Origin of the sequence: Leucobacter fengyongliangi (genome assembly GCF_050971685.1) — a bacterium.
Taxonomy (GTDB): Bacteria; Actinomycetota; Actinomycetes; order Actinomycetales; family Microbacteriaceae; genus Leucobacter.
Genome location: NZ_JBPCEU010000005.1, coordinates 115,343 through 172,104, shown reverse-complemented (window position 1 = coordinate 172,104; position 56,762 = coordinate 115,343). Strand labels below are relative to the sequence as shown.

General features: G+C 66.7%; 51 protein-coding genes (1 of these 51 cut by a window edge). 36 read left to right on the top strand and 15 right to left on the bottom strand.

Annotation, left to right across the window (positions count from 1 at the left end):
• Positions 1-75 precede the first annotated feature (75 nt).
• Entirely contained in the window at positions 76-1,332 is a 1,257-nt protein-coding gene (locus ACR0R4_RS05655; RefSeq protein WP_433645266.1) for an integrase catalytic domain-containing protein, read from the bottom strand.
• A gap of 555 nt (positions 1,333-1,887) precedes the next feature.
• On the opposite strand from ACR0R4_RS05655, the gene ACR0R4_RS05650 reads away from it, so the two are divergent.
• A complete protein-coding gene (locus ACR0R4_RS05650) occupies positions 1,888-3,144 on the top strand; it encodes a Fic family protein (protein WP_433646402.1) in 1,257 nt (418 codons plus the stop codon).
• 61 nt (positions 3,145-3,205) lie between these two features.
• Here the strand turns inward: ACR0R4_RS05650 and ACR0R4_RS05645 are convergent, their stop codons facing one another.
• On the bottom strand, positions 3,206-4,243 hold the full coding sequence (locus ACR0R4_RS05645) for a methionine synthase (RefSeq protein WP_433646401.1): 1,038 nt from the start codon (positions 4,241-4,243) through the stop codon (positions 3,206-3,208).
• Positions 4,244-4,263: 20 nt separating this feature from the next.
• Entirely contained in the window at positions 4,264-5,256 is a 993-nt protein-coding gene (locus ACR0R4_RS05640; protein ID WP_433646400.1) for a putative oxygenase MesX, read from the bottom strand.
• A gap of 123 nt (positions 5,257-5,379) precedes the next feature.
• Here ACR0R4_RS05640 and ACR0R4_RS05635 point away from each other — a divergent pair, with 123 nt between their 5' ends.
• From ACR0R4_RS05635 to ACR0R4_RS05625, 3 genes are all read left to right on the top strand, one after another.
• Entirely contained in the window at positions 5,380-6,330 is a 951-nt protein-coding gene (locus ACR0R4_RS05635; RefSeq protein ID WP_433646399.1) for a LysR family transcriptional regulator, read from the top strand.
• Between the two features lie 227 nt (positions 6,331-6,557).
• Positions 6,558-6,743, top strand: coding sequence for a CsbD family protein (locus ACR0R4_RS05630; RefSeq protein ID WP_433646398.1), 186 nt, complete (start codon positions 6,558-6,560; stop codon positions 6,741-6,743).
• 79 nt (positions 6,744-6,822) lie between these two features.
• Complete coding sequence (locus ACR0R4_RS05625; RefSeq protein ID WP_433646397.1) at positions 6,823-8,541, top strand: long-chain-fatty-acid--CoA ligase; 1,719 nt, start codon at positions 6,823-6,825, stop codon at positions 8,539-8,541.
• 78 nt (positions 8,542-8,619) lie between these two features.
• Here ACR0R4_RS05625 and ACR0R4_RS05620 read toward each other — a convergent pair whose 3' ends face one another.
• Positions 8,620-9,249, bottom strand: a complete 630-nt coding sequence (locus ACR0R4_RS05620; RefSeq protein WP_433646396.1) for a TetR/AcrR family transcriptional regulator — start codon at positions 9,247-9,249, stop codon at positions 8,620-8,622.
• Between the two features lie 159 nt (positions 9,250-9,408).
• Between ACR0R4_RS05620 and ACR0R4_RS05615 the strand changes: the two genes are divergently transcribed.
• Positions 9,409-10,728 carry a M20/M25/M40 family metallo-hydrolase gene (locus ACR0R4_RS05615; protein ID WP_433646395.1) on the top strand — a complete coding sequence of 440 codons (1,320 nt, stop codon included), beginning with the start codon at positions 9,409-9,411 and terminating at the stop codon, positions 10,726-10,728.
• Between the two features lie 17 nt (positions 10,729-10,745).
• Here the strand turns inward: ACR0R4_RS05615 and ACR0R4_RS05610 are convergent, their stop codons facing one another.
• Together ACR0R4_RS05610 and ACR0R4_RS05605 are read right to left on the bottom strand one after the other, a co-directional pair.
• On the bottom strand, positions 10,746-12,092 hold the full coding sequence (locus ACR0R4_RS05610) for a D-alanyl-D-alanine carboxypeptidase family protein (protein WP_433646394.1): 1,347 nt from the start codon (positions 12,090-12,092) through the stop codon (positions 10,746-10,748).
• Between the two features lie 10 nt (positions 12,093-12,102).
• Entirely contained in the window at positions 12,103-12,969 is an 867-nt protein-coding gene (locus ACR0R4_RS05605; protein WP_433646393.1) for an IclR family transcriptional regulator, read from the bottom strand.
• Between the two features lie 143 nt (positions 12,970-13,112).
• Between ACR0R4_RS05605 and ACR0R4_RS05600 the strand changes: the two genes are divergently transcribed.
• Genes ACR0R4_RS05600 through ACR0R4_RS05590 form a run of 3 tightly spaced genes read left to right on the top strand, consistent with a single transcriptional unit; the run spans position 13,113 to position 15,657 of the window.
• The gene (locus ACR0R4_RS05600) at positions 13,113-13,835 is read left to right on the top strand and encodes a CoA transferase subunit A (protein WP_433646392.1); all 723 of its coding nucleotides are present in this window, start codon (positions 13,113-13,115) and stop codon (positions 13,833-13,835) included.
• 2 nt (positions 13,836-13,837) lie between these two features.
• Positions 13,838-14,482, top strand: coding sequence for a CoA transferase subunit B (locus tag ACR0R4_RS05595; RefSeq protein ID WP_433646391.1), 645 nt, complete (start codon positions 13,838-13,840; stop codon positions 14,480-14,482).
• Entirely contained in the window at positions 14,482-15,657 is a 1,176-nt protein-coding gene (locus ACR0R4_RS05590) for an acetyl-CoA C-acyltransferase (protein ID WP_433646390.1), read from the top strand. Before ACR0R4_RS05595 ends, ACR0R4_RS05590 begins: the two co-directional genes overlap by 1 nt.
• Positions 15,658-15,872: 215 nt before the next feature.
• On the opposite strand, the gene ACR0R4_RS05585 is transcribed toward ACR0R4_RS05590, so the two are convergent.
• Together ACR0R4_RS05585 and ACR0R4_RS05580 are read right to left on the bottom strand one after the other, a co-directional pair.
• Positions 15,873-17,057, bottom strand: coding sequence for a 4-hydroxybenzoate 3-monooxygenase (locus ACR0R4_RS05585; protein WP_433646389.1), 1,185 nt, complete (start codon positions 17,055-17,057; stop codon positions 15,873-15,875).
• A gap of 118 nt (positions 17,058-17,175) precedes the next feature.
• Positions 17,176-17,928, bottom strand: a complete 753-nt coding sequence (locus ACR0R4_RS05580; RefSeq protein WP_433646388.1) for an IclR family transcriptional regulator — start codon at positions 17,926-17,928, stop codon at positions 17,176-17,178.
• 774 nt (positions 17,929-18,702) lie between these two features.
• Here ACR0R4_RS05580 and ACR0R4_RS05575 point away from each other — a divergent pair.
• The 16 genes from ACR0R4_RS05575 to ACR0R4_RS05500 all read left to right on the top strand — a co-directional run bounded on the left by ACR0R4_RS05575 (position 18,703) and on the right by ACR0R4_RS05500 (position 35,497).
• Positions 18,703-19,287 (top strand): putative endonuclease domain-containing protein, encoded by a 585-nt coding sequence (locus ACR0R4_RS05575; RefSeq protein ID WP_433646387.1) that lies wholly within the window; start codon positions 18,703-18,705, stop codon positions 19,285-19,287.
• Between the two features lie 366 nt (positions 19,288-19,653).
• Positions 19,654-20,334, top strand: coding sequence for an HD domain-containing protein (locus ACR0R4_RS05570; protein WP_433646386.1), 681 nt, complete (start codon positions 19,654-19,656; stop codon positions 20,332-20,334).
• 5 nt (positions 20,335-20,339) lie between these two features.
• Positions 20,340-21,119, top strand: coding sequence for an IclR family transcriptional regulator (locus ACR0R4_RS05565; RefSeq protein WP_433646385.1), 780 nt, complete (start codon positions 20,340-20,342; stop codon positions 21,117-21,119).
• Between the two features lie 274 nt (positions 21,120-21,393).
• A complete protein-coding gene (locus ACR0R4_RS05560; protein ID WP_433646383.1) occupies positions 21,394-22,653 on the top strand; it encodes a cytochrome P450 in 1,260 nt (419 codons plus the stop codon).
• Positions 22,650-23,738 carry a PEP/pyruvate-binding domain-containing protein gene (locus ACR0R4_RS05555; RefSeq protein WP_433646382.1) on the top strand — a complete coding sequence of 363 codons (1,089 nt, stop codon included), beginning with the start codon at positions 22,650-22,652 and terminating at the stop codon, positions 23,736-23,738. The genes ACR0R4_RS05560 and ACR0R4_RS05555 overlap by 4 nt, the downstream gene beginning before the upstream one ends.
• Positions 23,739-23,785: 47 nt before the next feature.
• The gene (locus tag ACR0R4_RS05550; RefSeq protein WP_433646381.1) at positions 23,786-25,633 is read left to right on the top strand and encodes a PEP-utilizing enzyme; all 1,848 of its coding nucleotides are present in this window, start codon (positions 23,786-23,788) and stop codon (positions 25,631-25,633) included.
• Between the two features lie 2 nt (positions 25,634-25,635).
• On the top strand, positions 25,636-26,400 hold the full coding sequence (locus ACR0R4_RS05545) for an SDR family NAD(P)-dependent oxidoreductase (RefSeq protein WP_433646379.1): 765 nt from the start codon (positions 25,636-25,638) through the stop codon (positions 26,398-26,400).
• A gap of 12 nt (positions 26,401-26,412) precedes the next feature.
• Positions 26,413-26,733 (top strand): 2Fe-2S iron-sulfur cluster-binding protein, encoded by a 321-nt coding sequence (locus ACR0R4_RS05540; RefSeq protein ID WP_433646378.1) that lies wholly within the window; start codon positions 26,413-26,415, stop codon positions 26,731-26,733.
• Between the two features lie 2 nt (positions 26,734-26,735).
• Positions 26,736-27,998 carry an NAD(P)/FAD-dependent oxidoreductase gene (locus ACR0R4_RS05535; RefSeq protein ID WP_433646377.1) on the top strand — a complete coding sequence of 421 codons (1,263 nt, stop codon included), beginning with the start codon at positions 26,736-26,738 and terminating at the stop codon, positions 27,996-27,998.
• Positions 27,999-28,005: 7 nt separating this feature from the next.
• Complete coding sequence (locus ACR0R4_RS05530; RefSeq protein WP_433646376.1) at positions 28,006-28,677, top strand: HD domain-containing protein; 672 nt, start codon at positions 28,006-28,008, stop codon at positions 28,675-28,677.
• Positions 28,674-30,161, top strand: a complete 1,488-nt coding sequence (locus ACR0R4_RS05525) for an aldehyde dehydrogenase family protein (RefSeq protein WP_433646375.1) — start codon at positions 28,674-28,676, stop codon at positions 30,159-30,161. The genes ACR0R4_RS05530 and ACR0R4_RS05525 overlap by 4 nt, the downstream gene beginning before the upstream one ends.
• 277 nt (positions 30,162-30,438) lie before the next feature.
• Positions 30,439-31,182, top strand: coding sequence for a GntR family transcriptional regulator (locus ACR0R4_RS05520; protein WP_433646374.1), 744 nt, complete (start codon positions 30,439-30,441; stop codon positions 31,180-31,182).
• Between the two features lie 242 nt (positions 31,183-31,424).
• Entirely contained in the window at positions 31,425-32,411 is a 987-nt protein-coding gene (locus tag ACR0R4_RS05515) for a phosphotriesterase family protein (protein ID WP_433646373.1), read from the top strand.
• A gap of 2 nt (positions 32,412-32,413) precedes the next feature.
• Complete coding sequence (locus ACR0R4_RS05510; protein WP_433646372.1) at positions 32,414-33,367, top strand: phosphotriesterase family protein; 954 nt, start codon at positions 32,414-32,416, stop codon at positions 33,365-33,367.
• Between the two features lie 80 nt (positions 33,368-33,447).
• Positions 33,448-34,572, top strand: coding sequence for an FAD-dependent monooxygenase (locus ACR0R4_RS05505; protein ID WP_433646370.1), 1,125 nt, complete (start codon positions 33,448-33,450; stop codon positions 34,570-34,572).
• 4 nt (positions 34,573-34,576) lie between these two features.
• Positions 34,577-35,497, top strand: coding sequence for an alpha/beta hydrolase (locus ACR0R4_RS05500; protein WP_433646369.1), 921 nt, complete (start codon positions 34,577-34,579; stop codon positions 35,495-35,497).
• Positions 35,498-35,623: 126 nt separating this feature from the next.
• Here ACR0R4_RS05500 and ACR0R4_RS05495 read toward each other — a convergent pair whose 3' ends face one another.
• Positions 35,624-36,793 (bottom strand): NAD(P)/FAD-dependent oxidoreductase, encoded by a 1,170-nt coding sequence (locus ACR0R4_RS05495; protein ID WP_433646368.1) that lies wholly within the window; start codon positions 36,791-36,793, stop codon positions 35,624-35,626.
• A complete protein-coding gene (locus ACR0R4_RS05490) occupies positions 36,763-36,951 on the bottom strand; it encodes a ferredoxin (RefSeq protein WP_433646366.1) in 189 nt (62 codons plus the stop codon). The genes ACR0R4_RS05495 and ACR0R4_RS05490 overlap by 31 nt, the downstream gene beginning before the upstream one ends.
• 138 nt (positions 36,952-37,089) lie before the next feature.
• On the opposite strand from ACR0R4_RS05490, the gene ACR0R4_RS05485 reads away from it, so the two are divergent.
• Both ACR0R4_RS05485 and ACR0R4_RS05480 read left to right on the top strand, forming a co-directional pair.
• Positions 37,090-38,070 carry a LysR family transcriptional regulator gene (locus ACR0R4_RS05485; RefSeq protein WP_433646365.1) on the top strand — a complete coding sequence of 327 codons (981 nt, stop codon included), beginning with the start codon at positions 37,090-37,092 and terminating at the stop codon, positions 38,068-38,070.
• A 101-nt stretch (positions 38,071-38,171) separates the two neighbouring features.
• A complete protein-coding gene (locus ACR0R4_RS05480) occupies positions 38,172-39,353 on the top strand; it encodes a cytochrome P450 (RefSeq protein WP_433646364.1) in 1,182 nt (393 codons plus the stop codon).
• Between the two features lie 167 nt (positions 39,354-39,520).
• Here the strand turns inward: ACR0R4_RS05480 and ACR0R4_RS05475 are convergent, their stop codons facing one another.
• Positions 39,521-41,320, bottom strand: a complete 1,800-nt coding sequence (locus tag ACR0R4_RS05475; protein ID WP_433646363.1) for an FAD-dependent monooxygenase — start codon at positions 41,318-41,320, stop codon at positions 39,521-39,523.
• Positions 41,321-41,369: 49 nt separating this feature from the next.
• Positions 41,370-42,311 carry an MBL fold metallo-hydrolase gene (locus tag ACR0R4_RS05470; protein WP_433646362.1) on the bottom strand — a complete coding sequence of 314 codons (942 nt, stop codon included), beginning with the start codon at positions 42,309-42,311 and terminating at the stop codon, positions 41,370-41,372.
• Positions 42,312-42,392: 81 nt separating this feature from the next.
• Between ACR0R4_RS05470 and ACR0R4_RS05465 the strand changes: the two genes are divergently transcribed.
• Entirely contained in the window at positions 42,393-44,114 is a 1,722-nt protein-coding gene (locus tag ACR0R4_RS05465) for a CocE/NonD family hydrolase (RefSeq protein ID WP_433646361.1), read from the top strand.
• Between the two features lie 137 nt (positions 44,115-44,251).
• On the opposite strand, the gene ACR0R4_RS05460 is transcribed toward ACR0R4_RS05465, so the two are convergent.
• Together ACR0R4_RS05460 and ACR0R4_RS05455 are read right to left on the bottom strand one after the other, a co-directional pair.
• Positions 44,252-45,988, bottom strand: a complete 1,737-nt coding sequence (locus tag ACR0R4_RS05460) for an amidase (RefSeq protein WP_433646360.1) — start codon at positions 45,986-45,988, stop codon at positions 44,252-44,254.
• Positions 45,985-47,037 (bottom strand): agmatine deiminase family protein, encoded by a 1,053-nt coding sequence (locus tag ACR0R4_RS05455; RefSeq protein ID WP_433646359.1) that lies wholly within the window; start codon positions 47,035-47,037, stop codon positions 45,985-45,987. Before ACR0R4_RS05455 ends, ACR0R4_RS05460 begins: the two co-directional genes overlap by 4 nt.
• 87 nt (positions 47,038-47,124) lie before the next feature.
• Between ACR0R4_RS05455 and ACR0R4_RS05450 the strand changes: the two genes are divergently transcribed.
• The 3 genes from ACR0R4_RS05450 to ACR0R4_RS05440 all read left to right on the top strand — a co-directional run bounded on the left by ACR0R4_RS05450 (position 47,125) and on the right by ACR0R4_RS05440 (position 49,965).
• The gene (locus ACR0R4_RS05450; RefSeq protein ID WP_433646358.1) at positions 47,125-47,772 is read left to right on the top strand and encodes a TetR/AcrR family transcriptional regulator; all 648 of its coding nucleotides are present in this window, start codon (positions 47,125-47,127) and stop codon (positions 47,770-47,772) included.
• Between the two features lie 85 nt (positions 47,773-47,857).
• The gene (locus ACR0R4_RS05445; protein WP_433646357.1) at positions 47,858-48,328 is read left to right on the top strand and encodes a hypothetical protein; all 471 of its coding nucleotides are present in this window, start codon (positions 47,858-47,860) and stop codon (positions 48,326-48,328) included.
• A 2-nt stretch (positions 48,329-48,330) separates the two neighbouring features.
• A complete protein-coding gene (locus tag ACR0R4_RS05440) occupies positions 48,331-49,965 on the top strand; it encodes an amidohydrolase (protein WP_433646356.1) in 1,635 nt (544 codons plus the stop codon).
• Between the two features lie 24 nt (positions 49,966-49,989).
• On the opposite strand, the gene ACR0R4_RS05435 is transcribed toward ACR0R4_RS05440, so the two are convergent.
• On the bottom strand, positions 49,990-50,559 hold the full coding sequence (locus tag ACR0R4_RS05435) for a TetR/AcrR family transcriptional regulator (RefSeq protein ID WP_433646355.1): 570 nt from the start codon (positions 50,557-50,559) through the stop codon (positions 49,990-49,992).
• Between the two features lie 156 nt (positions 50,560-50,715).
• Between ACR0R4_RS05435 and ACR0R4_RS05430 the strand changes: the two genes are divergently transcribed.
• The 6 genes in view from ACR0R4_RS05430 to nikE are tightly spaced (at most 46 nt apart) and all read left to right on the top strand, a layout consistent with a single transcriptional unit that may run on beyond the window.
• The gene (locus ACR0R4_RS05430) at positions 50,716-52,374 is read left to right on the top strand and encodes a CocE/NonD family hydrolase (RefSeq protein WP_433646354.1); all 1,659 of its coding nucleotides are present in this window, start codon (positions 50,716-50,718) and stop codon (positions 52,372-52,374) included.
• A complete protein-coding gene (locus tag ACR0R4_RS05425) occupies positions 52,371-52,832 on the top strand; it encodes a DUF3237 domain-containing protein (protein ID WP_433646353.1) in 462 nt (153 codons plus the stop codon). Before ACR0R4_RS05430 ends, ACR0R4_RS05425 begins: the two co-directional genes overlap by 4 nt.
• A 46-nt stretch (positions 52,833-52,878) precedes the next feature.
• Complete coding sequence (locus ACR0R4_RS05420; protein ID WP_433646352.1) at positions 52,879-54,516, top strand: ABC transporter substrate-binding protein; 1,638 nt, start codon at positions 52,879-52,881, stop codon at positions 54,514-54,516.
• A gap of 30 nt (positions 54,517-54,546) precedes the next feature.
• Complete coding sequence (locus ACR0R4_RS05415; protein ID WP_433646351.1) at positions 54,547-55,500, top strand: ABC transporter permease; 954 nt, start codon at positions 54,547-54,549, stop codon at positions 55,498-55,500.
• Positions 55,497-56,360 carry an ABC transporter permease gene (locus ACR0R4_RS05410; protein WP_433646350.1) on the top strand — a complete coding sequence of 288 codons (864 nt, stop codon included), beginning with the start codon at positions 55,497-55,499 and terminating at the stop codon, positions 56,358-56,360. The genes ACR0R4_RS05415 and ACR0R4_RS05410 overlap by 4 nt, the downstream gene beginning before the upstream one ends.
• Positions 56,357-56,762, top strand: partial view of a nickel ABC transporter ATP-binding protein NikE gene (nikE, locus tag ACR0R4_RS05405; RefSeq protein ID WP_433646349.1) — the beginning only. 1,331 nt of this gene lie beyond the right edge of the window; 406 of the gene's 1,737 nt are visible here — the first part of the coding sequence; the start codon lies at positions 56,357-56,359; its stop codon lies off the right edge, out of view. The genes ACR0R4_RS05410 and nikE overlap by 4 nt, the downstream gene beginning before the upstream one ends.

Genomic DNA, 56,762 nt, shown 5'->3' with positions numbered 1-56,762 from the left:
CGAGGAACCTCATATAAATATGCCCGCGAAACACCACCGGTGACTCACATAAGAATGCCCGCGTAATTCTCGAGCTTAGCTTGCCTGTTTCCTGCTCGCGCGGGCCGGCTTGACCCCGGCTGCCGCGTTTGGTGCTTTCGCGAGTTCGATCGCTTCGAGCGTGCGAGTCTTCTCGGCCGCGAGGTAGGTGAGGCGCTGCTGGATTCGGTCGATCTCGCGAGCGATGTGGGCCGGGTTCAAGCTGTCACGGTACCCGGTCAACTCGGCGGTCTTCTCGGCGCTGAGCACACCGGAACGCTGGAGCCGGTCGAATGGTGTCGCGAGCTCATCGTAGACACGTTTACGGCGCCCCCTTTGATCGGTCGCCCAACCGATGGGTTTCTTCGTGGGGGTGAGGAAATTATGGCGATCGTTCACCAGCGGCCATAACTCGTTCAATAGCTTCAGCAGAGGCGCGGTGTCGTACCTCCAGTAGAACGCGTACCGGCGCACGATCTGATTGTTTTTCGACTCGATCGTGGCCTGATCATTCTTCTTGTACGGCCGGGACCTCGTGAAGTAGATGTCAAGTTCTGCAGCCCAACCGATGACGTCGTAGTTGATGAACTCGGACCCGTTATCAAAATCCACCCCGGTCACCTCGAACGGCACTTCGCTGATGAATCGGTCGAGGGCGTCACGAATGTGCAGGTGTGCGTTGTTCCGGATCGAGCGCGTGTACGTCCAACCGGTGTGCATGTCGGTGAGATCAACACTGCGACAGAACTCACCCTTCAAGACGGGCCCGCAGTGTGCGACGGTGTCGCCCTCGAAGAACCCGGGTACGGCCTCGATCTCGTCACCGGCTTTCCTGATCGTGATCGAGTTCCGCAGCAGCGGGCCTGGCGTGGTGGTGGCGATCCCGCGGAGTGGGTCCCTCGCGCGGGCTGGGGCGAGGTAGCGGTCGATCGTGGCCGGTGACATTGCCAGCAACTCGTCCGCGACGTGGTGACTGTACCTGCCCCGGCCTGGGACCAGTTCGCCGTGCGCTTCCAGCAGCATGAGTTGGAGTTCCATTGACGCGGCCAAGTATTTCCCGCTGATCCCGCCCGCGAACGCCCACACTTTCTGCAGCACTTTCAACGCGTCATGTGAGTACTTCAGCGGGCGCGGCTTACGTTGCCGGGCCCCTACCCGACGCGGTTTCAGCGCAGCTTGTAACTGTCTGCGCGCGTTGTCTCTGGACCAGCCCGTGATCGCGCATACCTCGTCAAGGAGACGGCTCTTCTCCTTCTTGGCCGCTGCGGCATACTGCTTCGCGAACTTTCGTGTGATCTCGTGTCTGGCACGCATTGATAGCCCACTTCCCATGAAACTGATGATTCCGTTTCGCGGGCATTTTTACGTGATGCACCGGAAGTGTTTCGCGGGCATATTAGGTGAGGCACGTCGTTTCGTTGCCCGGGGGACCAAGCGCGACTACCCTTGAAAGTGTGCCAGCGACCGCTTTCGCGAGGTGGACACCAGGCCCATTTCACAGTGGCACGCTGGGGGCACGACAACTCCACGACTGCCGATAACCCGCGGAATCATGCGGGTGGTGACGAGTATTGGGACTTCTAGGCGCTTATTGAGTGGCCTGGCTGACAAGCCCGGTCAGAGGCCCGGATTCGCGAAATTTCGCTGATTCGGGCCTCCTTTTTCCGGCCTACATAAAGGTGACAGCCGCTGAGCCTGGCCTCAAACTTTACAAATCCACCCGAAGAAGAAAGCAAATCCCAGTTTTCTTTACAACTTCGAATCGGAGGCGAAAGGCACTCAGCGCTGAAGGCGCGGGGGCTCGGGCAGATATGGCGAACTCGGCACACTACCAACACTTAGATGCATAGGTGTTGGTAGTGTGGGCTTGTGTCAACAGATTCCGCGGGTGCTCTGATTCCGATCGAGCCAATCTCGTTTGAGACGTTCAATTGGAAGCCGCGTGCGCCCGAGATGTATTCGCGGGCAGAGGCGGCGCGTCAGACCGGACCGTACCAGGCGGCTGTCACCGCGTCGATTGTAGGGTGGGCACCCAGGCTTCCAGCCGAAGCGCTGGCTGATGTTGAAGATGCGACCCGCCGGCTGGTCGAGTTTGATCTTCACGCGCAGCGCACGCTCGCAAGCGACAGCCCCGCACTTGGCCCAATGGCTGCGATTCTGCTCCGCATGGAAGCGGCCTCGAGTTCTCAGATCGAACAACTGACGACGTCGGCGAAGCAACTCGCTCTTGCCGAGATCGACGAGGGCGATAAGGCGAACGCGCGCGCAGTGGTGGGCAACGTGCACGCGATGGAGGCAGCCCTGAGCTTGGCGGGGGAAGTTACTGAGGAATCAATCCTCGCGATGCACAAAGCGCTGATGCTGCATCAACGTGGCTTCGATTCCGTGTTTGCCGGTCGCTTTCGAGATGAACAAGTGTGGATCGGGCACGGGGAGGCAGGCCCGCGAACCGCGGACTTTGTTGCGCCGCACCATGACCGTATTCCGACTGCGATGTTGGACCTGGTGCGGTTCGTGCGAAGGGAGGACCTTCCGGTGCTCGTGCAGGTGGCGGTGGCACACGCGCAGTTCGAGACGATCCATCCGTTCCCCGACGGCAACGGTCGCACAGGCCGGGCGCTCGCCCAATCAATCCTCCGAAACAAGGGTCTGGTGAGATCAACTGCTGTGCCGATCTCGGCCGGGCTACTTGTCGATGTCGACCGCTACTTTGCCGCGCTTGGGAGCTTCCGCGAGGGAGACGCCGCGCAGATCATTCATGAGTTTGCCCGCGCAAGCCGCGTGGCCGCCGTGACTGGGAGTGGTCTTGTGGATGACCTTGCATCACAGCTCGAGGATTCTCGCGCAAAGCTGGCGGGCATCCGTTCCGATGCAGCTGCATGGCGGATTCTTCCAGCACTGGTAAGCCAGCCCGCGGTAAACACGAAGTACGTCGTGCGGGCGCTTGGACTGGGGGAGATGGCAGCGCTTCGTGCCCTCGACGTACTGGTGGAGCGTGGTGTGCTGGTCGAGATGACAGGGAAGTCTCGTGCGCGAGTGTGGCAGCATCGCGGCATCCTGGGTGTGCTGGATGAGTATGCTGCCCGGATTCGGCGCATGTCGGCGAAGGAGACATCCTTCGAGTGAGACCATCTCTTATCGTTGCTTCACTCTACGGGGCCCTACTCGACGAGCTCGCCGCCAGACGCTAGGCCGTCGCTCCAGCGAGCTCGTTGCGCACGAGGTTCGCTCCCGCGCTTAGGGCGCCAAGCTTGTCGAGGGCGACCCGCCGCGGCAGCGGTGCCATGCCGCAGTTCGTGCTCGGGATGAGCTTGTCGGCGTCGACGAACCGGAGCGCGTCGCGGAGGGTGTCGGCAACGGCTTCTGCCGTCTCGACCTCGTGGCTGGCCACATCGATGGCGCCCAGCATGACCTTCTTCCCGCGAAGGAGCTCGATGAGGTCGACCGGAACCCGGGAATTGTGGCGTTCCAGCGAGATGATGTCGATAGTGGATCGCTGCAGCAGCGGGAACGTCTCCTCGTACTGCCGCCACTCGGCGCCGAGGCTCTCCTTCCAGTCGGTGTTCGCCTTGATGCCGTAGCCGTAGCAGATGTGCACCGCGGTCTCGGCGCGCAGGCCTTCCGTCGCACGTTCGAGCGCCGCGATGCCCCAATCCTTTACCTCGTCGAAGAAGACGTTGAATGCGGGCTCGTCGAACTGGATGATGTCGACACCGGCCGCCTCAAGCTCTCGCGCCTCCTGGTTCAGAATCGTGGCGAACTCCCAAGCGAGCTTCTCGCGGCTCTTGTAGTGGGCGTCGTAGAGGGTGTCGATCATCGTCATGGGGCCGGGGAGGGCCCACTTGATCGGTCGATCGGTCTGCTGGCGCAGGAACCTCGCGTCCTCGACGAACACCGGCCGCTCCCGACTCACGTCGCCGACCACCGTCGGCACGCTCGCGTCGTACCGATTGCGGATCCGCACGGTCTCGCGGCGCTCAAAATCGACACCGCTGAGGTGCTCGATGAAAGTCGTGACGAAGTGCTGGCGGCTTTGCTCGCCATCACTGACGATGTCAATGCCGCCGCGGTGCTGCACGTGGGCCGCGATCCGCAGCGCATCCTGTTTGCCCTCGACGAGGGCATCACCCTCGAGTGACCACGGTGACCACAAGACTTCCGGCTGCGCGAGCCACGTTGGTTTCGGGAGGCTACCGACAGTCGAGGTGGGGAGCAGGGTGTTCATGATTGATCGTTCTCCGTTGGTCATGCGACAGGGGTGGGGCGCTCTGCCGCCCAGGCTTCGAGGAGATCGCCGTGCGGCGTGATGAAGTGCTCGTCGGTGAATGCGCCCTGTTTGCGGGCGAACTCGCTGCGCTCCACTCGGTCGTAGTCGACCTGCGTGCGCGAGAAGTTCTGTTGGTCCAGCGTCGGGCTGTACACGGCTTCTGCGGCGGAGTTGGCGTTGTAGATCTCTGGTCGGTAGATCTTCTGGAAGGTCTCCATCGTGCTGATCGTGCCGATCAACTGCAGGTTGGAGTAGTCGTTCAGGAGATCACCGCGGAAATAGAACGCGAGAGGTGCGACGCTATCCCGCGGCATGAAGTACCGCACCTGCAGACCCATCCTTCCAAAATACGCGTCGGTGAGTGAGGGCTCAGGCTGCTCGTACTCGATGCCGAGGACCGGGTGGACGTTGGCGGTGCGCCGGTACGACTTACTCGTGGAGACGCTGATGCAGATGACCGGGGGCAGGGAGAAGCGTGCCTGGTACGCGTCGGAATCGAGGAAGTGCTGGAAGAGCTTGCCGTGGAGATCACCGAAGTCATCGGGGATGGTGACGTCGGTTCCGGCACCGTTCGCCCCGGGCAGGCGCACGCTGAAGTCGTGGTCGCGCACGTAGGAGGAGAAGTTGTTCCCCACAATCCCCTGGTGGCGCTTTCCTGACTTCTGGTCGACGATGTGGATCTCCAGCACCTCGAGGAGCGGGAACGTGTGCTCCTGACCCGCCGTTTTGAAATTCAGCGCGGCCGAGACGATGTCGAGCTCGAGGGTGTACCGGTCTCCACCGGGGTTGTCCCAGCGCGCGAGGTCGTTGAATCGTCGGTCGATCATCGTCAGTGCGCTGCGGAGGTTCTGCTGGCGGCGCTCGCCGCGAGCCAGGTTCGCGAAGTTCGTCGTGACCCGGGAAGCCTCGGAGGGCGAGTAGTTCTCGTCGAAGCGGGTAGTGGTGATGCTGAACGTGAACTCGTTCGCCATGGTTCGTCGATCCTGTAGCTGGGAGACCGGGATCGGTCTTCGTGAAGTGGTAACTCCATCGTGAAGGCAATCGTGAGCCATCGGTTAACTCGCGAAAACTATGGAAGAAGATAGGCTGGGCCTATGGCCCGAGAGTCGACCGGCATCACGCTGCAACAACTGCACTACTTCATCGAGGTTGCGGCGGAAGGCTCGATCTCTGCGGCCGCGGACCTGCTCTACGTGGCGCAGCCCACGATCTCCGCGGCGATGAAAGAGCTCGAGGCGCGGGTGGGGCGCGTTCTGCTGCTGCGATCCGCCCGCGGGGTATCGCTCACGAACGACGGAGTCGAGTTCCTCGGCTATGCGCGGCAAGTGGTCGAGCAATCGGCGCTCCTCGAGCAGCGCTACTTGGGGCGGGCGCCGTCGCGTCGACTGCTCGGGGTGTCGACACAGCACTATTCGTTCGCGGTCGATGCTTTCGTGCGCATGGTGAAGCGCAGTGACGTGGATGAGTACGAGTTCTCGCTCCGCGAGACGCGCACCGCAGACATCATCGAAGACGTCCGCACGCTTCGCAGTGAGCTCGGCATCCTGTACCGCAACGACTTCAACCGCAAGGTTCTCGACAAACTCTTCCGTGACTCCGGGCTGGTCTTCCATCCGCTGTTCCGTGCCGAGCCGCACATCTTCATCTCCCGAAGAAACCCGCTCGCATCCCGCGACCGTGTGACCCTCGCCGATCTCGATGACATGCCGCGGCTCACCTTCGACCAGGGCGCGAACAACTCCTTCTACTTCGCCGAGGAAATCCTCTCAACCCTGTCGAGCAAGCGCGAGATCCGGGTCTCCGATCGCGCGACCATCTTCAACCTGATGATCGGGCTCGATGGGTACACGATTTCGACGGGCATAGTGAGCGATGACCTCGACCCCGAGATCGTCGCCATCCCGCTCGAAGTTGACGAGCGCATTGAGATCGGGTGGATCCGCCATGCCGCGAACCCGCTCAGCGATCAGGCGCAGCGATATCTCGGTCTCGTGCGAGCCGTCGTTGCGGACTTCGGCGTCGAACTGATCGATGAGGGTGCGTGAGTGAAGCGACGCCTCGCGCGTGACCTCAGCACGGCACGGTCGTGAGAAAGCCTCCAGGTTCTAGCCTGCCACCAACAGCAACACCCGCCGAGTCGCCATGCCCGTAAGGCGGCGCTGCCCGGGAGGGTCCACGAAAGAGGCTGAGAATGCAACCCCCTGTGCGCGGCTCGGGGTGGCTGGCAGAGTGGAAAGCGTCCACATATTACCGAGAACGAAGGAGGCTCCCGATGGGTGCAGACGACAAGATTTCCGCAGGTATGGACAAGGCCAAGGGTCAGGCCAAGGAGGCCTTCGGCAAGGCCACCGACAACGATAAGTTGGTCGCCGAGGGCAAGATGGATCAGGCCAAGGGCGATCTTAGGAACGCCGGCGAGAACGTGAAGGACGCCGCGAAGGACATGTTTAACAAGTAGGTCTTTGTGGCGCACGAACCCTCGCCCCACCCACGTGTGGGGCGAGGGTTCGTGCGGGTGGGAGAACTATCCTTGAGGCATGCATCCGAACGAAACCCGCGCCTGGAACAGGTTCTACGCACCCGGTACCCCCGTCGATATCGAACCGGTCACCGGATCCCTCGTAGACCTCCTTGATGAGAGTGTCACCCGGTGGTCGGGTCGCGATGCCATCAGCTTCTTCGGCGCGACGCTCACCTACCGCGAGCTCGGGGAGCGCGTCGCCCGCGTCGCGAACGGACTCAAGAGCCTCGGCGTCAAGGCCGGCGACCGCGTCGCCCTCGTCATGCCCAACGCGCCACAGCACGTCATCGCCTTCTACGCGGTGCTGCGCCTCGGTGCGGCCGTGGTCGAGCACAACCCGCTCTACACCCGCGACGAGCTCGAGGTGCAGTTCCGCGACCACGGAGCCCAGGTGGTGATCGCCTGGGACAAGATGGCCCCCACGATCCAGGCGCTGCCGAAAGATCTCGGGATCCACTCTGTGATCGCCGTCGACGTGACGCGAGCGATGCCGTTCACGACCCGTCTCGCACTGAGACTGCCGGTGCAGAAGGCCCGCGAGTCACGCGAAAAGCTCACGGGAAAGACGACCGGTACGGTCTCCTTTGCGAAGCTCGAGCGCAGCGCCGCACTACCGGGCAGCCACCCCCGCCCCGCGAAAGACGATCTCGCCTGCCTGCAGTACACCTCGGGTACCACGGGCACCCCCAAGGGTGCCATGATCACCCACGCAAACCTGTGGTCAAACGCGCGCCAGGGTGCCGCGTGGATGCCCGATTTCACTCGCGGCGAGGGCAGCATCTACGGCCTGCTGCCGATGTTCCATTCCTTCGGGCTGCTGCTCTCGGTGATCTACTCGGTCGAGACGGGATCGCGCGCCGTGCTGTTCCCGACCTTTGACCCGGAGCTCGTCGCGCAAGCCGCCAAGCGGTTCCCACCCACCTTCGTGCCCGCCGTGCCGCCGATGTTCGACCGCCTCGCACGCGTGGCGCGCGACGGCAAGCTCGATCTCAGCGGCGTGGTCTACGCGATCTCGGGCGCGATGACGCTGACCCCCGCCATCGTGAAGCGTTGGGAAGATCTCGCCGGCAGCATGCTCAACGAGGGCTACGGCCTGACCGAGACGAGCCCGGTGGCCCTGGCAAACCCGTTCACCGACCATCGGAAGATCGGCGCGATCGGGCTCCCGTTCCCCTCCACCGACATTCGGGTGGTGGATCAGAACGAACCCACGCGCGAGGTCGCCCTGGGCGAGGTCGGCGAACTGCTCATTCGAGGCCCGCAGGTGTTTCAGGGGTACTGGAACCGCCCCGAGGAGACCGCGGCGACCCTGCTGGAGGGCGGCTGGTTGCGCACCGGCGACCTCGTCATGCAGGACGACGAGGGCTTCGTGACGGTCGTCGACCGCAAGAAGGAGCTCATCATCACCGGCGGGTTCAACGTCGCGCCGAGCGAGGTCGAGGGCGTGATCAACCGACTGCCCGGCGTCGCCGAGTGCGCGGTGGTGGGTGTGCCGCGCGGCGGCGGGGCCGAGGTGGTGACGGCCGCGGTGATTCTCGAGCCAGGCGCCACGTTCGACGAGGAGGCCGCCCGCGAGTTCGCGCGCGAGCACCTCGCCGAGTACAAGCGCCCCTCGACGTACCTGGTGTGGGAGGAACTCCCCAAGTCACTCATCGGCAAGGTACTGCGCCGGCGCGTGCGCGATGCGCTGGTTGCGGATCGGCGCGCGGTGCGCGCGCTCGCCGACGAGGAATAGAGCGCTGGGCCGGTCGGGACACTGCCGCGGCTCGCCTCTTGAACCCTCGCGTGCGCGGGGGTTCAAGAGATCCACCAGTTAGCCGAGCACTGACCGCATCTGATCGAGTACATCGTCGACGTGCGCGTCGCCAGCAGCAATGTCACCGTCTTGCTGAGCCATCGCCGAAATGAGTGCCCCCAACGCGGCGTGCGCGAGCCCCACGGCAAACGTCGCCTCCTGTACCGGGTCGGCCAGCTTCGCGTGCTCGGGATGTTCAGCGAGCCACCCGGCGATCACCGGAATCAGCTTCACCGACCCCTCGACGAGGATGCCCGATGCGAGCTGCAGCGCGGCTGGCTGTTCGGCGCTCAACTGCGCGCGTTTGCGTGCGACCTCGGAGTTCACGTGCTGGTGCCCGATCGACGCGAAGATCAGGCGGATCGCCCCGCGCACCAGGTCGCCGGCTGCGGAGGCGAGCACAGCGGCAGCCTCCTCGCCCTGTAGTGGCTCGACGGCCCGGCCGACGATCGCGTAGTCGCGACCGGCGAAGTAGTTGAAGAACGTGCTGCGCGAAATGTCGGCCTGCTCGCAAATCATCTCGACGGTGACGTGTTCGATACCGTGTTCGAGCGCGAGCGAGACCGCGGAGACTTCGATCGCGTTTTCCGTGGCACGCTTCTTGCGTATCCGGAGCCCCAACTGGGGCTGTGAATCTGTGTTCGGCATGATTGCTCCCTGTAGTGCGTCTGGCTCCGCCCCTCGAGAACCTGATCCAAGTTTAGACGAGGAGTCAGAAGGTGTCCTGAGTGTGAACGGGTAGTCTTGAGGTATCAATGGGCGGCCCGTCAGGCCGCCTACTCGCGAAGCTTCCGGAGGTGGGTGCGGGTGTCTGAAGACGCGGTCGGACTGCTCCGCGCGCTGATCCGCGAGGCCTGCGTGAACACCGGCGATCCAGCCTCGGGCGGGGAGATTCGCGCGGTGCGGGTGCTGCAGAGATTCTTTGCCGACGCACCGGTCGAGATACAGGTGTTCGAGGCGGCCCCAGGTCGCGCCTCGCTGATCGCGCGAGTGCCCGGCACCGACCCTGCGGCACCCTCGCTCGGCCTGCTCGGGCACCTCGATGTGGTGCCGGTCGATGCGGAAAGGTGGACCCGCGATCCGTTCGGGGGAGACCTGGTTGACGGCGAGGTGTGGGGCCGCGGCGCGGTCGACATGCTGTACCTCACCGCGGTCTTCGCGTGCGCGGTGCGGGAGGTGGCGCTCGCGCCCAACCCGCCTCGTGGCGACCTGGTGCTGCTCGCGGTGGCCGACGAAGAAGCTGGCGGCGAGTACGGCCTCAAGTGGTTGCTCCGGGAACACCCCGAGGCGATCCGGGTCACGGAGGCGCTCTCGGAAACCGGCGGCATGCGCATGGGTGGCCACGTCGCCATCGATGTCGCAGAGAAGGGTTCGGCCGGTCGTCGACTGGTGGTGCGCGGGCGCCCCGGTCACGCCTCGATCCCGTTCGGCGCGGAGAGCGCGGCGGTCAATGCTGGCATCGTGTTGCAGCGACTTGCCCTGGTGGAGCCCGCGGTCGAGCTGGGTCCGCTGTGGGACGCGTTCGTAGCGGCACGCATCGCGGATCCACTGCTCGCCGAGCGAATGCGCGACCCGGTGCGGCTCGACACGGCACTGGGCGAGCTCGGGGGCATCGCGGGCTACGCGCACGCGATCTCCCGTGTCACTATCTCGCCGACGGTGCTGCGCGCGGGGCAAGCGCACAACGTGATCCCGGGCGAGGCGACGATCGATCTCGACATCCGCACGCTGCCCGGCACCACCGACGAGGCGGTCGACGAGCTACTGCTCGACATGCTCGGAGACGATGCCGAGGGCGTCGAGATCCAGCACCTGCGCGGGTGGCCCGCCTCGGAATCGCCGATCGACAACCCGCTGTTTGCCGCGGTCTCGCGTGCCGTGGAGCAGGCATCCGGTGCACCCGTCGTGCCGATCATGGCCGCGGGCGGGTCGGATGCGCGGCTGTTTCGGGGCATCGGCGTGCCCGCGTATGGCTTCGGGTTGCTCTCTGCCGGCTGGAGCTACGAGCGGTACCGCGAGATGATCCACTCGCACGATGAGCGCATCGACGTGGAGTCGGTGCGGCTCACACTTGACGCGCTGCGTCGGGTCGTCGCCGCGCGCGTCGGTTCCGCTTTCGGTGCCTGAGCGTCTGGTGCGTGCGCTTATTCTGCTGCGTGTGGATCGGCCCAGCCAAACACGATCGCCGGGTGCGTGAGGCGCCACCACAGATCCGGCTCCGCGATGGCAGCTGCGGTGACCACGGATACGCGCTGCTCGCCTGTGGGGGTGGTGGTGATCCACTCGCCAACGACCGTGCCCGCCGGCGCGATGCCTTCCGTGGGCGCCGAAAGCGGGGCGAGCGTGATCGCGCGGCCTGCGCTCTCGCCGGGCACGAGCACGGCGGCGGAGGCCTCGCTCGCGACGACCGAGACGGTGTCGCCGGTCCAGGTGACGAGCGAACCCGCCTCCTCGCCCTCGGCAAGGATCTCGACGGGCTGCGGTTGACCCTCGAGCAGCGCGAGCATCTCTCTGCTTGAGGCGACGCGGTCGGATGCGGTGGAACGCCCGAGCGATACCGAAATCTTCACCAGTGCGCGGCCGCTCGTTTCGCTCGCCTGGGCGGCGAGCAGATTGAACCCGCTGGCGAAGAGGCGGCCGGTCTTCAGCCCGATCACGCCCGGGTCAGTACCGAGCAGGGGATTCGTGCTCTCCACGATGCCGATGCCGGGGATCTCGGTGCTCTGCATCCGCACGATCTCGGACAGCGTCGGGTCGGCGAGTGCCAGCCGGGCGATGCGCACGAGATCTGCGGGGGAGGCCTGGTTGCCCGCGTCCATGCCACTCGGCTCCACGATGGTGAGTGAATCGAGACCGTGGGTGGCCTTCCAGCCGTTCACCGCGGCGACAAACCCCTCGTTGTCTCCGAAAATGGCAGAGGCATAGGCCTGGGCGAAGTCGTTTGCCGAGGGCAGGAGCATGAGCTCGAGCATTTGCCGCTGGGTGTATTCGCTGCCGACCGGAACAGGGAAGGCAATGCCGTCGAGCGCGATGATTTCGGACTGGCGCTGGCGGTCGGCGGGGGTCCACGCGTGGGTGAAGCCGTCAGACCCGGGCTCGAGCGGGCTCACCACTTGACCCACCAGCGCGGTGACCAACTTGGTGATGCTCGCGATCGGCTGTGGCTCGGCGGTGTTCGCCCACACGTCATCGTCGTGGGCCCAGGCGGCCGCTGAGGGAAGTGCCTGGGCGTTGATGCCGGCCTCGAGCGCGGACGCGTCGGCCTTGTACTCTGCCTCTTCCGCGACGCTGAGGGTGCCCTCGAGCGCCGGGAGCTCGGTGGTGGTGACGGCGACGGTGTAGCTTGCGGCGCCGAGCACCAAGATGAGAAGGCCCGAGACGACCGTGCGGCGGCGTCTACGCAGCATGCGCGCCCGTGCGGCGGCCTTCAGAGCCTGCAGATCCTGTTGCGCCCGCTGATGGGGCAAATGAGGCAGGGGGGTGTCTGTCACCCTGTCGAGCCTACCCGCGGGCGAGCCGCTGCGTCAGCCGGTGCGCGTGCTCGAGGAGGAGGCGCCCAAGTGCGGGGCGCCGATCCGCTGAGAATCGGGGTTCGATGCCCGTGAGACTGAGCGCGTACGTCGGCTGCCCCGTCGGCCCAAACACCGCGGCACCCATACCCCAACTACCCTCGACCACGAGGCCGGGGTTCACCGCGTACCCGGTGTGGCGGGTCTCGGCGATGGCAGCCCGAAGCCGTTCCGCCCTGTGCTGCGGGCCAAACTCCTTTTCGAGATGGGCGCGCTCGAGGTAGCTTTCGACGGTCTCTTCGGGGAGGAACGCAAGGATCGCGAGGCCGGCGGAGGCCACCCCGAGTGGAAAGCGCTTGCCCTCGTAGAGCACGAATGAGCGGATGGGGAAGGCACCGTCTTCGCGCAGCAGACACACAGTCTCGTTGCCGCGCCGAGCCGAAAGAAACGCGCTCTCCCCGGTGGCCTCGGCGAGCGCCGCGACGTGCTCGCGCGCGATCTCTGAGATGTCGTAGCGTTCGGCCGCGACCGCCCCCAAGAGGTAGATTTCGGGCCCGAGCAACCAGCGTCCGGTGCGCTGGTCACGGTCAATGAATCCCTGCTCGGAGAGCGAGCTCAATAGACGGTGCGACGTCGGCCTGGTGAGGGCAGTGGATCGCGCGATCTCACTCGTTCCTCTGCCCTGCGGCATGCCCTGGCTCACGGCGCGCAGCACCGCGGCGATGCGGCCCACGACCTGCGCGCCGGCCACCGGGCCTTCAACAGTTGATTCGCCGTTTTGCCGTCCACCCGTGTTCCGTCGACCCGGGTCCTGCCTCGGAGCGTCGCGTCGACCGTCGCCCGCAGGTGGTGTGTCCATATTGTGAACTATACATCTTAGTGCGGCCACCATGCGAGCACTTGATGCGTGAGGACTCGTGTGAGATTGACCTATCTCATTAGGTTTCTTACTCTCGAGGTAGTTGATCCACTTGATCACATGATGAACGGAGCTGAGCGACAATGGTGTCAAAAATCGCACAGAGCGCGGCGGAGGCGCTCGACGGCCTCGTCGAAGACGGGATGACTATCGCGGTCGGTGGCTTCGGCCTCAGTGGGATCCCGGTGAACCTCATTCGCGCACTGCGCGACACCGGGAAGCGCGACCTGACGATCGTCTCGAACAACATGGGCGTCGACGGCAAGGGGCTTGGGCTGCTGCTCGAGAACCGGCAGGTGCGGAAGGTGCTCTCCTCGTACGTGGGCGAGAACAAGCTTTTTGCCGAGCAATATCTCGACGGCACGCTTGAGGTTGAGTTCGTGCCGCAGGGCACACTCGCCGAGCGCATGCGCGCAGGGGGCGCCGGCATTCCCGCGTTCTACACGCCGACGGGCGTCGGCACCCCGATTGCTGAGGGGAAGCCCGAGGCCGAGTTCGACGGGAAGCGCGCGATTCTCGAGCGCGGCATCGTGGCGGATCTCGCGCTCGTGCGGGCCCACACTGGCGACTCCGAGGGCAACTTGCGGTACCGGCTTACCGCGCGAAACTTTAACCCGCTCGCCGCGATGTCGGGCCGCGTGACGATCGCTGAGGTCGAGCACCTCAGAGAGGAGTACCTCGACCCCGAGCGGATCGATACCCCCGGTGTCTTTGTGCAGCGCGTCGTGCGCGTCGAGGATCCGACCAAGGACATTGAACAGGTCACCGTGCGGCCGCGCGCCGCCGCAGCCGGAGAGGTGGCGTAACCATGTGGACGCGAGACGAAATGGCCGCGATCGCGGCATCTGAACTGACCGACGGGCAGTACGTGAATCTCGGCATCGGGATCCCGACCCTGGTCGCGAACCACCTGCCGGCGGGCATCAGCGTGAAGCTGCAGAGCGAAAACGGCATCCTTGGCATGGGACCTTTCCCCTTCGAGGGCGAGGAGGATGCCGACCTGATCAACGCGGGCAAGCAAACGGTGACGCTCGTGCCCGGCGCCTCGATCTTCGACTCGGCGACATCGTTCGGCATGATCCGTGGCGGTCACGTGCAAACCGCGATCCTCGGTGCGATGGAGGTCGCGGCGAACGGTGACCTCGCGAACTGGACGATCCCGGGCAAGCTCGTCAAGGGCATGGGCGGGGCCATGGATCTCGTCGCCGGCACCCCGCGCGTGATCGTGATTACCGACCACGTGTCGAAGGATGGCAGCCCGAAGATCGTTGCCGAGTGCACGCTGCCGTTGACGGGGGCGGGCGTGGTGGATCGCATCATCTCCGACCGGGCCGTCTTCGACGTGGTCAGTGGAGCGTTGGTGTTGCGTAGGCTCGCACCCGGGCATGATGAAGGTGAGATACGCTCTCTCACCGGAGCTGATTTCACCGTTGAACTTGAGGAGATCCACTGATGACCGCACTGATTGCCGGATACGCACGCACCCCGTTCGTGAAGTTCACCGGGCAGTTCGCGGCGCAGCCCGCGACCGTGCTGGGCGCGCACGCCGTTCGTGCGGCGCTGTCGCGCGCCGGTGTCGCCCCCGAGCAGGTCGACCAGGTGGTCGCCGGCCAGGTGCTGCAGGGCGGCGCCGGGCAGAACCCGGCACGGCAGACGGCGGTCGGCGCGGGCATTCCGATGAACGTGCCCGCGATCACGCTCAACGCGGTGTGCCTGTCGGGCACCGAGGCGGTCGCGCAAGCGGTGCGCCTCATCAACGCGGGCGAGGCCGACGTGGTCGTGGCGGTGGGGCAGGAGTCGATGTCGCTCGCGCCCCACGTGATCCCGATGCGCGCGGGTACGAAGTACGGCACCGCCCAGTTGATCGACACAGTGGATCACGACGGCCTGACCGACGCGTTCGAACGCACTGCGATGGGTTCACTCACCGAGGCCGGTAACGCACCGCTCGGCCTGACGCGCGAGCAGCAGGACGCGTTCTCTGCCGAGTCGCACCAGCGTGCCGCGGCGTCAGCCGAATTCTTTGCGGGTGAGATTGAGCCGTTCACGGTGGTCTCGCGCCGCGGCGACACGGTGGTGTCGGCCGACGACGGGATCCGCCCCGAGACGACCGCCGAGTCGCTCGCTGGCCTTCGCCCGGCGTTCTCGAAAGACGGCACGATTACCGCGGGCAACGCGTCTCAGATCACTGACGGTGCGGCTGCGCTCGTGATCGTGAGCGAGGCCGCGGCAGAACGGCTTGGCCTTTCGCCGATCGCCCGGGTCGAGGCCACCGCGTTCGTCGCGGGGCCTGACTGCCACCTGCACTCGCAGCCGGCGCGCGCAATCACGGCTGCTCTCGCTCGCGTGCCCGGTGCGGCCTCGGTCTCCGACCTTGCCGCGGTTGAGATTAACGAGGCCTTCGCTGCGGTCGGCGTGCAGTCGGCATCTGAGCTGGGGCTCGATCCCGCGATTGTGAACCCGCACGGTGGGGCGATCGCGCTCGGCCACCCGATCGGCGCATCTGGCGCGCGCATCGTCGGCACGCTCGCGCGCCAGCTCACGTCGATCGGCTCAGGGTCACTCGGTGCAGTCGGCATCTGCGGCGGCGGCGGCCAGGGCAGCGCGGTGGTTCTCAGGGCACTGTAGGGGCCAAGCGTCCCGGTCAAGTGGACGTCGGCGCAGAGTTCGCGGGACCTGAACCCTGCGCCGCTGTCAATTTGCGGCAGGGCGGGGCCGGGCCGGGGGAATCCGCGAGCTCGGCGATCCGGCCGCATCCGCTGGGTGGACGTCGGCGCAGGGTTCGACGTACGCGAACCCTGCACCGATGCCAACTCGGGGTGGATGAGGCTGCGTATCCGGCCCTACAGCTCGGTCTGGAACGGCCAGCCCGTGTAGGCCTCGGCGAGGTAGGTGCGACCCGCCTCGCTCTCGACCACCGAGCGCAGCTCACCGAGCTGACGCATCTGGTCGAACTCGGTCGACTCGGGCGAGAGGTGCAGCATGCTCGTCATCCACCAGGAGAAGTGCTGCGCCTTCCAAATGCGCTTCTGCGCGGTCTCGGCGTACCTGTCGAGAGGGCGTTCGTCGTTCCGCAGCAGGAGCGCCTGCAGCGCCTGGTTCAGCAGGATCACGTCGGCGACCGCCAGGTTCATGCCCTTCGCGCCGGTCGGCGGCACGGTGTGGGCCGCATCGCCGACGAGCGCCGCGCGCCCCTTCCGCAGCTCCTTCACCACGAAGCTGCGGAACCGCAGCACGTCGCGCTGGAAGATCGGGCCACGCTTGAGCTCGGTGTTCGGCACGCGCGACTGCAACTCGTCCCAGATCTGTTCCTCGCTGAGCGCCGCGGTATCGGTCTCGGGGTCGCACTGGAAGTACATGCGCTGCACCGTTTCGTTTCGCTGACTGATCAGCGCGAAGCCGTTTGCCGAGTTGCTGTAGATGAGTTCGTCCGAGCTCGGCGGCGCCTCGCACAGGATCCCGAACCACGCGAACGGGTACTCGCGGAAAAAGCCATTTGTTGCGGACCCGGCGACCGCCGGGCGCACGACACTGCGCGAGCCGTCTGCGCCGACGATGAACTCGGCCTCGATCGTGAACGGCTGGCCCTCGGCGTCGGTGCCCTGCAGACTCGGGCTCGCGGTGTCCACGCCCTCGACACTGTCGACAGTGGTGCTGAAGCGCAGATCCTGCCCGGCGGCGAGGCGCGCGGCGATCAAGTCAATGAGCACCTCGTGCTGCGGGTACAGCCACACGCTCCGACCGGTGAGGCTCGGGAAATCGATGCGGTGTGCCTCGTCGGCGAAGTGAAGTTCGATGCCGTCGTGCCGGTGCCCGGTGGTGTGCACGCGGCTGGTGGTGCCGACCTCGGCGAGGATGTCGACCGTGCCCTGCTCGAGAATGCCAGCCCGAATCGTCTGCTCGATCTCGTCGCGGGTGCGCGAGTCGAGCACGACCGAGTCGATGCCGGCCTGCTCGAGCAGGTGTGACAGCAAGAGGCCAGCGGGGCCGGCGCCAACGATGGCAACGCGGGTGCGGGTGGTGGTCATGAGGTCTCCTTTGACAGTGGATCAACCAGTCATTTGCGCGGCTTGCACGCGGTGGTGCTCACCAGTGTGCGGCGGATCCGGATCCACTGCCGCAAAATTCCCATTGAATGGGAGCGCGCTAAGGCCTGGTGCGGCGCAGCTCCGCCTCGATCGCGCGCGCCGCCGCCTGCAATTGGGTCAGGGCGGGCTGCGGATCCACTTCGCGTGGCAGCACCACCGAGAGCGCCGCGACGACCTCCCCAGCGTCCCGGATCGGCACCGCGACTCCCGTCGACACCGCCTCGATCGAGCCGCGCGCCACGACCGAGCCGGTGCGGCGGATCTCGGTCAGCGCTCGCCGCAGCGTGCCCGGATCGGTGATGGTGCCTGGGCCGACCGCGACAAGCGGCCCCGCAAGCACGCGCTCGCGCAGGGTCGGGTCGGCGTGCGCGAGCAGCACCAGCCCCGAGGAGGACGCGTGCAGCGGGAGCCGCCCCGCCACCCGGGTGATGTTCGAGACCGCGTCGGGGTGCGAGAGCCGCTCGAGAAAGAGCGCCTCGTCGCGCTCGAGCACCGCGAGCTGGGTGTGCTCGCGAAGCTCCGCCTGCACGGCCTCCATGTGCGGCAGCGCGGCTTGCCTGAGTCTCAGAGCAGTGGATCCGCGCAGCGCCAATTCCCACAGGCGCAGGCCGAGTCGCACACGGTGCTCCTCGTCCCGCTCAAGTATGCCGGCCCGCACCAGTTCGTCAACCAGCCGGTGCGCGGTGGCGCTCGGGAGCCCCGCCCGCCGCCCGATCTCGCTCGCGGTCTGGACGGTGCGATCGGCGCCGAAGGTGTCGAGCACGCGCACGACGCGCTCGATCATCGACTCCCCGCTTGCAGAATTCGCCATGCGCCTAGCTTGCCACGCGCCGCGCGAAGCGCGGAGCGCGATCCGCCCCCACTGCTCAGCCAACCTCGCCCGCCCTGCCGCCCCAGCTTCGTGGTAGCCCCGCTGCAGCCCCGCGGCGTCGCCCCATCCCGCCACGCACCCCCGCCACCCCCGCCACTTCCGCCATCCCCGCCACTCCCGCCACCCCAACCACCCCCTCAACCAAGAGATGGGCAGTAGATGTCGGAATGCCGCGCCATTCGAGCAACTACTGCCCACTGAACTCGGGTTTGCGTGGTCGAGCCTGTGGATAACCAAGGGGGTGAACGAGATGCGGGCAGCCGGCTGTGGATAACGAAAGCGCGCGATCCAGGCTCTTGCCACGATGGCCACATGCGAACACCTTCACCACTTCCCAGCGATCTCGGACGCACGTTCACCGTTTCCGCAGCGCGCGAACGCAATGTCAGCCCCGGGAGGCTGCGTGGCAACGATCTGTACTCTCCGTTTAGGGGAGTGCGGATCCGCCAACGCACAGAAGACGCTCACCTAAACCAGTATCAGCGTGCGCACCGGCGGGAGCTCGACCTGATTGAGGCGCTGGCGCACGGCCAATCCGCGGCTCATTTCGTCAGCCACCGAAGTGCCGCACTCATGTGGGGCGCTCCTATGCCGTGGTCTCGGGGCCTGGATTTGCACCTGAGTGTGCTGGCGCCGCGACGAGCGCCCCGGATCGCGGGTGTGCAGGGCCACAGGTTCGAATCGAGTCGCTGTCGAGTAGAGGAGCGAAACGGGGTGTTGCTCTCCTCCGCAGCCTCGACTTGGGTGATGTTGGGTGAGCTGTCGCTCTTTGATCTCGTGGCCGTTGGGGATTATCTCGTGCGTGTGAACCGTGCTGGCTACGGGCGCCCGAACGCGGGGGTTCCTGCGTTCACGACCGTTGCTGAAATGCAAGACGTCCTCGCGCTCGGCAGGTGGGAGGGCATGGTGCGACTCAGGAAGGCGCTCACCCTCATTCGAGAAGACTCCTGGTCACCCCGTGAAACGACGACCCGGCTCACCCTGGTTCTCGCCGGGCTGCCGGAGCCCGAGTTGAATCGTGACGTTTTCGACAAGTCGGGTCGTTTCCTTGCGTGCCTGGACCTCGCCTTCGTTGACTATAAGGTTGCGGTCGAGTACCAGGGCGAGCTCCACGCGGGGTCGTACGCCGAGGATGTTGAGCGCATCGAACGACTGAGGGCCGAGGGGTGGATCGTGCTCCAGGTCACGCGAACCCTCGCCCGCCAGCCTGGCGCACTTGTCGAGCGAGTGGCCACGGCGCTGCGTGAACGAGGGTGGGAGGACCGCCGGAAAGGCGCCCAGCAAGCAGCCCCGCGGTAAGCGGGAGATTGCCTCTAGCTTGGCCACCGTGGTGACCAACTGGCATTCGTGCCCACTCTGCCCTCATGGCAAGTGCGGGCGAAGCCGGCACGCGGCAGCCCGAATCGACACGGTCCACGATGCGGTCGATTCACGGTGGTGCGAATAGCCGCATCAATGGGCAGTAGATGTCGGAATCGGAGCGAATTCAAGCATCTACTGTCCACAGAAGGTCTGGCAAGGGCCGGGCCGGAAGCGTCGTGCGGAGCGGGTGGCGCGGGAGCCAGCGGCGAGTCGCAGGGCGCGCAGACGGGAGTGCGGCCAGTGCGATTCCGGTGAATGGAAGGTACGCTAGGGCTAACGCGCGCAGAGGGGTGAAATCGAATCATGTTGCCAAAGCTCCAGCCCACCCAGAATCTCTACGGCCAGGAGGTCGACTCGCACATCCCGGCTGAGGTTGACGGTGCCCTCCGCCTCCTCCCCGAGCACCGCGAGATCTGGGCGAAGGCGAAGCCCTACCTCGGCGTGCGCGACAACGACAGCCACACCCTGTACGCCTACGGCATCGCCCGGGCCCTCTGCGAGGCCCACCCCGAAGCTGACCCCGAAGTAGTGCTTCCCGCGATCCTGCTGCACGACACCGGCTGGTCGCAGGTGCCCGCGGATCTGGTGCTGCAGGCCATCAGCCCGAGCGGCGGGCGCCCGGACTTGGTCGCCTGGCACGAGCGCGAAGGGGTGCGGATCGCGGCCGAGATCCTCGGCGAAATCGGCACGCCGCCAGAAACGCGAGACGAGATCACCGACATCATCTCGCAGCACGACAGCATGAAGGCGGCGAAGTCGCTCAACGACGCGCTCGTGAAGGATGCCGACAAGCTCTGGCGACTCACCCCGCACGGCATCGACACGGTGATGGACTGGTTCGGGCTCACCCGTGAGGCCGCGGGCAGGCTCTGCGCCTGGCGGGTGCACGACTACCTGCACACCGAGGTGTCGCGCGCGATGGCGCGTGGCTTCGGCGCGATCGCGTCGGTCGACGCCTGGTCAGAGCGCATCGAGTTGGGCTGACGGTCATGCGCACGAGTGACGCGGGCCGCACCGTCGCGTCACGCATTCTCGCAGTCTTCGAGGCCTTCGAATCGCACGGGCCGAGCCTCTCGCTGACCCAGATTTCCGAGTTTACGGGGCTCCCGGTCTCGACCACACACCGCATTGTGGGCGAGCTCACCGATTGGGGGGCGCTCGCCCGAGACGCGCAGGGACGCTACCAGGTCGGGATCCGCCTCTGGGAACTCGCGCAGAATGCGGGCCGTCGCCTGCGCGACACCGCGCGCCCCTTCCTGCAGGATCTCTTCTCACTCACGGGTGAATCGGTGCACCTGGCCGTGCGCGAGGGCAACGAGGCGCTGTACGTCGACCGCATTTACGGCTCAAAGCGGGTGCCGCGGGCCTCGCGCATCGGTGGGCGGCTGCCGCTGCACGCGACGGGGGTGGGGAAGGTGCTCCTCGCCTACGAAGAGCGCTGGTTTCGCGAGGCCTACCTTGCGGGCTCCCTGGTGTCGCTCACCGATTTTACCCATGTGGATCCGCACGCCCTCGCCGATGAACTCGCCCAGATCGCGGGCCAGGGGTTTGCGGTGACCGGCGAGGAGGCCCGGGTGGGGGCGTGTTCGATCGCGGTGCCGGTGGGGACGGGAACCGGAGCGGGCACGGGCCAGGTGGTCGCGGCGATCGGTATCGTCGCGCTCGCATCGCAGGAGTCGACCCTTCCGAAGCATCTCCCGGTGTTGCTCGGGGTCGCGCGCCGCATTGAGAATGCGGCCACGCACCGGCACTTCCCCTCCGGTACGTGAGGGCCTCTCGCAGCGACCCCTCCGCCTTCCACCCTGCGGCCCCCGCCGACCCCTGCGCCGACCCCTCGCCGCCGACCTCGCAATCGGGCAGCAGGTGTCGCTTCCAGTCGATGGGGGCGTCGCCTACTGCCCGATTGTGAGAGAGGAGCTACGGGGCGCGATCCACTCAGCAAACAAGTCGTTTCCATTCAGCGGAAGGTGCGCGCCGAGGGTTCACCCACCAGGCGCATACTTGCGGCAGAGCCTCGATTCAACGACGAAACAGGAGATGTCCATGACTGCAGCGGACTCACCGGCCTCCGGCGGTTCCCCCGTGCACCACGGGTTTGAACCGTTCGACCAGAAGGATCCCTTCCCCGCCTACGCCCAGTTGCGCCGCGACGAGCCGGTGATGTTTGACGAGCGGGTCGGCTACTGGGTAGTGAGCCGCTACGACGATGTGCGCGCGGTGTTCGCAGACTGGGAGACTTTCTCGAGCGAGAACGCGCAGGCCCCGGTGCGGCAGCGCGGCGCGGCCGCCAAGAAGATCATGGAGGAGGGCGGATTCACCGCATACTCCGGCCTCTCCGCACGCGTTCCACCGGAGCACACCCGCATTCGCAAGGTGGCACAAAAGGCGTTCACCCCGCGTCGCTACCGTCAGCTCGAGCCCAGCATCCGGGCTCACGTCGTGTCGCAGATCGAGAAGATGCTCGCCCGCGACGAGGCGACCGGCGACTTCCTCCGCGACCTCGCCTACGACGTGCCTACCGTCACCATCCTCACGCTGATTGGCGCGGACACCAGCAAGGTCGACCAGTTCAAGGAGTGGTCTGACTCGCGCGCGGCGATGACCTGGGGCGACCTCACCGAGGAGGAGCAGATTCCGCACGCGCACAACCTCGTCGCCTACTGGCAGGAGTGCATGCGTCTGGTGAGCGAGGCTCACGAGACGAACCCCGACTCGCTCGTGGGCGACATGGTGCGTGCGCAGCAGGCGGGCGACGAGATCAGCGACCACGAGATCGCCTCGGTCGTGTACAGCATGCTGTTCGCGGGTCACGAGACCACCACCACGCTCATCTCGAACGCGATGCGCGTGCTGCTCAGTCACCCCGATCAGTGGCAGCAGCTCGTCGTCGACCCGACCAAGATCGGGCCCGCGATCGACGAGGTGCTGCGCTACAGCGGATCGATCGTCGCCTGGCGGCGCAAGGCACTCGCCGATGCCACGGTCGGGGGAGTCGAAGTCCCGAAGGGCGCCGAGTTGCTGCTTGTCATGGGATCCGCCAACCGCGACGAGGAGCGCTTCGCGGCAGGCGAGGAGTTCGACATCTCGCGCGAAAACGCCCGCGATCACCTGTCGTTTGGCTTCGGGATCCACTATTGCCTGGGCAACATGCTCGCGAAGCTGCAGGCGAAGATCGCGATCGAGGAGATCGCAAGGCTCATGCCACACGTGCGCCTGCAAGACGGCGCCGACATCGGGTTCCGCGAGAATCTCTCGTTCCGCGTGCCCCTTGAGGTGCCCGTGACCTGGAAGGAAGCAACATGACCGCAACCAGCACCCGTTACGTCCAGTTCTTCGACGGCGGGATCGCGCCCGAGCACGACCTGCTCGGTGGCAAGTGCGCCTCGCTCGTGACGATGACCGCGGCCGGCATGCCCGTGCCCCCCGGCTTCGCCGTCACGACCGCCACGTACGACGAGTTCATCGAGTCCACGGGCCTCTCCGATCTCATCGCCGAGCAGCTCGCCGGTCTCGATGCCGACGATGTGACGAGTGTGGATCGCGCCTCGCAGCTGATCCGCGACCGTATCTGCGAGAGCCCCGTGCCCGAGCACCTGCGGCAGGCCGTGATCGACGCGTGGGCCGAGTTACAGGGGCGCTTTTCGGAGCCGGTTCCCGTCGCCGTTCGCTCCTCCGCCACCGCCGAGGACCTTCCCGACGCGAGCTTCGCCGGCCAACAGGACACCTACCTGTGGCTCATCGACGAGGCCGATGTGCACCAGCACATTCGCATGTGCTGGGCATCGCTCTACACGAGCCGCGCGATCATGTACCGGCTGAAGAACAACATCGAAGACGAGGGTCTCTCGATGGCGGTTGCGGTGCAAAAGATGGTCTCGGCCGAGTCGGCGGGCGTGGCCATCACGATGAATCCGAGCACCGGCGATCGCTCGAAGATCGTGATCGACGCGTCCTGGGGCATCGGCGAGGCCGTGGTCTCGGGGCACGTCACCCCCGACAACATCATGCTCGACAAGATCATGATGACCATCGTCAGCGAGCACATCGGCGACAAGCACATCGAGCTGGTGCCGGATCCCGCCCAGCGAGGACTGATCGAACGCCCAGTTGACGTGACACGCCGAGAGATCCGCTGCCTCAGCGACGCCCAGGTGATGCAGGTGGCCGAGCTCGCGAAGCGGGCCGAAAAGCACTACGGCACCCCGCAAGACATCGAGTGGGCGATCGACCGCGATCTGCCGGCCGGAGAGAATCTCCTGCTGCTGCAGGCTCGGCCCGAGACCATCCACTCCAACAAGCCGCAGGAACCGAAAGCCGTAACCGCGACGATCGGCGTCTCGAGCCTCACCTCGATGCTGACAGGCTCGATCCGCATCCCCAACCAGTAGTTCATCCACACACGCAACTCCACCCACGCACGAAGAGGATCACAACAATGACGTTAGATTCGACCACCACCGACGCCACCGCCGCACCCGCGGTCAAGTCTTTCCCCAGCGCACAGGACATCCCGGTGCCCGAGGGGGCAGAGGGCTGGGAGAGCCTCTACCCCTACTACCTGCCCTTCCGTGAGGGTGACGGCTCGGAGAACAAGTTTTGGTTCTGCGACAGCCAGCACTGGCCGACGGTGTACAAGCCATTCGAGACCATCGGTGGCGAGTTCGCCGTGAAGTGCCTCGGCCAGTACAACACGCGGCACCTGCTGATTCCGCCGGCCAACGGCATCGAGTTCAAGGTGCACCTCGGCTACCTCTACATGAGCCCCGTGCCGGTTCCCCCCGAGGAGATCGCGGCCCGCGTGCCCGAGTTCGAGCGCCGCGTCGGCCACTACTTCGGCAACTGGGAGCGACTGCTCGACGACTGGAAGGTGAAGGTGCTCGGCACCATCGCCGAGATGGAGGACCTGCACTTCGCGCCGCTGCCCGACATGGTGCCCTTCGAAGACATCGAGAGCGGCAAGGCGAAGGACGGCTCCGAGGTGCTCCTGGAGGGCTACGACCGCCTGATCCAGCTCTGCTATCAGAACTGGCAGTACCACTTCGAGTTCCTGAACCTCGGGTACCTCGCCTACCTCGACTTCTTTACCTTCGCCAAAGAGGTGTTCCCCTCGATCCCGGATCAGGCGATCGCGAAGATGGTGCAGGGCGTCGACATGGAGCTCTTCCGCCCCGATGACGAGCTCAAGGTGCTCGCGACCCTCGCCGTCGAGCTCGGGCTGCAGTCGGCGTTCGAGAACACCGATGATGTCGCGGGCACGCTCGCCGCGGTCGGTGCGCGAGCGGGCGGCGACCGCTGGCTCGCCCGGTACGAAGAAGCGAAGGATCCGTGGTTCAACTTCACCGTGGGCAATGGCTTCTACGGGCATGACAAGTACTGGAACGAGTACCAGGAGATCCCCCTCAGCTACATCAAGGACTACATTCGTCGCCTTGATGGCGGGCAGCAGATTCTTCGCCCAAAGGAAGAGCTGATCGTCGAGCGCGACCGGATCATCGAGGAGTACCGTAGCCTGCTCGACGGCGACAACCTCGCCGCGTTTGACGGAAAGCGCGGACTCGCCGCGACCGCCTACCCCTACGTCGAGAACCACAACTTCTACATCGAGCACTGGACGATGGGTGTGTTCTGGCGCAAGGTGCGCGAGCTCGGTCGGGTCTTCGTGGCCGCCGGATTCTGGGACGACGAGATGGATATTCTCTATCTCACCCGCAACGAGGTGCGCGACGCGCTCTTCGATTACGTCACCGGCTGGGCCGTGGGCAGCGAGTCGGTGGGCCCGAACTACTGGCCGGCCGAGATTGCCCGCCGCGCGAAGATCGTGACCGCCCTGCAGACGCAGCGCCCGCAGCCGGCGCTGAACACCCCGCCCGTCGAGATCACCGAGCCGTTCACGCAGATGCTCTGGGGCATCACGACCGAGCAGGTGCAGCAGTGGCTGAGCGACGACGCAGACGACGACGGTGCGATCAAGGGTATGGCCGCCTCGCCGGGCATCGCCGAGGGTCGGGCACGCGTGATCGTGCACGCCGATGAGCTCGGACTGGTGCAGGAGGGCGAGATCCTCGTCGCCACCATCACCGCGCCGTCGTGGGGCCCGGTGTTCGGCAAGATCCGGGCCACCGTCACCGACATCGGCGGCATGATGAGCCACGCGGCGATCGTGTGCCGCGAATACGGCCTCCCGGCGGTCACCGGAACCGGCAACGGCTCTTCCAGCATCACCACCGGCCAGCTCATTCGCGTCGATGGTAACTCGGGCCGCGTCGAGATCCTCGAGGGCTAGCGATGTCGCATTCCGATTCCACGGCGGCCGGCCGCACGGTGTTCATCACCGGCGCGGCCGGCGGCCTCGGCCGATCGTTCGCTCTTGGGTTTGCCGAGCGCGGCGATCGGGTCGCCATCGCAGATGTTGATCTCGTGGGGCTGGCCGAGACGGCGAAGCTCGTCGAGGCGCACGGTGTGCCGTGCTGGCAGGGGCGAGTCGACGTCACCTCGCCCGAGTCAACTGCCGAGGCAGCGGCCGCGGTAGCGGAGTTTGGCGGCGGCACGATCGAGGTGCTCATCAACAACGCGGCGCTCTACGCTGGCATCACCCGCGCACCGATCGAAGAACTCGACCCCGACGAGTGGGATCGGGTCATGGCGGTCAACGCCAAGGGCCCGTGGCTCATGACCCGGGGCGCGAGCCCGCACCTCGCCACCGGCGCGCGCGTGATCAACATCGCCTCCGCGACCGTGTTTTCGGGCTCGGCACAGTGGGCGCACTACGTCGCCTCCAAGGGCGCGGTCATCGCGCTCACCCGCGTCATGGCGAAAGAACTCGGCGTGCGCGAGATCACCGTCAACGCGATCGCCCCCGGCTTCACGTTGACCGAGGCGAGCTACGGTCACATGGCCGATGCCGAGCAGTACGGGGTGGATCGCGGCGCGCTGCGCCGCGCCAGCACTCCCGAAGACATCGTCGGTGCCGCGCTGTTTTTCGCCGGGCCCGAATCCGCGTTCATCTCCGGCCAGACGCTCGTCGTCGACGGCGGACGTCAGTTCATCTAGGAAGGATTACCCATGTCGAAGGTCGTGTTTACGAGCGCCGCGGGCGACACCCGCGAGGTCGACGCCGCCGCGGGTGACTCCGTCATGGAGGTCGCCATGCGCAACGGCGTGCCGGGCATCGTCGCCGAGTGCGGCGGCTCGCTCTCCTGCGCCACCTGTCACGTGTTCGTCGCAGAGGCGGATCTGGCCGAGCTCCCTCCGATGGAGGAGATGGAGGACGAGATGCTGTGGGGTACCGCGGTGGATCGCCAGCCCAACTCGCGGCTCAGCTGCCAGGTGCGTGTGACCGACGGGCACGATCTCCACGTCACCACCCCAGAGACGCAGATCTGATCATGCCCGAGCACGGACTGCTGATCGTCGGCTCCTCGCAGGCGGGGGTGCAGCTCGCGGGGTCGCTGCGCGCCCTCGGCTACGAGCCCCCGATCACCCTGCTCGGTGACGAGGACCATCGCCCCTATCAGCGCCCCGCCCTGTCAAAAGAGTTCCTGCAAGACAAGATCACGAAGGAATCGTTGATCTACCGGTCGCAGGAGTACTGGGACGAGCACCGCATCGAGGTCGTCAAGGGTGAGCACATCGAGCGGATCACGAAGCGCGACGACGGTTCCGGCGTCGCGCACTCGGTGACCGGACGCGACTTCCACTTTGACCGCCTCGCGCTCACGGTGGGGGCCCGCGCGCGACGCCTCGACGTGCCGGGAAGCGAGCTCGACGACGTGCTGTACCTGCGCAAGGCCGACGACGCGCTCGAGCTGAAGGCCCGCACGCCCGCGGCCTCGCGCGTGGTCGTGATCGGCGGCGGCTTCATCGGTATCGAGGCCGCGGCGAGCCTGCACACGCTCGGCAAGCACGTCACCCTGGTGGAGCGCGGCACGCGCCTCGTGCGCCGCGCCGTGGGCGAAGAGACCGCCGACTTTATCCTCAGGCATCACGTGACGCAGGGCATCGACGTGCGCGTGAATACCGCGGTCGACGAGATCGTCGGCGAGGCCGGCCAGGTGACCGGCGTGCGTGTGAGCGGCGAGGTGATCCCGGCCGACATTGTGCTGGTGGGCATCGGGGTGATCCCGAACACCGGTCTGGCCGAGCAGATGGGCCTTGCCGTAAACGATGGCATCGTGGTGGATCGCTTCGCCACCGCCTCGGATGGCGTCACCCTCGCCGTTGGCGACTGCTCGAATTTGCCGAACCCGATCCCGCATTCTCCCGCCGGCGAGCGCGTGCGCTTCGAGAGCGTCAACCACGCGATCGAGCAGGCCAAGGTTGCGGCGTACGCGATCATGGGCCGGCAGGAGGAGTACGCCGGGATCCCGTGGTTCTGGTCGAACCAGGGCGACCTGAAGCTGCAGATCGCCGGGCTCTTCACCGGCTATGACCGCGTGGTGGATCGCAGCCCCGATGCCCCCGGAAAGTTCTCGGTGCTGTACTACCGCGGCGACCGGCTGATCGCCGCCGACTGCATCAACGTGCCGCTCGACTTCATGACCGTTCGTCAGGCGCTCGCCAAGGGCGTGAACCTGCCCGCAGCAGACACCGCTGATCCCTCAATTCCGCTCAAGACCATCCTCACCGCACACGACGACACAGGGAAGTGACCCCATCGTGCTGACTCACCCAGTTCCCCCCGCGCCGATCGCCCCGAATGGCCCGATCGACACCACGCCCATCGCACTCACCCCGCCCGCCGGGGCCGATCTCGACGCGCTGTGGTCGGCGGTCGTGACCGAGACCCGATCGCGCTCAAACGACATCCACCTGCCGATTTCCCTGGCGTTTGCCGAACGCCTGCTTGCCGCGCACCCCGAGGCGAACGCCAATCTCGTGCGCGTCACGGTGCTGCTGCACGACACCGGCTGGGGGCGCGTCGACGAGACGCGGATCATCTCCGAGGGTTTCGGCGGCGATTGGCGCAAGGCCGACATCCGTTTTCAGCACGAGCAGGAGGGGTGCGCGATTGCCCGCGAGGTGCTCCCCGGGCTTGGCTACGATGACGAGTTCATCGAGGCCGTGTGTGCCATCATCGATGGTCACGACACCCGGGCCGAGGCGCACTCCCTCGAAGACGCCCTGGTGCGCGACGCGGATCGACTGTGGCGCTTTGATCACGCGGGCATCGCGCTCGCCTCTGGCTGGTTCGGTCTCGACCCCGCGACCTACACCGATCGGCTTCGCAGCGAGATCATTCCCGAGCTGCTGACCGAGGCGGCGATCGCCATGGCGAACACCGATCTCGACCGCTCGCAGGCGCTGCTGAAGACGGCGGTGCTGCGATGAGCGCGGCAGGAACCGGCACCTGGCCCGGCGATTTCCGCGCGGCTCCCTGGCACCCCGTCGATCACTTCATCGACGGCGCCTGGGTGCCCTCCGTGGGTACCGGTCGCATCGAGGTTGTGAACCCGGCGACGGGGGAGGCCTGGGCGAGTGTGCCGGTCGCGGCGAAGGAGGACCTCGAAGCCGCGATGGGCGCGGCGCGGCGGGCCTTCGATTCGGGCCCGTGGCCACGCATGACACCCTCCGAGCGCGCCGAAGTGTTGCTTCGGTTCGCCGCCGAGGTGGAGGCCAGGGCCGAGGCGCTGTCGCTCACGAACACGCGAGAGAACGGCAGCCCGGTCGCCGAGACCGGGGGAGCCGCGGCCAACGCGGCCGGCATCCTTCGCTACTTCGCGGGTCTCGCCCCGCATCTCGAACGTGAGGATGTGCGGCCGTTCCCTAGCGGGGTCGGCGAGAGCGTGGTGCGACGCGATCCACTCGGGGTCTGCGCGCTGATTGCCCCGTGGAACTTTCCCATCAACCTCGTCGTGATCAAGCTGGCGCCCGCGTTGCTCGCCGGCAACTCCGTCGTGATCAAGCCGGCGTCGCCCACGCCGCTGTCGATCCGGCACGTCGTCGATGCCGCGCACGCCGCGGGAGTGCCCGCGGGTGTGGTGAACCTCCTCACCGGCAATGGCCGCACCGGCGATGCGATGGTGCGGCACCCCTTCGTTGACAAGGTTGCGTTCACCGGGTCGACCGAGGTGGGCCGCAAGATCGCGGCCGCGTGCGGCGAGCTGCTGCGCCCGGTGACGCTGGAACTCGGTGGCAAGTCCGCCGCGATTCTGCTCGACGATGTGGATCTCGACGCGTTCGCCCGCGTCTTCGTGCGCTCCTGCATGCGCAACTCGGGGCAGACCTGCTACATCTCCACCCGCATTCTGGCCCCGCGCTCGCGCTACGACGAGATCGTCGACACCATCACCGGGGTGGTGGCGGGGGCCGCGCAGGGCGATCCACTCGACCCCGCGACCGTGTTTGGGCCGGTCGCCCACCGCGGCCAGTTCGACTCGGTGCTCGAGCACCTGGCCTCCGCGCGTGCCGAGGGTGCCCGCTTCATGACCGGCGGCGACGTGCTGCCGGGACCGGGGCTCTTCATCGCCCCGACCGTGCTCGCCGACGTCACCCCCGGGATGCGCGTCGCCCGCGAGGAGATCTTCGGGCCGGTGGTCACGATCCAGCCCTACGAGACGGTCGAGGAAGCCCTCGAGATCGCCAACAGCACGCCGTTTGGGCTCGGCGGGATTGTGTTTTCGGCCGACGAGGAGCGCGGGTTCCAGGTGGCCGAGCGTGTGGACAGCGGCTCGGTCGGCGTGAACTTCTTCGCCTCGAACCACGCGGCGCCGTTTGGTGGGCGTCACGACTCGGGGCTCGGTGTCGAGTACGGGGTCGAGGGGCTGCAGCAGTACGTGAGCTACAAGTCGATCCACCGCGCCTCCCGCGCCTGACCGGGTCGCCCCAGAGCCTAACCGGGTAGCCCCAATGCCACCCGGGGCTGACTGGGCTGTGGGCGCGCGATCCACCCCACTCAATGGGCAGTAGATGTCGGAATCCGCGGGAATTCGAGCATCTAGTGCCCACGTTGTGGGAGTAATGGGAGAGGGAGGGAGGGCGCGATCCACCAGGCCCGTGGGGGTCGTAAGCTATGGCAATGATCCGTTCCGGGTGTATCGCCCGAGATAATGGAGCATCGGCCCGCTTCTCCAACGAAGGATGACCAGCCCCATGGCAATCACTGAACTCGACACCTCGTCGGGTGTTCCGCTGTACCGGCAGATCATGGACATTCTGCGCGCCGAGATCACCTCGGGCGCGGTGGGCGCGGACGAACCGATGACGGAGGCCAAGCTGCTCAGCCGGTTTGGGGTGAGCCGGGCGCCGATTCGCCAGGCGCTGCGCGACCTGACGAGCGAGGGCTTCGTCTACCGCAAGCAGGGCCGCGGCACGTTCCCCGTTGTCGGTGTGCGCGTGGATCGGCCCGCCGACCTGAAGTCAGGCAACCTGTACCAGTACCTCGCCGGCCGTGGGCTCGACCCGACCTCGCAGGTCTTCGGCATCGAGCGGATCGCCCCGCCGCCGGCGGTGGCCCGGCGCCTGGGGGTGACGGACGACGAGCGGCTGCTGCACTTCCGCCGCGTGATCGCCGTCGATGGTGAACCCTTCGCCGACAACGATGTGTACGTGCGCTCTCCCGAGGATTTCCTGCCGGGTGAGGATGAGTTGGGCGGCGGCGGGAGCGCGTTCGCGCTGCTGGAGAAGAAATACGGCATCACCCTCGATCGCGCCGAGCACGAGGCGTGGGCCACCTCAGCTTCGCCAGAGCACGCGGAGGCTCTAGGTGTCGCAGCCGGCAGCCCGGTGCTCGTGATCGACACCGTGTTCTTCGCGACGGGCGGGGTGGTGGTCGGCTGGCGATCCGCCGTGCACCGTGCCGAGGAATTCAAGTACCGCTTCGATACGAAGGCCTGAGGACAGCGAGCGTGGGAGTGGGAATCTCTCGCGCGCGGTGTCATGGGGTCGGGAGCGGCCTGCAGGACAGACACTCAGGCGCGGCCCGAGACGAGCTATATAGGTATCGATCGTCAATCGAGAACTTTGTTATGATAACATATTAAAGTACATCGCCGATGAGATCAGGCCCTTGTGGGATCCGCTGATCCGGTGTTTGGCTGGTGCCAATGGTGGTGCCGTTCCCGAGAAAGGTCACGTCAATGGCAGACGAATCAGATCGCCCAAGCGGTGTGGTGAATACGGTCCTCGGCCCGGTTCCCGCCGGGGAGCTGGGCGTGGTCGCGGTGCACGAATCGCTGCTCTCGATCGTTCCGGGAGCCGAATACGCCTACGACGTCACTATCAATCGCGCGGAGATCTTCGACACGCTGGCCGGAAGGCTCCGCGCGTTTCAGGCGGCGGGCGGCGGCACGGTCGTCGATGCCACGGGGATGTTTCACGGGCGTGATGTGCCGCTGCTCGAGTCGCTGGCGCGATCCACCGGTGTGCACATCGTGGCATCGACGGGCATGGGCCCGGAGGAAAACCTGGGTGGGTACTTTCTCACCCCGCAGACCAACCCGCCGACGCCCTGGCCGGCTGAGAAGTTCGCCGACCTGTTTGGCAAGGAAATCACCGAGGGAATGGTGGTGCCCCGCGTCGAACGGCGCGGCGCGGCCGGCCTCATCGTGACCGCGGGCTCGCCCGAGGGCATGACTCCGACCGACGAGAGCCTCTTCCGCGGCGCGGCCCGAGCGGCGATTGCCACGGGCGTGCCGGTGGCCTACCAGTTCGGTGTGGATCCGCTCGCCGAACTCGATCTTCTCCTGGACGAGGGCATCGCCCCCAGCCGGGTGGTGGCGCGCGGCATCGACCGCCGCGAGGCCGCAGGCTCGGCTGTGGCGATCGCTGAGCGCGGGGCGAATGTTGCCCTCGACCATATCGGTGTCATCGGCTCCGAGGACCTGAGCGATACCGAGCGGGCCGAGCTCGTCGCGCACCTCGTCACCGCCGGGCACCGCGACCGGGTGCTGCTGTCTGCGGGTGCCATCGGGGTCGCGATCGGTCAGCCCGAAGACGCACGCCCCATCGAGTCGGTGCTGGTCGATTTCGCACCCCTTCTCATCTCGCACGGCGTCTCAGAGGCAGACGTGCGCCACCTGCTCACCGCGAACCCGGCCGCGTTGCTGGCCGTGAAGGAGGCCTGATCATGGGTCACGTCAACACCGTTCTGGGGCCCATCGCCGCGGCAGAACTCGGCCTCGTCGCCGTGCACGAGCACATCGGCTACGGCATGCCCGGCTCAGAGCTCGATACCCAGTGGTGGAAGTCGCCCGAGACGCGCTACGAGGAGACGGTGCCGAAGCTGCGCAAGTTTCACGAGTACGGCGGCGGCACCTTCGTCGACGCGACCGGCATCTGCAACGGTCGCGATATTCCGTACTACCAGTCGCTGTCGGAGAAGACCGGCGTACACATTGTCGCCGCGACCGGCTTCGTGGGCGGCGACACCGCGCTGAGGCACTTCGCTGAAGCGAGCGTGGACTACCTGTACGAACAATTCATGCACGAGATCACCGTCGGGATCGTCGGCACGAACGCGCGCGCGGGCATCATCAAGGTCGGCGTGAGCCGTGGCTTCAGGATGAAGGAGCTCGACCTGCGCATCTACCGCGCCGCCGCCCGTGCCTCCAAGGAGACCGGAGTGCCGATCTTCACGCACCTCGCGGTCGACGTTGAGCCCGCGCTCACCGTGTTCCGCGAGGAGGACCTCCCGCTCGAGCGCGTGATGTTCGGCCACGTCGACGACGGTGTCAGCCAGGGCAAGGTGAACGAGGAGGCGATTCTCGCTGGCGGCGGACGCCTCGGCTTCGATACCTTCGGGTACGACCTGGAGCTGCCCGATCCACCTTTCTGGGGTCGGCACCGCGCCGAGCGACTCGAGCACTTCCTCGGACATGTGCGCGCCGGGCATACGAGCCAGCTCCTCGCCTCCGCCGACGCGAACTGCAGCCCACTCGGCTGGCCGGGCGTGAAAGGTCACACGATCAACTACATCTACGAGCAGCTGATTCCCGACCTCAAGGCAAACGGTGTCGATGACGCGACGATCGACCAGATCTTCGTCACGAACGCCGCAAGCTTCCTATCAATGGGGAACTAGCACCCCGCTGACCCGATCCACTCGAGACATTTCTGACTGCCAGTGCCGCAACGGCGCGCACCCTCACGGAAGGCAACACCATGAAGACCGAAGAACTCAAGAACCTCAACATCGCCATCATCGGTGCCGGCTACGCGGGTGCGTCGACCGCGAAGGCACTCAGCCTGCTCGGTGCGACTGTCAACGTCTACGAGCAGGCGAAGGAGATCAAGGAGGTGGGTGCCGGGATCGGCCTGCGCCCCTCTTCCGTCGCCCAGTTCGCGAAGTGGGGAATCCTCGGCGCGATCGAGAACGTGACCTCGCCGAGCGACTCGTTTGAGATTCTGACCGCCACGGGCGATGTCATCGCGGTGGAGGAGTGGCCGGAGAAGGAGGCCTACGGGCAGACCACCCGCTTCGTGCACCGCGGCGACTTTCTCGATGCGCTGATCGCCGAACTGCCCGAGGGCATGGTGCACACCGACCACAAGTTCGAGAAGATCGTCGACAACGGCGACACCGCCACTGTGACCTTCGCGAACGGCATCACCATCACCGCCGACCTCGTGATCGGGGCCGACGGCATTCGCTCGCAGGTGCGTCAGCAGTTGTTCAGTGACCAGCAGCCCGTATTCGCCGGCGAGCACGCGTACCGCGCGGTCATCGACGTCGACGAGACCCACGGCCTGCCCTACGACAGCAACCTGCGCATGTACATCGGCCACGGCACGAAGATCTACTTCCTGCCGCTGCCGCACCGGAATCAGGTCTCGTACGACGTCACCGTGCTGAATGCCGACCCGACGCCGAACCCGCAGGCCTCGAAGGAGGAGCTGTTGCGCACCGTCGAAGGCTTCGACGAGCGGATCATTGCCACCACCCGCGACCTTGACATGGCGACCGTCAACATCCGCGCCGTCTACGACATCGATCCGGTCGATGTCTGGCACTCCGACTCGGTGGCGCTCATCGGCGATGCGGCGCACGCGATGTGCCACCACCAGGGCCAGGGTGCGAACTCCGCGATCCTCGACGCTGGCGCGCTCGCCGATTGCCTGCGCGACGCGGACTCGGTCAAGGAAGCGCTCGCCGCCTACCAGGCGGTGCGCAAGCCGATGACGGATGAGCTGCAGCGCCTCTCGCGCCAGGGCTGGAGCGAGGACGAGGTCAACACCGTGTTCCCCGGCCAGAAGCCGGGCGAGCTCGGCGCGACGACGAAGGCCTAGCATCATGCCCGTGCACCCGCAGATCGGCGCCTTTCTCGCGACCCTGCCGCCATCAGACGACTCGCGGCCCGACCTCGCCGGTTGGCGCGCGATGGGGGAGGCGCACCTGCCTCCCCTCGACGAACGCCCGCCGCTTGCGCTCGTCGAAGACCGCGTTGCGGCGACCGCGACCGGCGACGTGCCGGTGCGCATGTACCGCGCCAGCGACTCGGACACTGCCGGGCTCGTGGTGTACCTGCACGGGGGCGCCTTCTTCTCGGGCAGTCTCGAGACCCACGACACCATTGCGCGGTCGCTGGCTGCTGCAAGCGGCTGGACAGTCGTCTCAGCGGGCTACCGGCTCGCGCCCGAGGCGGCGTTCCCCGCGGGTCTCGACGACAGCTACGGGGTGCTGCGGTGGGTGGTGGATCACGCCCACGCGCTGGGCTGGACCGGCGAGAAGCTCGCGCTCGCCGGAGACAGCTCGGGCGGCACCTTCGTTGCCGCGCTCACTGCGCGCGCCCGCGACGAGGGCTTCGACGCGGTCACGCATCAGGTGCTGCTCTACCCCTCGGTCGATCTCGATTTTGTGGTGGATCGCTACCCCTCGCTGCGCGAGAACGCGACCGGGTTTGGACTCGAGACCATCGGGCTGAAGCCGCACAACTCGTTTTACTTTGAGAGCGGCGCGGATCCGGCGGATCCGCGCGTCTCGCCGATCAAGCGGGAGGATCTCACGGGTCTCCCGCCAGCACTCGTGATCACCGCGGAGTTTGATCCGCTGCGGGACGAGGGCGAGGCCTACGCGCGGCGCCTGCAGGAGGCCGGCGTGCCGGTCGAGTTGCACCGGTACGAGGGCGCGACGCACGGCTTTGTGCAGCACTTCGGGTGGTTGCCCGAGTACGCCGTCGTGTTCGACGAGATTGCGGAGTTTCTGAACCGCTGAATCCGCGTGCGTGCCCGTGTATGCCCGCGAACCGAGCGCTGCCGCGCCGAGCGGCCACCCAACTGAGTCTTATTCACCTCGGGGTGCCTTATTCGCGCAATTTGGGCACCCGGAGGCGAATAAGACTCAGTACGACGCTGTGCGAGTGTGCGCGCGGAGGCGCGGCACCGGGATGCGGTAGCCGAGGGCCGCGGCCGTGGCGCTGCCGCCTTCGTGCTCCCAGCGCAGCAGGGCGCGTCCCTCCGCGATGCTGCCGTCGATGACCTCGGGGTCGCCCGCCACCGGCAGCGCACCGCACACCTTGAGGCTGATGCCGAACTGATCGGTCCAAAAGTAGGGCTGAAAGCTGAGCTCCGGTGCCGCATCGCCGTGCAGGAGCGCGGCGGCTGCAACTTTGGCCTGCTCGATCGCACTTGTCCACAGCGGCATTCGAGCCCACCCAGCGGGGCCGTGCAGGGTCGCCACATCTCCGGCCGCGACGATGCCTGGTGCCACCCGGTCACGCGAGTCGACCCGCAGCTGACCGTCGTGGAGCAGCCCGCTCCCCGCCAGCCACTCCACGTTGGCATCGTCGCCGATTGCGGTCACGACGAGCGGCGCCTCGAGCACGCGTCCGTCGTCGAGGGTCACGCGCGCTCCGCCGACACAGTCGTCGACCGCGACGTGGGCGGATCGCACGAGCCGTACCCCCGCATCGCGGGCTGCCGCACCGAGCGCTCCGGCGAGCACGTCGCCGAGCTGCGAGGTCATCGGTGCCCGCCGCGAGATGAGCGTCACGGCACTCCCAGTCGCACGGCAGCCGGAAGCCACCTCCATCGCGAGGGGCCCGCCGCCGATGACGATCACCTCAGGGTGGCTCGCGAGCGCTCCACGCAGGGCAACGGCGTCGTCAAGCCCGCGCAGCGTGAGCTCGGCCGGAGAATCGGACAGTCGACGAGCGCGCGATCCACTCGCGATGACCAGCCCGTCAAACTCAATCGGGTCGCCATGCGCCAGGTGCAAGGTGCGCCGGTCGAGGTCGAGGCGGGTGACGGCGGTGCCCCGCACCACCTGCGCCCCGTGCTCGGGGTCAGGCAGGCGGTGCGACGTCATCTCGTCGTCGAGCAGCGCGGCCTTCGAGAGCGCGGGGCGGCTGTAGGGCGGGTGTGGCTCGTCGCCGATGATCGTCAGCTCACCGGCGAAGCCCTCGCGTCGCAGGGTCTCTGCCGCGGTCAGGCTCGCGATGCCGCCGCCGACGATGGCAATGCGACGAAGTTCTCCGCCCGTCATACGAGTCGCAGCGCGGCGACTGGGCACACGCGCACCGCTGCCTTGGCGGCCTCGAGATCCGCGCCCTCCACCTCGACCTGGTCGAGGATCAGCATGCCGTCATCGTCGAGGTGCATGAGACGCGGGGCGGCCTCCTCGCACAGCCCGTGGCCCTCGCAGCGCGGCTCGTCCAGCTCGATCCTCATGCCAACCTCCTTGTAGCAGCAATTGCGTTGTCGCCACGATACGTCGAGACCCCCACCCTTCGTCAAATGAATAGAATGTATGCTGCACATGCACGAAGCGAATATCACGTCTGCTCGAGACGCCGAGAAAGGTCGACGATGACACAGGAGGCAACACCCTCTCGCGCGGAACGTGACCTTGCGGGGCTCGCTTCGGTTGACCTCAACCTGCTCGTTCCACTCATGGCGTTGCTCGAGGAAAGCTCAGTAACCCATGCGGCTGATCGCGTGCGGCTGTCACAGCCTGCCATGAGCCACGCGTTGCGGAGGTTGCGCAAGCAGCTCGGCGACGAGCTGCTCGTGCGGCAGGGCGGAACGATGGTGCTGACGCCCCGCGCGCAGGAGCTCGTGGGCCCGGTGCGACGCGCGCTCGCCGAGGCCGTGCGGGCGCTCACCTCGGCATCCTTTGACCCACTCACCGATGAGCGCACCGTCACCGTCGCACTGACGGCGAGCACTGCCTTTGTGCTCGGTCCGCTGCTGCGTCGATTGCTTGATGAGCGCGCCCCGCACATGACGCTGAGGCTGCGCACCGCGGATGTGAACGCCCCAGGTGTATTCACCGCAGACGGCGTTGACGTTGTGTTACTGACCGAAGGGCTGCGTGCGCCACACCCGCGAGAACGCCTGTATGACGATCGCTGGGTCGTCATCGCCTCACCCGAGACTCCCGAGGGGCGCTCGGCGCTCGAACTCCTGCGCGAAGAACCGCACATCAAGGTCGATGCCGAGGCCCTGCAGTTGCGGCCCTACGACACGCTGGATCGCGCAGGCGTCGAGTACACGGTGAAACAGACGGTCTCCGACTATCTGCTTGTTCCGCACTTTCTGCGAGAGATACGAGGGGTCGGGCTGCACCGACTCCAGGTGGTGGCTGAATTCGTGAGGCGCGATCCACTGCGGATTCTGCCGTTCCCGTTCCCCATCGCGCCCCTGGGGATCGACATGGTGTGGAACCCCTGGCTCACCGACGACGCGTACCGCGAGTGGCTGCGGGAATTGCTGCTCGAGGCGGCGGCACCCCTGCGCGCGCGGGCCAAGCAGCGCGCGGACGAGCATGTCTATTCACCAAACGAATGATCTGCATGCAGGACATCCATTTGAAACATGAGAAGCGGGGCGCTTGACTGGCGGTACCCGGCGCGCCGAAGCCCGGGCTCACCGTCACGAAGCGAGGCACCATGACCGCCACTGCAACGGCGCAGACGTCGAAGGTAGACATCTGGACCGACGAAGTACTCCTCAACCCGCATGACACCTACACCGCGCTGCGCGAGCAGGCTCCGGTGGTGTACCTCGAGGCCAGCGATGTCTGGGCCCTGACGCGTTACGCCGAGATCCGCGACGCGCTCGGCGACTGGGAGAGCTTCAGCTCGACCAAAGTTGCCTTCAACCCGCAGATGAACGAGGTGCTCACCGGCACCACGCTCGCGAGTGATCCGCCCCTCCACACGCAGTTGCGCGCCACCCTCAGCGAGAACCTCACCCCGCGTGCGTTGCGCGGCCTGAAGGTGACGATCGATGAAAAGGCCGATCGTCTCGTCGCTGACGTGGTGGATCGCGGTTCCTTCGACGGGGTGCGTGACCTGGCGCAGGAACTGCCCCTGCAAATCGTGCTCGACCTCATCGGCGTGCAGGGCGAGGTGCGCGAGAAGATCCTTCCCTGGGGCAACGCCGCGTTCAACCTGCTCGGGCCGATGAACGAGCGGGCGCAACAGAGTTTCCCGCTCGCCGGGGAGCTATTCGAATGGACCCACGGCATGCAGGGCGACAAGCTCGCTGAGGGCTCTATCGGACGCGCGATCTTCGATGCGGGCGCGCGCGGAGATATTCCCCAGGAACTGTGCGGGCACATCATCCACCAGTACCTTGCCGCCGGCATGGACACCACGATCGGCTCGATCGCCAACACGATCCGCCTCTTCGGCGAGAATCCCGAGGAATTCGCGAAGGTGCAGGCGGATCCGTCGCTCATCCCCTCTGCCTTCAACGAGGTGCTGCGCATGGAAGCGGCCATGCACGCGCAGGGTCGTGGCACGACGCGCGACGTCGAAATCGGCGGCACCGTGATTCCCGAGGGCGCGCAGGTCGCCGTGCTGTTCTACGCGGGCAACCGCGACCCGCGGCACTACGACGAGCCCGACACGTTCCGCGTGGAGCGGAACCCGCTCGATCACCTGACCTTCGGGTACGGGGTGCACGGCTGCGCTGGGCAGGGCCTCGCGAAGCTCGAGGCACACGCGGTGATCGAGGCGTTCTGCCGTCGGGTCGATTCATTCGAGGTCGGCGAGCCCACCGTGAAGCTCAACAACACGAGCCGCGGGCTCGAGACGCTGCCGGTGTTCGACGTCGTCGCGGCGTAGCTGCGACAAACGTGAGGGGGTGGATCGCTCGGCGATCCACCCCCTCACTGTATTGCGCACTGAGTCGACCGGCACCCTGCCCGAACCACGACCGGCAGATTGACCCTGCGCGGGCAGTTGCAGCCAGAAACCGCCGCCTCAAGGTCATTCTGCCGGTTGAAGGTGGTTCAGTTCGGCGAGTTGCGGTCGAGCACCTGGGTGAGCGCCGCCCGCAGGGTCGCTGCCGGATCCGCCGACAACTCGCGCTGCCGCAACGCGATGTGCTGGTCGGGGCGCACGAGCAGGCAGCCCGCCTCGCCGATCTCGCTGCGACGCCCGAAGTCGCCGTACAGATCCTGCACGTCGCCCGCGTGGCCGATCTTCACGGTCGCGATCTCGATTCCGAGATCGCTGGCCACGGCAGCCGCCGCGTCGATCCACTGCCCACCGCGGTCGCGGGTGACGAGCGTGAACCGCTCCTGCCCGACGAGGTCGAGGGTCGAAACCGTGCGCGTGGCATCGCCCACCAGGGCGTGCGGGATCCGCGCTCCCGGGTGGCTGGTCGGCTGAATGTACAGCTGTGGATCGCGGTCGTAGGTGAGCTCACTGCCGTCGCCCACCACCGCGCCCGAGCGATACACCTGGTTCATCTCGACGCCGTGCGCCTCGAAGATGTACGACTCCTCGTCGAGCACGGCGCGCAGCGCGCTGCGGCGTGCCTCGCCGGCGTCGGAGTCTTCCCCGAGCTCGGCGAACGTCGCGGAGCGCTCCTCGAACGATGCCGCGGGGTTCAGGCCCATGGCGGGTAGCAGCCCCATGCCCAGCCCCCAACTGTCGACCGCCCGGTTCACGATCTGCGCGCCCACGGGCTGCCGCTCGTCGCTGTACGTCTCGAGGAGGCCCGGGCCGGCCTGGCCCTTGATGACGAACGCGAGCTTCCATGCGAGGTTGAACCCGTCTTGGATGCAGGTGTTTGCCCCGAGGCCGTTGGTCGGTGGATGCCGGTGCGCGGCATCGCCGGCGAGGAACACCCGTCCCTCGCTGTACCGGGAGGCGACCAGACGGTTGATGCGCCACGGGTAGAGACCGGTGACGGTGATCTTCACCGAGTCATCGCCGATCGCGAGGCGCAGCTCCTCCTCGGCCTCCTCCGGGGTGAGGGCTTCGGTGCGCCCGCCGAGGTAGACGAGCGAAGCCGACCACTCGTTCCACGGTCGCACCATGCGGATCATGGCGCGGGTGGGCCCCTCGGGGCGGTTCTGGATGATCTCGTAGAGCGACCCGGGGCGGTGTGCGACAAGGTGCGACAGATCGGCGGTGAAGCTGATGTTCATCGCGGGGGCGATGCCCACCTCGCCTTCGAAGGGAATCTCGAGCGCCCGGGCAATCCGGCTCTGCCCGCCGTCGGCGGCGACGACGTACGCGGCGCGCAGGGTCTCGGCCTTGCCGGTGACCCCGTCGACGACGTGCACGGTCACTCCGTCGGCATCTTGCTCGAACCCGGTGCACGTGGTCTGGAAGCGGATCCGCGCCCCGAGTCTGGCCGCTTCGCCGAGCAGGATTGGCTCGAGGCGGTTCTGCGGAATGTCGCACCCGTCGGTGGGGCTCGCGGTGAGGTACTCACCCTGCCGACCCGGGTTGTTGCCCCACGACCAGGCCCGGCCAAGCTCGGTGCCGGTAATGGCCGTCGCGACGACCTGGCTCGCCATCGTCTCGCGCGGTGCGGCCTGCGCGCGCACGGCGGGTTCGAGCCCCACCGCGCGGAGCACCTCCATGGTGCGCTGGTTGGTGATGTGCGCCCGGGGTGAATCAGCGACCCAGGTTTCGCGGGTTACGACGGTGACCTGGATACCGTGTCGCGCGAGCATCACCGCAGTGCCGACGCCGGTGGGGCCTGACCCGACGATGATGACATCGGTGCGAGCGGGCTCGCCCTCGGCCTGATCGGTGGCCGTCGACCAGGTGCGGTAGGGGCTGGACTCGTCCATGAGTACTCCTTTGTATGGTGGTGCGAAACGTCAGTGGTGTGGATCGGGGTTAGCGCTGCGACGCGAAGCGGCGGCGGTACCCGTCGAGCGTGGTGAAGAACGGGGACGGGTCGAGCGTCGGGTCGCCCTCGTACCCGAGTTCTGCAGCCACGCGATCGAACGGCGCGTAGGGGGAGTCGGTCGCGGTCAGCCCGTCGGCGAGGGCACCCTCGGCGGCGGTGGCGATCCGCCCCTCGATGTCGATGCTCTCTTGCAGCGCGCGCGCCGCCTGTGCAGCGTCGAGCTCGACCCCGTAGGGCGTGCCATCGGCGCTGCGGTAGGGGTGCCCGAGGTAGAGGCGGCGGGGCTGCACCTCGTCGCGCAGGTACTCGAGGCTGGCGCGATACGCGGTCGGATCCTCGTACCCTGGGAAGAAGTTCGCCGCGCCGTGGATCTGCACGGCATCGCCCACGAACACGTCGTTCTGGCCGTCGATGACGTAGGCGACCGAGCCGGGAGTGTGGCCGGGAACCGGGTGCACCGACACCGTGACATCACCGCCGAGGGAGAGCGTCTCGCCGCCGCGCAGCAGCACGTCGGCATCCATCTCGCCCGAGATCGCGTGCATGCCAGCGGCGGTCTGCTTCGCGACCCCGTCCGGGTCGTTCAGGTACCGCTGCCGCACGTCGACGTAGAGATCGACGTGGTCTTGGCGCGAGCGCAGCAGGTGCGCGTCGGCCTCGTGGATCACGACCTTCGCGCGACGCCCGGTCATCTCCCATAGGGCGTGGGCCCCGCCCATGTGGTCAATGTGCCCGTGGGTGAGGAGGATCCACTGGACATCTTCGATGCGGCGACCGAGCGCCTCGAGGGCTGGGGCCATGCCCTCGGCGGGGGAGGAGGTGATGCCCGTGTCGACGATCGCCGGCTCCGGAGCGTCGATGAAGTAGCTGTAGAGACCGAATCTGCCCCAGGGGGACACCAACGGGTGAACGGGTACTTCGTGCGACATTGCAGCTCCTGACATCGTGATCCACTTATTTGGTATAATAATATGCGAAGACATCGCTGTCGCAGAAGGGTTGCAATCACTATGACCGATTTTCAAACGTGGGATGCCGGTGGGAAGACGATTCGCATCCACAAGGATCTCCGGGTTCCGATGCGCGACGGCGCCCAACTGGCCGCCGATGCGTACTTCGGCACCGACGACGTGCCGCGGCCCGCACTCGTCGCGCTCAGCCCGTACGGCAAGGAGCTGCAGGCGCTCGCGCTGACCATGCCGCCGCAGAAGCGCCCGAGCCCGATGTGGGACGGCTGCATCGAGGCCGGCGACATCACCCGCGTCGTCGACGAGGGGTACGTGCACGTCATTGGCGACCTGCGCGGATCTGGCGACTCCGACGGCGAGCACATCGGCAACTACAACGCGGGCGGCGTGTCGCTCGGCGAAGACGCCTACGACTTCATCGAGTGGGTCGCGGCGCAGCCCTGGTGCGATGGCAACGTCGGCATGATCGGCATCTCGTACTTCGGGTCGATGCAGGTGTTGGCCGCGGCCGAGCGCCCGCCGAGCCTGAAGGCGATCTTCGTCAGCGGCGGCCACTACGACTTCTACGAGACCACTTACCATGGCGGCATCATGTGGTTCATGCCGCGCGCCGCCCGCGAGGGCCGCGGTGGCGACTCGGGCTGGGCCTTCACCGACCGCGTGAAGTCGCGCATGCTCGAGACCTATTCGCCGGAGGAGATCAAGGCGAAGGTCGCCGCGCGTCTGCAAGACCCCGACGTGGCGGCCTGGCCGAACCTCGTGCACACCCTGCACTACCCGACGAACCACGAGGCCTGGTTCGACATCATCATGAATGATCTCGATGGTGAGTGGTACGAGGAGCGGAACCCCGTCAATCTCGCTCGTAACATCGACATCCCCGTGTACTTGCAGATCGACCAGGGCCGCGGCTGGACGATGGACGGCACGATCGAACTCTTCGACGCGCTGAACGGACCCAAGAAGCTCGACATTGGGCCCTACCCGCCCATGCAGTCGCGCCCATTCATCGAAGAGCACGACAAGATGTTCCGCTGGTACGACTACTGGATCAAGGGCATCGACAACGGGGTGATGGATGAGCCCGCGGTGAGCATCTTCGTCGAGGGCTCGCGTGAGCACGTCACCGGTGCCGCGTGGCCGCCAAAGGCAGTGGATCACAGCCCCCTGTACCTGCGCCCGCGCCGGAAACTGCTGCCCGAACCCGAGCTGATGGGTGAGCAGTACGCGGCCCCCGACGGCTTCTACCAGGCACCGCTCACGGTGACCGACAAGGTCGAGATCATCAACTGGAGCACCGAGACCTTCGAGGCTCCCACTGAGATGATCGGCACAGGTGCCGCGCATATCTTCGCGTCGATCGACCAGGACGACTCGAACTTCATCCTGCGGCTGTGGGATGTGGCGCCGAATGGCAACCGCCAGCTGGTCACGACCGGGTTCCTAAAGGCCTCGCATCGCGAGCTCGACCTCGAGCGCACCACCGAGGGAAGCCCGATCCACCCCCACACCCGCGCGGTGCCGGTGGAGCCGGGCAAGATCGAGGAGTACGTGATTCGGCTGTACCCGTTCGCGACGACGTTCTTGCCGGGGCACCGCCTCGAGCTCGAGCTGTCGTGTAACGAGCCGCTGACCGACGCGCACAACGCGCTGCTGCCTCCCGACGCGTTCCACCTGCCGGTGGGTCGCCCGGTCACGCACAAGATTTACCGCGACGCGGCGCACCCTTCGCGCCTGGTGCTGCCCTTTACGACCCAGTCGTAGGGTTCTTGCGCCAGCGCGTGCCCGCGTGCGCCCGCGCGCGCCCGCGTTTTCGCCGCTGCGGCAGGTCTCCCTCACCTTCATGGGCAGTAGATGTCCGAATACTTGGGTATTCGAGCATCTACTGCCCATGAATCGGGCTACGCGAGGCGCGGGGTGCGCGGGGGTTCGGTGCGGCGGGGGCGGATCGCCTCAAACGCCGCCGCGAGTGACAACAGCCGGGTGTCGTCGTAGGCGCGCCCGGCGAAGGTCAGGCCCACGGGCATGCCAATGTCGGCCATCGTGCCCGTCGGTACGGTGACGGTCGGAATGCCCAGATGGCGGATCGCGAGATTGCCGTTGGCGATCCACACCCCGTTGCGCCAGCCGAGGTCTGCGGAGGCCTCGTTGACATCCATATCTGCGGGGCCGACGTCGGCAACCGCGGGGAACACGACAGCATCGAGGCCGAGTGTGTCCATCCACTCCTCGAGGTCGAGCTGGCGGGTGCGTTCAAGCCCGCGCAGGCCAGCCTCCAGCTCGGGGATCTCGGTGAATGAGGCTACCGGGTGCTCGCGCACGTGGCCCGGGTACTCGGCGATGTCATCGTCGAATCCCGTGTAACGATCGGGCAGCGCGCCCTCGGGGTGCGGGAAGATCTCGGTTCCGTCGACGACGGTGAGATCGGGGAAGGCGGGGTCGCCGTTCGCGCGCAGGAAGTCGTCCCAGGCCCACGCCGACAAGTCGAGGATTTCGCGCCGCAGGTATTCGGGGCTGACCAGCCCGCGGGTGTGGATCTTCGGGGCGCCCGGCCGGTCACCCTCGTAATTGGAGACGACCGGGAAATCAACCTCGACGACCTCGGCGCCCTGCGCCTCGAGGTCGCGGCGCGCCTGTTCCCACAGCTCGATGATCGAGGCGCGCGTCTCGATGCGCTGCCCGGTGGGGCCCCCGATGCCGGGGGCTTCTGCGCTGCCGGGTTCGGCGGTGCCCGCGAGTGGATCGGCGTTGATGTACATCTTCGGGATGCCGATGCGCCGGCCGGCGAGTAGCGACCGAGCCTCTTCGGGTGAGACCGGGCCGAGCTCCGAGTAGCTTGCTGGCCGCACTTCGGAGGGGTGCGGAAGCGCGATCCACCGTTGCGCGCGCCAGAAATCGCCGCGGCTCTCTCGGTCGTCGGCGACGATCACGTCGAGTACCTCGAACAGGTCGGCCATCGTGCGGGTGTGCGGCACGACGACATCCATGGTGGGCACGAGCGGCCAGTTGCCGCGCGTCGAGATCACCCCGCGCGACGGCGTGTACGCGCAGAGGGCGTTGTTGGAGGCCGGGCCGCGGCCGCTCGACCACGTCTCCTCCCCGAGCCCGAAGGCGGCGAAGCTGGCCGCGGTCGCGGTGCCCGAGCCGTTTGACGAGCCTGAGGCAAACGGTGCCGTTAGGAATTCGGCGTTGTACGGGCTCTCGGCGCGACCGTATACCCCCCGTTGCATGCCTCCATTTGCCATTGGCGGCATATTCGTGAGGCCGAGGCAAATGGCGCCACCCGCGCGCAGGCGTTCGATGGTGAAGGCATCGCGCTGCGCGACGAGATCGGCGAACGCCGGGCTGCCCGCGGCCGCAGTGAGTCCGCGCACCAAGTAGCTGTCTTTTGCGGTGTACGGAATGCCGTCAAGCGGGCCGAGAACTTCGCCGCGGGCTCGGCGCGCATCGGACTCACGGGCCTCGTCGAGCGCGCGCTCGTTGCGCACGACGAGCGCGTTCAGAGCTGTCTCGGTGTCGGGTCCGTCGAAGGCGTCGATCCGGGTGAGGTAGGCCTCGACGAGCCAGGCGCTCGTGATCTCGTCGCGTTCCAGCGCCCCGCGCAACTCGGCGATAGTTGCCTCGACGACGTCGATCACGCGCGGGCTCCGACCGTTGGCTGCTGCTGCGTGATGCAGTGCACGCCACCCCCACGGGCGAAGATCGGTCGCGCGTCGACCGTCACGACGCGCCGCCCCGGGTAGACGGACTCGAGAATCTCGCGAGCCCGGGCATCGGCGGTCTCCTCGCCAAACCCGCAGGCGATCACGCCGTCGTTGACAACGAGGTGGTTGACGTAGCTCCAGTCGACGAACCCTTCGTCGTCGCGCAGGGTGGCCGGGGCGGGTAGCTCGACGATGTCGAAGCTGCGCCCAGCGGCGTCGGTCTGGCGCTCGAGGTGGGCACGCAGCCCGTCGGTCACCGCGTGGTCGGGGTGGCCGGGATCCACCTGGGTGTGCAGCAGCAGGGTGCCCGGCGTGGGGATCGTCGCGACGATGTCGACGTGCCCGTTCGTGCCGAAGCGCTCGGAGTCGCGGGTGAGGCCGCGCGGCAGCCACACCGCGTGCGTGGCCCCCAGGGTGCGCGCCATCTCGGCCTCGACTCGCTCGCGGGTCGCGTAACGGTTGCGCCGCGGGTCGAGTTGCACGGTGTCGGTGAGCAGCACGGTGCCTTCGCCGTCGACGTGGATCCCGCCGCCCTCGTTGACGAGCAGCGAGCTGATGCGTTCGGCGCCGACCTGCTCGGCGATGAACGCGCCGTGCTGAGCGGAGAGCCGCCAGTCGGCCCAGTCCTGGTCGCCCCACCCGTTGAAGATCCAGGTGACCGCGCCGAGCACTCCGGGGCGGGCGTCGTCGACGACGAAGGTGGGCCCCGAGTCGCGCAGCCAGAACTCGTCGACCGGCACCTCGACGATCTCGATGCCGTGTGCGGCGGTTGCGCCCAACATGCGCCGCGCACGCGCGATCTCGCTCGGGTCAACAAGCATCGTCACCGGCTCGAACTCGGCGATCGCGTGGGCGGTGGCGACCCACGCAGCGTAGCCCTCCTCGCGCTCGGCAGCGGTCTCGCCGAGCGTCTCGCCCTCGCGCGGAAACGCCATCCAGGTGCGCTCGTGGGGTGCGGTTTCGGCGGGCATGCGCCAGGCCATGGTGCTCCTTGGGTTCGCGTGGGGTGTGCCACTAAGCTTGTTGATCACCCGATCAATAACTGATCGCAAATCTACCGAGTGGATCGCATGTCGTCAACACCCGCACGTACGCCCGCGGTCAGCGCGCCCGGGGCCCGCAAACGGGCGACCCGGCGTTCCGCCGCCGAGCGCCGCGCCGAGATCACTGATGCAGCCGAAGCGATCGCCCGAGCCGAAGGGCTCACGGCCGTCACGATGCGCGCGGTCGCCGCGCGAGCGGGGGTGGCCCCAACGCTCGTGATCCACCACGTGGAGAGCATGGACCACCTGGTCGCGGAGGCGTTCACCCGCATCGTGGCCGCCGAACTCGCCGAGATCACGAGCTTCGCCGAGCGGGTGGCCGAAGCGGGCGAGCGACTCGATACCGTGCTCGACACGGTGCTCGACGGCACCCGCGACGAGGTGACGTTCGTGTGGGTCGAGGCGTGGGCGCTCGGGCGGCGGAACGTTCCGCTCGCGACCGAGGTGCGCGCGCAGATGGACGCGTGGCGCGCCTTCTTTGCGGCACTGATTCAGGCCGGGTGCGATGCGGGACGATACCGGGTGGCTGATCCGCCCGCCGTTGCCGGCCAGCTGCTCGGCATGCTCGACGGTCTGAACGCACACTCGCTCGTGGGGTGGGAGGACGGGGTGGATCGCCGCTCGCTCATGCGCCGCGCGGCGGGTGCGATGCTCGGGGTGGCTGAGTCCCGATGAGTGAGCCAGCGTGCGAAAGCGGCATGCCGCGCGCGATCGGCGCTGTGCCAGACTTGCTGCAGACCTCTTCGATGATGGGAGCGAAATGAAAGCATGGGTGCCGGGAAGCAAGGCCGTACTCGAGTGGACCGTGAAGGAGTCCCTCGTCGGCTACATGCAGCGTGACGAGAGTTTCACGGTGCAGGCGAGTGGCGGTGCGAGCTTCGATCCCGAGCGCGGGGTCAGCGTGCCGGGCGAGATCGGTGACGACGGTGTGCTGCGCCTGACCGGCGAAATCACCCTGAGCGCGCACGGCGGATCGCTGGCGATCGCGCTTGTCGCGGCAGAGCTCGACCCCGAGACGGGGCTCTCGATCGCCGACCCGATCGATGGGCTGCCGCGGCGCATGATGCTCGTCACGGTGAAGCCCCTCGATGTGGAAGCCTCGGAGACGAAGCGTTTCGCCACGTTTCTGGGGTACGACGCCGACATCTTGTTCATGTACAAGTACTCGACGCGCACGCCGTTTGACGACATTCGCGTCACGATCGTTGAAGAGCAGAGTGGAGAACGTTGACGATGCCCACCGTCGTGTACCGCGCCGCCGCCGTCTTCACCGGGCGCGCGAGCTCGCCGCTGGCCGAAGCCTTCGCGGTGCGCGATGGGCGCGTCATTGCTATCGGCGACCGCGAGCCAGCTGAGCACGCAGCCGGCCCAGATGCTCGCATCATCGATCTTGGCGACGGTTTCGTCACGCCCGGCATCGTGGAGGGGCACACACACCTGCTGATGTTTGGCCAAGCGGTCGAGAAGGTGCAACTGCGTGAGTGTGGCACGCTCGCAGAGATTCAAGAACGGCTGCGTGAGGCGCGTGCGGCAAACCCCGATGCGGCCATGCTGCTGGGCATCAGCTGGAGGTTCGATGCGCTCGAGGGACGCGATCCCACCGCCGAAATGATCGATGCCGCTGTCTCCGACATCCCCGTCATACTCGACGCGAACGACCTGCATTCGGTGTGGGTCAACAGTGCTGCGATCGCCGAGCTTGGTATCACGAGTGACACTCCAGACCCGATTGGTGGGGAGATTCGCCGGGATGAGCGTGGCGAAGCGACGGGATTCCTGCTCGAGTCGGCCGCGATCCAGCACGCGTGGAACTACCTGGCTGCTGCAGCGAGCGATGCGGATCGCGATCGCTTCCTGGCCGCCGCGTTCGATGCGTACCTGGCGACTGGGGTCACGACCGCGACCGACATGTCGTTCGGTGCCCCCGATCTGGCGGCCTTCGAACGCATCCTCATTCGAGACGGCCAGCTGCCCTTCCCGATCACGGCGCACATGCTGCTGCACCCGACCGGCGACCCGGCTGCAGGCCTTGCTCAGGTCGAACGCGCGGCTGCGGAGCGCGATCGCGTCGCGGCCACCTACGGCTCCGACTCGCTTCGCATCGTCGGGGTGAAGTTCATTCTCGACGGCGTGATCGATGCCTGCACCGCAGCAATGCGCGGCCCGTACGCCGACGGTTCGAACGCTGAACCGATCTGGCCGAGGGAGGCGGCGCTCGCCGCCTCCGTGGCCGCCGATGCTCACGGTTTACAGCTCGCGCTGCACGCGATCGGTGACTCGGCGAGCGACCTCGCGCTCGATCTCGTCGAGGCGTGCGTGCGCGAGAACGGGCCGCGGGCTTCTCGGCGCCCCCGCATCGAGCACCTGGAATACGTTGCGCCTGATACGGTGCGCCGGCTCGCCGCTCTGGGTGTCACCGCGTCGATGCAGCCGGTGCACTGCGACCCGGCGGTGCTCGACAACTGGATCGCGATGCTCGGCGACGAGCGAGCCGAGCGTGGCTTTCCGTGGGCCGAGATGCGCGACGCAGGCGTGCGGATCGCGCTCGGTACCGACGCACCGACGGCCCCGCACGAGGCGCCCCACAACCTCTTCATCGCTCTGACCGCACGCTCTGTGCTCGAGGCTGCCCGCGCGCCGTACCATCCGGAGCGAGTCTTCACCCCTGCCGACGCGCTCGAGGCGATGACCTTCGGTGGGGCGTGGGCCACCGGCCTCGAAAACGAGGTTGGCACGCTGGCACCGGGCACCCGCGCGAACTTCGCGGTGCTCGACCTCAACCCGTTCACCGACGACCCCGATCGGCTGGTCGGCACCCGCGTGCGCCTGACCGTGGTCGACGGCGAAGTGAGGCACCGCGCCGAGTAGCCCAAGGAAGCATTCTCGCCAGTATTACAGCGAGGCAAGCAGCCCGTCGATCGACCGTCGGGCGCGCGCCGGTCGATCGGGATCCTGGTTGAAATCCTCCATGAAGACGCTCCCCAAAGCTGCCGTGAGTACGGCGGTCGCCGCGTCGGTCTGTCGCTGTGCGCTCACCGCAGGGTGGGCGGAGCGGATCAGTTCCAGCAAGCGCTGCTCGGTGCTGAGGTACACCTCGGAGAGCACCTGCGCGATCTCCGCGCTGGTGCGTGAGAGTTCGACGAACCCGAGCACGATCGCGTTGTCGTCGGTCGATGAGGTGAATTCACTGCCAAACAGATAGTCGAGCGCCTCAGTCAGGGTCGAGACATGCTCGGGGAGGATCGAGGGCGCTGATGTGTCGACCGTGTAGAACCATCGCGCCGCGTCAATGAGCAGCGCATCTCGGTTGCCAACGAAATGCCGCACGTGCCCGCGCGACATACCCGCGGTCGTCGCAATGCGGTCAAGCGTGGTGCTGCTGATGCCGTGCTTGGCAATCGTCTGAAGGGTGGCTTCGATGATCTGCTCGCGTCGCGCATCGGCAACTGAAGGGCGGGCCATGGCGTTTCCTCTCAGTCCTCTCTCCGAAGAATAGCCGGAAAGTTACGCGTTTGTAAATTTGTCTAGTCAGACTTGACTAACTTGCCGAGGTGGACGTAACGTGTGATTCACGACGCCGATCCGCACCCGCGGTGGCTCGCATCACGAGGGAGTGAGATGTTGAAGTACGAACGGCTGGGTCCGGCACCAGAGAGCCCGCTCGCCGAACCGGCCCGTGTACGCACCCGCGACGGAATCCACCTGGCGACCGACGTGTACCTCCCCGGCGGCGACCGGTCGCCCGGCGAGACGATCCTGATCCGCCTGCCCTACGACAAGAGCGGCGAGTACACTTTCATTCCGTTGATCGCCGAGTACTTTATGTCACACGGCTATCGGGTGGTCACGCAGGATGTGCGCGGCAAGTTCCGTTCAGAGGGCGACGCGCTGCTCTTCGTCAACGAGGTGCGCGACGGAGCAGACACGCTCGAGTGGATCACGCAGCAGCCGTGGTCGAATGGCCGCGTCGCAATGTGGGGCGACAGCTATTACGGCTACACCCAGTGGGCGGCCGCCGCGAGTGGTCACCCTGCGCTGAAGGCGATCGCCCCGAGGCTCACTGGTACGGCGCTCGGCGAACCTATCCGCCGCGCACCGAACTCCCGGGTATCCGGCATCGAGTGGGCGGTCACGTACGTCTACCCCCTCACGCACTTTCACGGCAACGAGAGCTACGCGTGGGAACCCGATTGGTCACGTCGCGACTTTGCCGCCCAGGCCGAGGAATTTATGGCCGAGACCGGCCGTCCGCTCTCCTACGATCAGTGGGTGCCGCATGCGGTGCACCTGCCGCGCTTTCCCGCGGACTCGCCGTTCGCCGGCCGATCGGTACCCACACTGCACACCATCGGTTGGTGGGACAACTGCGCACCCCTGGCGTGGGCCGATGTCGCCGAGATTGAGCGCTATCCCAACTGGGCGGCCCATCACTACCTGCGTGTCGAGCCGATCGATCACGAGAGTTTTCAGCTTCTCGATTCAGCAGCGGATCGCGTGGCCGACCGCAGTGAGGAGCAGATCCGCGCACTGCTCCCGCGCACCCTCGACCCCGCCCTCGACTTCTTCGAGGTATTCGTGCGCGGAACCGGCAGCGTGGCAGAGATCCCGAAGGTCACCTGGAATCTCGCCGGAACGAATGAGTGGCGTACCGGCGCCGTGTGGCCGCCCGTTGACACGCAGCACCAGACGCTGTGGGCCACTCCCGATGGAGCCCTTACGGCCACGCAGACCGCCCAGCCCGAGACCGAAGCGAGTTGGCAGCATGACCCCCGGGATCTGGTGCCCTCCAGCGTGCCCGACGCATTCTCGTACCTGTTGCATCTGCCCGATGAGGCACCGATTGGTGAGCGCGACGACGTGCTCGTCTTCACCTCCGACGCGATGCCCAGCGACGTCGAACTTGCGGGGTCGGTGACTGCGCGGGTACGCGTGCGATCCACTGGTCCGACCCTTGACTGCTTCGTGCGCGTGCTCGACGTTGCGCCCGATGGCACCGCCCTGCGCATCGCCCGTGGCCAGCAGCAACTGCGTGATGCGCAGCAGCCCGAAACACTGCACATCGACCTCGGCCAGATCGGGTACCGGCTCGCCGCCGGGCACCGCCTGCGCGTGCATCTGTCGAGCAGCGACTACCCAGAGTTTCTGCCGCAGCCCGGCACCGGGGGCGAGCCGTGGGGTGCGGGCGAACCCACCGTGCCCAATACCCAAACCGTATTCATTGGGGGAGCTGAGGGCCTGGCCCTGTCGCTCCCCGTGTTGAAGGGAGCACTCGCATGATGGAACCCCAGCTCGAGTTCGTGTGTGAGCTGCGCGTCAGCGTGGCACCCGACCTGCACATTGGGCGCGGCCCGGATGAGCAGTTGAGCTTCACCCCGATTACTGGCGGTACCGTGTCAGGCCCTCGCCTTTCCGGCGAGGCCCTTGCAGGCGGCGGCGACTGGGCTGTCGGACGATCGGGCACCGCCCAACTCGAGGCCAGATACCTGGTGCGGGCAGACGACGGCGCCGTGATTGATGTGCTCAACCGTGGCTACTTTCGCGCAACCCCAGAGATCCTCGCCCGCATGGAGGGTGGGGAAGACGTACCCGAAGATGAACCGGGGCTCTACTTTCGCACCGCCCCGGTGTTTCAGACCGACGCGCCACAGCACCGCTGGCTCGCCGAACACCAGTTCCTCGGCCTCGCGAGGGATGAGGGCGGACAGGTCTGCATCCGCGTATACCTGCTGCTCTGAGCCGACATCGATGTTGACTCCAGCTTCCCACTGAAAGGACACACTCATGAACCGACAACCACTCCTCGCGGGAGTCGCGATGGGCGCAGTCGCGCTGCTCGCACTGACCGCGTGTGCGCCCCGCGACGGCGGATCCACCGGGAGCGGTGCCGCTGCCGCACCCACCGAACTCACCACGGTCATGCCCGCCGGGCAGACCCCGGTAGACGAGGTCACCTGGTCGATCGTCGAGGGCGAACCCGCGACACTCGATCCGGCCTCTGCAGCGAGCCTCATCACTCCCAACCTGTGCGAGAACCTGTTGCGGCTCGAACCAGACTTCTCGGTCACCGAAGGGCTCGCCACGCGTGCCGAATGGGTGGATCCCGTGACCTTCGAGATCGATCTGCGCGAGGGAGTGACGTTCTGGGACGGTACCCCAATGACCGCCGCCGACGTTATCTTCAGTCTGCAGCGCAACATGACCCCCGAGTCGCAGTGGTACGCGGCATTCGTTCTGGTCTCGAGCATCGAACAGACCGGAGACCTGCAGGTCACCGTTCGATTCAACGCCCCAGATTCCATCTTCCGCGACGCGCTCTCGGGTGGCGGCGGGGCCGTGATGAGCCAGGCACACGCGACGAAGACCGGCGGGCAGGTCGGCACCTCAGAGACCGGCCTCATGTGCACGGGCCCCTTCCAACTCGATGACTGGGTGCCCGGCACTGAGATCGTCACGACCGCGAATCCCGGGTACTGGGGAACTGCTCCGCTTGTTGAGACGATGCGATTTGTCTTCATCACCGACAGCACGACCCTCACGACCGCACTCACCGCAGGCGAGATCGATGGTGCGTTCAACGTGCCGCCAGCCTCACGAGCAGCGCTGGAAGGCGACGGCGCTGGCACCCTCGTGGTCGGCCCCTCGACTGCGTCGTATAGCTTCGGCCCCACCACCGATCAGGGGCCCGCGGCAAACCCGATGATTCGCCAGGCGCTCAGCCTCGCGATCGATCGGCAGCAGTACATCGACACGGTACTCAACGGCCTCGGCTACGTGCAGAAGACGCTCGTGCCACCGTTTTCTTTCGAACAGATGGAAGCCTCTGCGATTTATGAGGCTGGCTACGAAGCGCTCGCGACCCCGGAAGTGGACCTCGAGCGCGCGAAGGAACTCGTCGCCGAGAGCGGCGAGGACGTGAGCCAACCGATCGTCATTGCGGTGCCGGCTGGAGCCACCGAGTTCCAACAGACGGCACAGATCATTCAGAGCGCGGGTGCCCAGATCGGCCTCACCATCGAGATCGACGCGAAGCAGCCCTCCGACTTCGGTGCGATGTTCTACGATCCGGCCGGGCGCGAAGGCACTGACTTTGTTTCTACCCAGGGCTACCTCGACTCCCCGGGAGTGCTCGGCTACCCGTCGCTCTTCATGATGCCCGCCGAACTTGGCGGCGTGTTCAACTGGAGCGGCTACTCCAACCCCGACGTGATCCAGTTCATGCAGGCGGCGCGCACCACGCCAGACCTCACCGAAGCGGCAGAGGCCTACGTCGCGGCGCAGGAGATCTTCGCACCCGACCAGCTGCAGGTGAGCCTGGCCGGCGCGTACCACCTCACCTATGTTTCGAAGGAGCTCACCGGTGCGGTGACCTCGATCGCAGCGTACAGCTCGCCCTGGGCGCTCGCGCTCGGCGGAAAGTAACATCATGCTGTGCAGGGCGGAGGAGACACTATGACGAACTGGATGATGCTGCTCTCGCGGCTGGGCGGCCTGGCGCTGACCCTCTTCCTATCGAGTCTCGTGATCTTCTCCGCCCTGCTGCTCACCCCGGGCGACCCGATTGCGGCACTCGCGGGCGGTGCGAAGCCCACACCCGAATTGATTGCCCAGATCCGCGCGGAGTACCATCTCGACGATCCGATCTGGTCTCGCTACCTCAGCTGGCTGGGCGGGGTGGTGAGTGGCGACTTCGGTCGGTCTTTCGTGTACCAGACCGATGTGCTCACCCTGGTCGCCCCCCGCTTCGGCATCACCCTCCAACTGGTGCTGCTAACGCTGCTTCTGATTGTGGTGTTCGGCATGGGGTCAGGAATGCTCGCCGCGACGCGGGGTCCATGGGTCGATCGCACGGTTTCGATCGCGACCTCATTCGGCATGGCAATGCCGACGTTCGTCGTGGCGATTCTGTTGATCTGGATCTTCGCGAAAAGTCTCGGTTGGTTTCCGGTGTACGGGCAGGGGGCGCCAGGGTGGGATCGTGTGTGGCATCTCCTCCTGCCCGCGATATCTCTGGCGGTACTCTTCATTGCCTACATCAGCCGCGTCACGCGCAGCGCGCTCATCGCCCAACTGCACGCTGAACACGTGGAGACAGCCCGGGTGCGCGGCATCCCGCGCGGTCGTGTGTTTCGGGTACACGTATTTCGGAACGCCGCACCGCAGATCCTTGCGATCTCAGGCACCACGGTCGCCGGGCTCTTCGCCGCGTCGGCGATCGCCGAGCAGGCGTTCGGGCTCGGAGGCCTGGGTTCGCTGCTGGTCGAGGCCGCGGCGCGGAAGGATCTCCCCGTCGTGCAGGTGGTCTCCCTCCTGTTCGTCACCATCTTCGTCGTGTTGAATGCGGCTGCCGATCTGGTCAGCGCCGCAATCGACCCCGACAGCGTCGCCACCGGGAGGGCCGCATGAGTATCGGACAGCTTGCCGCAGGCACCGTTCCGAGCGGCGCTCGCCGCGCCGCTCGCCGCGATCCGCTTGTCGTCACCGCCCTGGCAGTGCTCGGCGTGCTGGCGCTCGCCGCCCTGCTCGGGCCGTGGATCGCCCCATTCGATCCCAACCAGCTCTATGCGGGTCCGATCAACGGGGCACCCTCGTTCACGCACCCCTTCGGCACCGACGATCTCGGCCGCGACATTCTCTCCCGGGTGCTTACCGGAGCGCGGTCGAGCATGTTTGCGCCGGTGCTCGTGGTGGCACTGTCGACGGTGCTCGGTGTCGGCCTGGCGATCCTCGCCGCCTGGTTCGGCGGCCCCGTGCGCGCAGTGATTGCCCGCGTTGTTGACGTGATCTTCGCGATCCCTGGTCTCGTGCTCGCGGTCCTCGCCGTGGCGATGTTCGGCAAGGGCTTACTCGCTCCCGTCATCGCGCTGTCCATCGCCTACATTCCGGTCGTTGCTCGTCTCACCCAGACCGCGGCCTCCCGTGAGCTGGGCAAGCCCTATATCGCCGCGCTGCGGGTGCAGGGCGTTGCGAGCTGGGCGATCTGCTTCCGCCACCTGGTGCCTGCCCTCGTGCCCGTGGTTGCCGCACAAATGGCCATCGGCTTTGGGTACGCCATGCTTGACCTCGCCGCGATCTCGTTCCTAGGGCTCGGCGAGCAACCGCCGAGTGCCGACTGGGGATCGATGATCGCGAGCGGACAGTCAGCGATCCTCGCCGGCGCCCCCGAGCAGTCGCTCGTGCCAGCGGTGTTGGTGGTGGTGACGGTGCTCTCCGTGGGCATCGTGGGAGCCCGCGTCACGCTCTGGGCAGAGGAGAAGGAACGATGACCATGCCCCACCTCGAACTTGCGCACCTGTCGGTGCACACCCCAGACCGCACGCTCGTGCACGACTGCTCCCTGCTCGTCGGGCGAGGCGAGGCCGTCGGCCTCGTCGGTGAGTCGGGATCGGGCAAGACGCTCTCGGTGCGGGCGATCGCGGGCCTCCTCCCCGATTCGTTCACCACGGGAGGCGTGATCCGCTTCGACGGGATCGACCTGGCCGGTCTGCGAGCCACCGAACTGCGCGAGCTGCGGGCGAAACGCATCGGCATGATCTTTCAGACCCCCCGGGCACACCTCAACTCATTGCGCACCATCGGTGATTTCCTCATCGAGGCGCAAGTCACGGTGGGCAAGGTCTCGCCCGAACGAGCGCGCCGTCGCGCGGTGGAACTGCTCGACGAAGTGG

Excerpts from the sequence above, each read along its gene's own strand:
- ACR0R4_RS05655 (WP_433645266.1), bottom strand. The coding sequence starts at position 1,332 with ATGCGTGCCAGACACGAGATCACACGAAAGTTCGCGAAGCAGTATGCC.
- ACR0R4_RS05645 (WP_433646401.1), bottom strand. The coding sequence starts at position 4,243 with ATGAACACCCTGCTCCCCACCTCGACTGTCGGTAGCCTCCCGAAACCA.
- ACR0R4_RS05640 (WP_433646400.1), bottom strand. The coding sequence starts at position 5,256 with ATGGCGAACGAGTTCACGTTCAGCATCACCACTACCCGCTTCGACGAG.
- ACR0R4_RS05635 (WP_433646399.1), top strand. The coding sequence starts at position 5,380 with ATGGCCCGAGAGTCGACCGGCATCACGCTGCAACAACTGCACTACTTC.
- ACR0R4_RS05630 (WP_433646398.1), top strand. The coding sequence starts at position 6,558 with ATGGGTGCAGACGACAAGATTTCCGCAGGTATGGACAAGGCCAAGGGT.
- ACR0R4_RS05625 (WP_433646397.1), top strand. The coding sequence starts at position 6,823 with ATGCATCCGAACGAAACCCGCGCCTGGAACAGGTTCTACGCACCCGGT.
- ACR0R4_RS05620 (WP_433646396.1), bottom strand. The coding sequence starts at position 9,249 with ATGCCGAACACAGATTCACAGCCCCAGTTGGGGCTCCGGATACGCAAG.
- ACR0R4_RS05605 (WP_433646393.1), bottom strand. The coding sequence starts at position 12,969 with ATGGACACACCACCTGCGGGCGACGGTCGACGCGACGCTCCGAGGCAG.
- ACR0R4_RS05600 (WP_433646392.1), top strand. The coding sequence starts at position 13,113 with ATGGTGTCAAAAATCGCACAGAGCGCGGCGGAGGCGCTCGACGGCCTC.
- ACR0R4_RS05595 (WP_433646391.1), top strand. The coding sequence starts at position 13,838 with ATGTGGACGCGAGACGAAATGGCCGCGATCGCGGCATCTGAACTGACC.
- ACR0R4_RS05590 (WP_433646390.1), top strand. The coding sequence starts at position 14,482 with ATGACCGCACTGATTGCCGGATACGCACGCACCCCGTTCGTGAAGTTC.
- ACR0R4_RS05585 (WP_433646389.1), bottom strand. The coding sequence starts at position 17,057 with ATGACCACCACCCGCACCCGCGTTGCCATCGTTGGCGCCGGCCCCGCT.
- ACR0R4_RS05580 (WP_433646388.1), bottom strand. The coding sequence starts at position 17,928 with ATGGCGAATTCTGCAAGCGGGGAGTCGATGATCGAGCGCGTCGTGCGC.
- ACR0R4_RS05570 (WP_433646386.1), top strand. The coding sequence starts at position 19,654 with ATGTTGCCAAAGCTCCAGCCCACCCAGAATCTCTACGGCCAGGAGGTC.
- ACR0R4_RS05565 (WP_433646385.1), top strand. The coding sequence starts at position 20,340 with ATGCGCACGAGTGACGCGGGCCGCACCGTCGCGTCACGCATTCTCGCA.
- ACR0R4_RS05560 (WP_433646383.1), top strand. The coding sequence starts at position 21,394 with ATGACTGCAGCGGACTCACCGGCCTCCGGCGGTTCCCCCGTGCACCAC.
- ACR0R4_RS05555 (WP_433646382.1), top strand. The coding sequence starts at position 22,650 with ATGACCGCAACCAGCACCCGTTACGTCCAGTTCTTCGACGGCGGGATC.
- ACR0R4_RS05550 (WP_433646381.1), top strand. The coding sequence starts at position 23,786 with ATGACGTTAGATTCGACCACCACCGACGCCACCGCCGCACCCGCGGTC.
- ACR0R4_RS05545 (WP_433646379.1), top strand. The coding sequence starts at position 25,636 with ATGTCGCATTCCGATTCCACGGCGGCCGGCCGCACGGTGTTCATCACC.
- ACR0R4_RS05540 (WP_433646378.1), top strand. The coding sequence starts at position 26,413 with ATGTCGAAGGTCGTGTTTACGAGCGCCGCGGGCGACACCCGCGAGGTC.
- ACR0R4_RS05535 (WP_433646377.1), top strand. The coding sequence starts at position 26,736 with ATGCCCGAGCACGGACTGCTGATCGTCGGCTCCTCGCAGGCGGGGGTG.
- ACR0R4_RS05525 (WP_433646375.1), top strand. The coding sequence starts at position 28,674 with ATGAGCGCGGCAGGAACCGGCACCTGGCCCGGCGATTTCCGCGCGGCT.
- ACR0R4_RS05520 (WP_433646374.1), top strand. The coding sequence starts at position 30,439 with ATGGCAATCACTGAACTCGACACCTCGTCGGGTGTTCCGCTGTACCGG.
- ACR0R4_RS05515 (WP_433646373.1), top strand. The coding sequence starts at position 31,425 with ATGGCAGACGAATCAGATCGCCCAAGCGGTGTGGTGAATACGGTCCTC.
- ACR0R4_RS05510 (WP_433646372.1), top strand. The coding sequence starts at position 32,414 with ATGGGTCACGTCAACACCGTTCTGGGGCCCATCGCCGCGGCAGAACTC.
- ACR0R4_RS05505 (WP_433646370.1), top strand. The coding sequence starts at position 33,448 with ATGAAGACCGAAGAACTCAAGAACCTCAACATCGCCATCATCGGTGCC.
- ACR0R4_RS05500 (WP_433646369.1), top strand. The coding sequence starts at position 34,577 with ATGCCCGTGCACCCGCAGATCGGCGCCTTTCTCGCGACCCTGCCGCCA.
- ACR0R4_RS05490 (WP_433646366.1), bottom strand. The coding sequence starts at position 36,951 with ATGAGGATCGAGCTGGACGAGCCGCGCTGCGAGGGCCACGGGCTGTGC.
- ACR0R4_RS05485 (WP_433646365.1), top strand. The coding sequence starts at position 37,090 with ATGACACAGGAGGCAACACCCTCTCGCGCGGAACGTGACCTTGCGGGG.
- ACR0R4_RS05480 (WP_433646364.1), top strand. The coding sequence starts at position 38,172 with ATGACCGCCACTGCAACGGCGCAGACGTCGAAGGTAGACATCTGGACC.
- ACR0R4_RS05475 (WP_433646363.1), bottom strand. The coding sequence starts at position 41,320 with ATGGACGAGTCCAGCCCCTACCGCACCTGGTCGACGGCCACCGATCAG.
- ACR0R4_RS05470 (WP_433646362.1), bottom strand. The coding sequence starts at position 42,311 with ATGTCGCACGAAGTACCCGTTCACCCGTTGGTGTCCCCCTGGGGCAGA.
- ACR0R4_RS05465 (WP_433646361.1), top strand. The coding sequence starts at position 42,393 with ATGACCGATTTTCAAACGTGGGATGCCGGTGGGAAGACGATTCGCATC.
- ACR0R4_RS05455 (WP_433646359.1), bottom strand. The coding sequence starts at position 47,037 with ATGGCCTGGCGCATGCCCGCCGAAACCGCACCCCACGAGCGCACCTGG.
- ACR0R4_RS05450 (WP_433646358.1), top strand. The coding sequence starts at position 47,125 with ATGTCGTCAACACCCGCACGTACGCCCGCGGTCAGCGCGCCCGGGGCC.
- ACR0R4_RS05445 (WP_433646357.1), top strand. The coding sequence starts at position 47,858 with ATGAAAGCATGGGTGCCGGGAAGCAAGGCCGTACTCGAGTGGACCGTG.
- ACR0R4_RS05440 (WP_433646356.1), top strand. The coding sequence starts at position 48,331 with ATGCCCACCGTCGTGTACCGCGCCGCCGCCGTCTTCACCGGGCGCGCG.
- ACR0R4_RS05435 (WP_433646355.1), bottom strand. The coding sequence starts at position 50,559 with ATGGCCCGCCCTTCAGTTGCCGATGCGCGACGCGAGCAGATCATCGAA.
- ACR0R4_RS05430 (WP_433646354.1), top strand. The coding sequence starts at position 50,716 with ATGTTGAAGTACGAACGGCTGGGTCCGGCACCAGAGAGCCCGCTCGCC.
- ACR0R4_RS05425 (WP_433646353.1), top strand. The coding sequence starts at position 52,371 with ATGATGGAACCCCAGCTCGAGTTCGTGTGTGAGCTGCGCGTCAGCGTG.
- ACR0R4_RS05420 (WP_433646352.1), top strand. The coding sequence starts at position 52,879 with ATGAACCGACAACCACTCCTCGCGGGAGTCGCGATGGGCGCAGTCGCG.
- ACR0R4_RS05415 (WP_433646351.1), top strand. The coding sequence starts at position 54,547 with ATGACGAACTGGATGATGCTGCTCTCGCGGCTGGGCGGCCTGGCGCTG.
- ACR0R4_RS05410 (WP_433646350.1), top strand. The coding sequence starts at position 55,497 with ATGAGTATCGGACAGCTTGCCGCAGGCACCGTTCCGAGCGGCGCTCGC.